The following is a 57671-nucleotide window of genomic DNA, read 5'->3' as shown; positions in this document are numbered from 1 at the left end:
ACGGGTTCCCGCAGCCGGGCGCACCGGCCCAGCCGGGCAGCCCCGCGCCGCACACGCCCAACGCCCCCGGCCCGCAGCCCGGTTACGGCTTCCCTCAGCCCGGGGTCCCCGACTCGCCTGCCCAGCAGGGGGGTTACGGGTTCCCGCAGGCGCAGGCTCCGCAAGCCCCGCAGGCGCCGGCTCCTCAACAGCCCGCCCCGCAGCCGTTCCCCCAGCAGGGTCAGCCCTACCAGCCGCCGCAGGCTCAGGCACCGGCACAGGCCCAACCGCAACCTCAACCGCAGCCGCCCCATGCGCAGGGCCCGAGCCAGGGCCAGCCGGAACAGCAGCCCCCCGTCGATCCCCGTACCGGTACCGCCTGGCCGCAGCCCGTGCAGCACGATCAGCGGCAGCGGACCAACCCGGGGGCGCCGCTCGGTTACACGGCGGCCGTGGAGCTGTCGTCCGACCGGCTGCTCAACAACAAGAAGCAGAAGGCGAAGAGCGGGCGGCCCGCCGCCGGGTCCTCCCGGTTCAAGCTCGGCGGCAAGAAGGAGGAGGCCGAGCGGCAGCGCAAGCTCGACCTGATCCGTACTCCGGTGCTCTCGTGCTACCGCATCGCCGTCATCAGCCTCAAGGGCGGCGTGGGCAAGACGACCACGACCACCGCGCTCGGTGCCACGCTCGCCACCGAGCGGCAGGACAAGATCCTCGCCATCGACGCCAACCCGGACGCCGGTACGCTCGGCCGCCGTGTGCGCCGCGAGACCGGGGCCACCATCCGCGACCTCGTACAGGCGATCCCCTACCTCAACTCGTACATGGACATCAGGCGATTCACCTCGCAGGCCCCGTCGGGTCTTGAGATCATCGCCAACGACGTCGACCCGGCCGTGTCGACCACGTTCAACGACGAGGACTACCGGCGCGCGATCGACGTGCTCGGCAGGCAGTACCCGATCATCCTCACGGACTCCGGTACGGGCCTGCTGTACAGCGCCATGCGCGGTGTACTCGACCTCGCCGACCAGCTCATCATCATCTCGACGCCGTCCGTGGACGGTGCCAGCAGCGCCAGTACGACGCTGGACTGGCTGTCGGCGCACGGGTACGCGGATCTGGTGTCGCGGTCCCTCACCGTCATCTCCGGGGTGCGCGAGACCGGCAAGATGATCAAGGTGGACGACATCGTCAGCCACTTCGAGACGCGCTGCCGGGGTGTGGTCGTCGTCCCGTTCGACGAGCACCTGGCGGCGGGTGCCGAGGTCAACCTCGACATGATGCGGCCGAAGGTGCGCGAGGCGTACTTCAACCTGTCGGCGCTGGTCGCGGAGGACATCGCGCGGCACCAGCAGTCGCAGGGGCTGTGGACGTCGGACGGCAACCCGCCGCCGGTCGCCGCCCCGCCGATGCCTGGTCAGCCGATGCCCGGCCCGGGCCAGCCCATGCCTGGGCAGCCCCTCCACGGGCAGCACGTGCCTGGGCAACCCGTACCCGGACAGCAGTACCCGGGCCAGCCGGGGCAGCCGGTGCCGGGCCAGCCATTGCCAGGCCAGCAGTATCCCGGCCCCTTCCCCCAGCAGGCCCAGCCCGCACAGCAGGCCCAGCCGTACCAGCCCCCACAGGCCCAGCCCCAGGCCCACCCCCAACCCCAGTCGCCGCCGCAACAGCCGCACCCCGGCCAGCAGCCCTACCCGCCGCAAGGAGCCCAGCCCGCGCAGCAGGTCCCGCCGCAGCAGCCGGGGCAGATGGGCTATCCCGCTCCGCAGAGCTGGCAGCAGCCCCAGCCCGGGCAGCCGACGGGACAGCCGGGTGCACCCTTCCAGCCGGGGGCGCCGCCCCACCAGCCGCCTGCCCAGCCCCCGCAGGCGGAGCAGGGCGGTCAGGAATCCCAGGGGCAGAGCCCGCAGGAGCAGAACTCGCAGGGGCAGAACCCCCAGGCCCCTCCGCCCCCGCCGCCCCACCAGTAACCGCCCGCACAGCCGACGCGCGCAGTTCACGCGCACAGTTCACCCGTACGGTCCAGTTCCTGGCCGTCGATCCAGCCTCAGGGCCCGCCCCGTGCTTCCACGGCGCGGGCCCTCGGCGCACCCGGGACGCTTCTCGCGTGGCCGGTGCCAACACACCGCCGTACCAGCCCCGTTCCGTACCGCCAGCCTCCTACCAGGCACCCTTCACCGGTCTGGACCAATGACCGTGAATTCCGGGTCAACTCGTTATTTCCGCAGGCCACACGGGGTTCACGGGCCGTTGACGCATGCCGACCAGCGCTGATAGACACTCACATCGACCCGGCCGCGGTCACCGGATCGGCAGGGCAACAGCCCATCTCCGTGCGAGTGATGACGTGAGGTCAGCGAGCCATGGACACACACGACCAGTTCGGCCTGAGGGGCACCGTCCTGCGGATCTTCGCGGTCGCCGGTGCCGCCGCCCTCACCCTCACCGTCGGTCAGCTGACCCCGCTCGGCCCCTCTCCCCAGCGGGCCGAGGCGAAGGACGACAAACAGGTCCTCACGGTCGCGGTGTCGCAGAGCGTCGACTCGCTGAGCCCGTTCCTCGCGTCGCGGCTGGTCAGTACGAGCATCCACCGGCTCATGTACGAGTACCTGACCAACTACGACCCGAAGGACAACCACGCGATCCCGGGTCTCGCCACCAAGTGGGAGCCCTCGGCCGACAAGCTCACCTGGACCTACACGATCCGCGACAACTCGAAGTGGTCGGACGGGAAGCAGGCCACCGCCGAGGACGCGGCGTGGACGTTCAACACGATGATGACCGACGAGGGCGCGGCCACCGCGAACGGCAGTTTCGTCGCGAACTTCAAGAAGGTCACCGCCCCCAGCCCCACGAAGCTGGTCATCGAGCTGAAGAAGCCGCAGGCCACGATGGCCGCACTGGACGTGCCGATCGTCCCGAAGCACGTCTGGGAGAAGGTCGACGACTTCTCCAAGTTCAACAACGACAAGAAGTTCCCGATCGTCGGCAACGGCCCGTTCGTCCTGACGGCCTACAAGGCCGACAGCTACGTACGGCTGAAGCCCAACAAGTCGTTCTGGCGCGGGGCTCCGAAGTTCGACGAGCTGGTCTTCAAGTACTACAAGGACGGGGACGCGGCGGTCGCGGCGCTGCAGAAGGGCGAGGTGTCGTTCGTCTCGGGGCTGACGCCCGCGCAGGCCGCGGCGCTGAAGAGCCAGCAGGACGTCACGGTCAACGACGCGCCGGGCCGCCGTTTCTACGCGCTCGCCACCAACCCGGGAGCCCAGGCGAAGAACGGCAAGAAGTTCGGCGACGGGCATGAATCGCTGAAGAACCCGAAGGTCCGGCGGGCGCTGTTCGCGGCCGTGGACCGCGGGACCGTCATCGACAAGGTGTTCCAGGGCCACGCGGTGGAGGGCGAGGGCTACATCCCGCCGCGCTTCTCCCCGTACTTCTGGAAGCCGGCGGAGAGCCGGCGGATCTCGTACGACCCCGCCGAGGCCGCCCGGCTTCTCGACGAGGCGGGCTACAAGAAGAACGGTGACGGCAAACGGGTCGGCAAGAACGGCAAGCCGATCACCTACCGCATCCTCTGCCATGCCACGGATCCGCCGGACAAGGCGGTCGGGAAGTATCTGCAGGAGTGGTGGGGCAAGCTCGGCATCGGTGTCTCGCTCGACTGCCGGGACAACGTGAGCGACCCTTGGCTGGCGGGCGAGTACGACCTCGCCTTCGACGGCTGGTCCGTCAACCCCGACCCCGACTTCGTCCTGTCCATCCACACCTGTGCTGCGCTCCCGGCGACGCCCAAGGACATCGGCGCGACCGACAACTTCATCTGCGACAAGAAGTACGACGAGCTGTACGACCAGCAGCTCGCCGAGTACGACGCCACCAAGAGGGCGGAAATCGTCAAGCGGATGGAGTCGCGGCTGTACGACACCGGGTACATGAACGTCATGGCGTACCCGAACGCGGTCGAGGCCTATCGCTCGGACCAGATCGCGTCGATCACGAAGATGCCCGAGGCCGCGGGCAACATCTACGGACAGGACGGCTACTGGAGCTGGTGGTCGGCGACGCCGGCCGCCGACGGCGAATCCTCCGGCGGGTCGAACCAGACAGGCGTCATCATCGGCATCGTCGCGGGCGTGGTGATCCTCGCGGGTCTCGGGGCGTTCTTCGCGATGCGCCGCCGCGCGACCGCCGAGGACCGCGAATAGTCCCCCGGCCCGCCGGGACGACCGGAACCGGCCGACCCGGGAGCATCGGGATTGACTGACCGGGACGATCGGGAGTGGCCCAACAGTGAAGGCCGTTCATGACCGCTGAAGCGACACCCTCGCCGGTCGGGAAGCCCGTGGGCGGGCGGACCGGGAGTCCGGCCCCGGCCGGCCCGTCGGCGGCCCGCGGACCACGGGTACGCGGCACCGCGTACCCCCGGTACGTGGCCGGCAAGCTGGGCGGCGCGGCCGTCTCCCTGCTCGCCGTCCTCGTCACCAGCTTCTTCCTCTTCCGGCTGATCCCCGGCGACCCGGTGAAGTTCATGACGGGCGGACGCCAGGTGTCGGCCCAGCAACTGGCCGCGTACAGGCGGGAGTTCGGGCTCGATCTGCCGCTGTGGCAGCAGTTCACGGACTACTGCGGCAAGGCGCTCACCGGTGACCTCGGCACCTCGTACCAGTTCCGCGCGCCGGTCATGGACAAGATCAGCGAGGCCCTGCCGAACACGCTGCTGCTCACGGGCACGGCCTTCGTCCTGTACACGGCGATCGGCGTCGTCCTCGGCACCCGGGCCGCGTGGCGCCACGGCGGGCTCGGCGACCGCCTCAACACCGGACTCGCGCTGACCCTCTACTCGATCCCGTCGTTCTGGCTGGGCCTGCTCCTGATCATCGTCTTCTCGGTCGGGGTCGGGCCGGTCCCGGGCCTCTTCCCGACGGGCGGCATGGAATCCGGCGGCGAGGAAGGCTTCGCGTACGTCCTCGACGTCGCCCACCATCTGGTCCTTCCCGTGGTGACGCTGGTGGCGGTCGAGTACGGGCAGACGCTGCTGGTCACGCGCTCGGCACTGCTCGACGAGATGGGCGGCGACTATCTGACGACCGCGCGGGCCAAGGGCCTGCGGGACGATCTCGTCCGCCGCCGGCACGCCGTGCCGAACGCGCTGCTGCCGACGATGACGCTGGTCTTCATCAACCTCGGCCGGACCGTCGCGGGTGTGATCCTCGTCGAGACGGTCTTCTCCTGGCCCGGCCTCGGCGGGCTCTTCTACCAGGCGCTGAGCGTGCCCGACCTGCCGCTGGTGCAGGGGCTGTTCTTCGTCTTCGCCGCCGCGGTGATCGTGATGAACACACTCGCCGACCTGATCTATCCGCTGCTCGACCCCAGGGTGGGCCGATGACGACGACCGACCCGCACGAGCCGGTGCCGACGCCGACACCGACGCCGACGCCGACGCCGGACGATCCCGTGGTGGCCTCGCCCGTGCCCGCGAAGGGCGGGCCCCGCGCCCTCGCCCGGCAGCGACGGCGCGCCTCCGCCGTCCGCTTCTGGCAGCGGTACCGCACGCACCGCTCCGGTCTCCTCGGGCTCGCCGCGCTCACGCTCTTCGCCCTGGTCGCGCTGACCGCGCCGCTGACCGTCGGATCCGACGTGCAGAGCGTGACGGGCGCGCCGGGACGGCCCATGGAGAGTCCGAGCCTCGAATTCCCGCTCGGCACGGACCAGTTCGGGCGCAGTCTGCTCGGTCTGGTGGTGTGGGGTTCGCGGGTGTCGCTGCTCGTGGGCCTGCTCGCGGCCGTCCTCTCGGTCGCGATCGGCGCGCTCATCGGCATCACCGCGGGTCACTTCCGGGGCTGGTTCGCGACGGTGATGATGCGGATCACGGACTGGTTCCTGGTCATGCCGACGCTGGTGCTGGCGATCGCGCTGGCGACCGTGATGTCCCGCTCGCTCGGCACGATCATCCTGGCGATCGGCGTCACGACCTGGCCGACGACGGCCCGGCTGGTACGGGCGCAGACCCTGGCCGTGGAGTCCCGGCCGTACATCGAGCGGGCGAAGGCGCTCGGTGGCGGGCACTGGCACGTCATGTCCCGGCATGTGCTGCCCAATGTCATGCCGCTGGTGCTCGCGCAGACGACCCTGATCATCTCCTCCGCGATCCTCGCCGAGGCGACGCTGGCCTTCCTCGGGCTCGGCGACCCGACGGTGGTCTCCTGGGGCGGTCTGCTGCAGGACGCGCGGGAGGCGGGTGCGGTGAGCGCCGGGAAGTGGTGGTACCTCGTGCCGCCCGGCATCGCGATCGCCGTCGTCGCCCTCGCCTTCACGCTGTGCGGGCGTGCCGTCGAGTCCGTCCTCAACCCGAAGCTGGGGGTGGCCCGTTGAGCACACCGACCGCGCCGACCGCACCGCCCTTGCTGGACGTACGGAACCTGGAGGTGACGTACGGCGGCGGGGTGGCCGCCGTGCGCGGTGTGGACCTCACCGTCGAGGCCGGGCAGAAGGTCGGCATCGCGGGTGAGTCCGGCTGCGGCAAGTCCACTCTGGCGCTCGCGCTGCTGCGCCTGCTGCCTGCCGGGGCCCGGGTGAGCGGGGAGATCCTCCTCGACGGCGAGGACGTACTGACCATGAAGTGGGGGCGGGTACGGGCGGTCCGCTGGGCCGGTGCCTCCATCGTCTTCCAGGGCGCCATGCACTCCCTCAACGCCGTGCACCGCGTCGGGGACCAGATCGCCGAGCCGATCCTGCTGCACCGCAAGGCCACCGCGGCGGGGGCGCGGCGGCGGACCGGCGAGCTCCTGGAGCAGGTGGGGCTGCCGGCGGGACGGGCGTCCGCGTATCCGCACGAGCTGTCCGGCGGGCAGCGGCAGCGCGTGATGATCGCGATGGCGCTGGCCTGCGATCCACGGCTGGTCGTCGCCGACGAGCCGACCACCGCGCTCGACGTGATGATCCAGGCGCAGATCCTGCGGCTGATCCAGCAGCTCGTCTCCGAGCAGGAGCTGGGCCTTGTCATGATCAGCCATGACCTGGCGGTCCTGTCGGACACCTGCGACCGGCTCGCGGTGATGTACGCGGGCCGGGTGGTGGAGGAGGGGCCCGCCCGCCAGGTGTACGAGGACGCCCGGCATCCCTACGGGCAGGCGCTGTCGGCGGCCTTTCCGCGGATCGGGGACGCCGGTTCGCGGTTCGCGCCGCGCGGGCTGCCCGGGGACCCACCGGATCCGGCCGCGCTGCCGTCCGGCTGCGCGTTCCACCCCCGGTGCGCGGCGGCGCTGGACTCCTGCACCACGGAGGACCAGCTCCTGCGCCCGGCCGCCCCGGACCGCTGGGCGGCATGCGTGCACGTGAACACGCGCAGTGCTGCGGGGGCCGCGGGTTCCGCGGGCGCCGCGGATGCCGTAAAGCCCTCCGGGGCAGTGGGGGCGGGTGTGGTGGAAGACGTGAGGAGTACCCCATGACGGCTACGCCCCAGGCGGTCCCCGAGACGCCCCCGGCTTCCTCCGCACCGCTCCTGAGCGCCGAGGGTCTGCGGGTCAGTTTTCCCGCGCGGCGGGGTGACACCGCGCGGGCCCGTGCCGTCGACGGGGTGGATCTCGACATCCGGCCGGGTGAGATCGTCGCGCTGGTCGGCGAGTCGGGCTGCGGCAAGACGACCCTGGCCCGCTCGCTCCTCGGGCTGGTCCGGCCGACGGCGGGCCGGGTCACCTTCGCGGGCCGGCCGCTCGACTACTCCTCGCGGGCCCTCAAGTCGTACCGCAAGCGTGTCCAGCTGGTCCTCCAGGACCCGAGCGGCTCGCTCAACCCCCGGCACACGGTGTACGACGCGGTGGCGGAGGGGCTGCGCATCCACGCGTACGCGGGCGACGAACGGGAGGCGGTTCGGGCGGCCCTCGCGCGGGCCGGACTCCGGCCGCCCGAGCGGTTCTTCCTGCGCTACCCGCACGAGCTCTCCGGCGGCCAGCGCCAGCGTGTCGTCATCGCGGGCGCGCTCGTCCTGGAACCCGAACTCATCGTCGCCGACGAGCCGGTGGCCTCCCTGGACGCATCGGTACGCGGTGAGATCCTGGCCCTGCTGCTGCGACTGCGCGCCGAACTCGGCCTGTCCGCCCTGGTGGTGACCCACGACCTCGGACTCGCGTGGAACATCGCGGACCGGGTCGCGGTGATGTACCTGGGCCGGATCATCGAGACGGGGGCGGTGGAGGACGTCCTGAGGGCGCCTCAGCACCCTTACACACAAGCCCTGTTGTCCGTCCTGCCCGAGGCCCCCGGCGCTCCGGTCGTGCTGACCGGCGAGCCCCCGGACCCGTCCCGCATCCCCTCGGGCTGCCGTTTCCACGCCCGCTGCCAGATCCTGGCGAACGGCGAGGCCGAGCGGGCGGGGGTGGCGGACGCGTGCCGCGAGGAAGACCTACCGCTGCTCAACGGAGGCGGCACTTCCCAGGTGGCCTGCCACTGGGCCGCGTCCCGTTAGAGCCCGACCACCACCCACCGTTCAGGACGCGTCGTACGCCTCGATGAGTTCCCGGGACCGCTTCACGTCGTCCGAGATCGCTTCCAGCAAGCCCTCGATGGAGTCGAACTTCGCCATCCCCCGCACGAAGGCCAGGAAGTCGACGGCGACGTGCAGACCGTACAGATCGAGCCCGACGCGGTCGATGGCGTACGCCTCGACCGTCCGCTCGGTCCCGTCGAACTGCGGATTCGTCCCGACGGAGATCGCCGCCGGCATGGCCTCGCCCTGCGCGTGCAGCCATCCCGCGTACACCCCGTCGGCGGGGATCGCGGTGTGCGGGAGCGTCTCCACGTTGGCGGTGGGGAAGCCCAGTTCACGGCCGCGCTGGGCGCCGCGGACGACGATGCCCTCGACGCGGTGCGGACGGCCCAGGATCTCGCGGGCCCCCTCGACGTCGCCCTCGGCGACCAGCCGCCGGGTGAGCGTCGAGGAGAACGGCTCGCCGCCCCCCGCCTCCCCGGTCACGTACAGATCCACCACCTCGACCTCGAAGTCGTACGTCTTGCCCTGCTCGGCGAGGAACGCGACATCACCGGCGGCCTTGTGGCCGAAGCGGAAGTTGGGGCCCTCGACGACGGCCTTCGCGTGCAGCTTGTCGACGAGGACCTTCACCACGAACTCGGCGGGCGACAGCTTCGAGAACTCGGTCGTGAAGGGCAGGATGAGCAGCGCGTCCACACCCAGCCCGGCCATCAGCTCGGCGCGGCGGTGGTGCGGCGCGAGCAGGGGCGGGTGGCTGCCGGGACGCACGACCTCGCTCGGGTGCGGGTCGAACGTGACGACGACCGACGGAACGCCCAGTTCACGCGCCCGTTCGACGGCATGGCTGATGATCAACTGGTGTCCGCGGTGGACTCCGTCGTACGAGCCGATGGTGACGATGCTGCGCCCCCAGTCCTGGGGGATGTCCTCCAAGCCACGCCAGCGCTGCACTGTGACCGCTCCTCGTCGAACCTGTGTCCGTGTCTGCCTCATACGCAGCTCTAAGGGTGCCATGCCGCGTCCTGTGGGCCCGCATCGGCATGGGCGCTGTGACCGGTGGCACGTGTCGGCGGCGGTGGCGGGGAGGCCGGCGGGGGTCACACCGGCACCCGTACCCCCGCGAGGTGCTCGATCGTGCGGCCCGTGCTCGGTCCGACCACGGTGGACCACTCCTCGGGTGCGGCGGCCAGCCAGCGGGTCACAAACACGGCGAAGCCCGGGGTCCCGCGGCTGAGATCGACGAGGGCGCGGTCGAAGCGGGTGGCACCGTCCGGGGTGCGTACGAGCAGGGTGCCCACCGTGTGGACGAGGGCGCGGGTGTGCTCCTCGTCGCCGTGGACCGCTCCCTGCGCCGCGGCCCGTACCAGCGCGTCCAGCACCACGGGGTCGTCCTCGCGCGTCAGCAGGAGGTCCAGGAACGCGCGCCGCAGCGGACGGGACACGGGTGTGCCGCGCGCCGCGAACACCTGGGCGAGCGCGGCCCGCAGCGCGGGCCCGCCCCCGTCGAGCAGGCCGGTGACGAGGGGGTACAGCACCGCGCCGGCGTCGGGGCCCTGCTCCAGTCGCCGGTCGACGTGTGCCGCCACCTGCGCGGCCGTCTCCGGACGCCGTTCCACTACCTCGCGTACGAGGGCGGCGACGCGGCGGGCCAGCGCCGGTGTGGTGACCTCGGCGAGCGTACGCAGAGCCGTGCCGTCGTCCGGTTCGCGCAGGCGGTCGTGGAACGCGGCGAGCACCGGGCCGGGATGGGTGGCCAGCGCGGTGGCCAGCGCGCTCGCGGGCAGCCGCGGGTCGCGGGCCCGGAAGCGGGCCAGGGCCTGCGGCAGATGGCGGGCCCTGGTGTGCGGATCGCGGACCAGCAGGGACAGGGCGTCGCCGTGCAGCGTGCAGTCGCCGGGGCGGGCGAGGAGGGCGCGCGCGGACCGGCGCAGCAGTTCCCGGTCGGCCTCGGTGCGTACGTGCGCGGCGGTGCGCAGCGCGTAGGCCGCCGCCGCGGCCCGCCAGGCGGGGCGCACGTCGTGCACCCAGCGGTCGACCGCGCGGCAGAGCGCGGACGGCTCCTCCTCGGCGAGCACGTCCAGCAGTTCGTCCGCGCGCGCGTGCCCGCTGTCGACCAGTGCCTCGGTCAGGTCGTCCGGGGCGCGGTGCCGGTGGGTGTGCAGCAGGACCTGCGCGGCGGTCGCGACGGTGGCGTCGGGGGTGGCGGGAAGCGGGCGGTCGTCGTCGAACCAGTGGGTGAGGTGCGGCTGCACACCGGCCGGGTCGGCGACGAGGAGTGCGGACACGGCGTCCAGGTAGCGTGGTTCGGTGGCGGGCGGCGCTCCGTCCGCCACGACGAGCCGCCTCAGCAGGTCGAAGCGATGCGCCGGCGGCAGGGGCAGCCGGCGCCAGAAGCCAGGGCCGAACTCCTCCGGCACGGTCCGCCTTCCGGCCCGCCACCGGACCACATGCTCGGCGAGGTGCCGCAGCACTCCGAGATACGGGGTCGCGTCGGGCACCCGGAGCAGTACGCCACGGAGCAGCCGGGTGGCCCACCAGGCAGCGACGTCCGCGTCGGCGTCCGTGTTCGCGTCCGTGTCGGCACGCGTATCGCCCTGCGTGTCGACATGCGCGTCGATGGCGGCGTCGGCGAGCGCCTCGTCGAGTACGTGGAGCAGTTCGCGCAGGCGGAGGGTGAGGTGGTCGTGTCCCTGTTGACGCGGCACGAGCAGGAGGGCCTGGAGCACGGGTGCGAGGCGGTGGCGGGGGAGGTCGAAGGCCTCGGGCCCGCCCGGGCCATGCTGGAGTCCACTCGGCCCGTCCCCGGAGCCGCGGCGGGCCGTCAGGGCGCCGAACACCGCGTCCAGGTCGAGGTGCATGCCCTGGATCCAGTCGGCGAACTCCTCGTGCGCGAAGCGGTAGCCGTCCCCGGCCGGCACGAGCAGGCCCTCGGTCAGGACGGCGGAGGCCCACCCGGTGCAGCCGCCGAGCCGCCGGTCGGGCACGGGACCCCACGGGAACAGGGTCTCGAAGGATGCCCGGTCCAGCTCCCCCTCCCCCGGCCCCAGGCAACGCCGCGCCGCCACGTGCACCTGCCCGGCGACCCGGGCCGCGAGGCGCCGCACCGCCGTCCCGCGCAGCCCGTTGGCCGCCGCGAGCCGCACGGCCACCCGCAGACACATCAGATCGAGGTACGCGGCGAAGACCTCGTCCCGCTTCGCCTTCCCGGGCGGGGTGCCGGACAGCGCGGCCCGCACCTCCGACAGCAGCCGCAGGGTCAGCGGATGCCGGGCGTCCGCCCCGGCCAGGGCCCCCTCGGGGATCCCGTACCGTGCCCGCGCGTCGCGTGCCTCGCCCTCCTCCAGGTCCCCCAGGCGTACGCAGGCGGGCAGTTCCGTACCCGCCTCCCCGCCGCTCCACCGGGCCCCGTACGCCGGCGCGAGCGGGAACCGGGTCGCCGCCCACTCCCAGTACTCGTCCCGGCAGGCCATCACGAGACGCACTCCGTGTTCCCGCAGCCAGCCCGCGGTACCGGCGGCCCACTCCGGCAGCCGGTGGGCGAGGCCGGGCGGCATCTCCTCGGGGCTGTCGAGCAGGAGCAGCAGGGGCCGTCCGGCGTCCCCGGCGAGGCGGGCCAGGCGCTCGGGCCGGATGTCTCCGAGCCCGCCCCGGCCGCCACCGGGCGCCTCTCCCTCCCACTCCCCGTCGGCCGGCTCCGGCCGGGAGCCGAGGGGCGAGGTCACGATCCGCCCCGCCCGCTCCAGCGTCCGCCGGGCCGCGTCGGCCACCGACCCGTCGCTGTCGCGCAGATCGGCTCCGCGCAGCCACAGGGTCGGAGCCGGTTCCGCGCCCTGGTTGCGCCGGGCGGCCAGGCCCGCCAGCTCCGTCGTACGACCGGTTCCCGGAGCACCGACCAGCGCGAGAATTCCGTACGAGCCGTACGAGCCGTACGAGTCAAACGAGCCGGACGTGTCGGTGAACGCGGTCAACTCCCTTACCACCGACGCCCGTTCGACAGCACCGTCCCCGTCGGAGCCCGCCGGGGACTCGACGGTGGCCGTCAGTTCCAGGACGCCCGCCAGATTGAGGTCGTCCCCGTAGGCGGGCACCGTCGCGGCGTTACGGGCCAGCAGTTCGGCGAGCGGGCCGAAGGCAGGCGTGCCGTCCGTGGACAGCGGTACGGCGAGGCCGCCGACCCGATGGTCGCAGTGGAGCGCCGTGCCCAGGACGGCGACGACCGCACCGGTGGCCGCGTCGACCACCGGTCCGCCGGCCGCCCCGCCGCCGGGCCGCAGCGCGTCGCTGCCGGCCGTACCGATCGCCAGCTCCAGCGCGTGGTCGAGCAGATGGACACGGTCGGCCGCCGTGTACGTCACGGCGGAGGAGCCCAGTACCCGGGCCTCACGCCAGCCGCCCGCGGCGATCCGGACGTACGTGCCGGTCTCCACGCGGTTCCGCACGGTGACCGGGAGCGGGGTGAGGCCGCCCAGTTCTTCGCAGTGGACGAGGGCGATACCGAGGTCCGGGAGAGCGGTGACCGCCTCGACCGGGACCAGGCAGGTACGGTCTCCGGCGGGCGCGTGCAGGACGAGGCGGGAGAGGCCGTCCACCGCCTCGTGGCTGGTGACGACCGTGCCGTGGAGGTCCGCGACGAAGCCGGTACCGCGCGGCCGTCCGGCCAGGTCGCGGATCCGCACCAGGGACCGGGCGGGCGTTGTACGGGCGACGCCCCGGTGGATTCCGCCATCCGCCTCAGCCGTCACCGAGGTCTCCCGGGTCATGCTCGAACCTCCCCGCCGCGCGCGCCGTCCGTGCTTTCGACGCTTCGATTTCCGACGGTAGGCGCGCGATGATCGGCCGCGACAGATCCCGAGCCGAACAAGCCCCCTTCCGCTCCCCCGGTTCACTCCGAGCGCCTGGCCGGACGGGTGAATGAAAGGGGGCGGATGGATACACCCTTGGGTGGGGGAACCGAGGGGGACAGTGGAGCGGCGCTTACAGACAACCCCGTGAACGCCGCTCCACGACGAAGAGGAAAAGAAGAACGGAGAAGAACGAAGAAGAGCGGCGCGGAAGGGCGGAGATCGACGGGGATTCGGACAACGCGAAGAGCGGAACGGTCAGACGAAGACCGCGAGGCTCTTGGCCTTGCCCTTCTGCTCCTCCACCAGCGCCAGGAACCGTCCCTCGGGATCGAACACCCCGACGGCCCCGGCCCCGGTGTACACCTCGGGCATCTCCAGCCGCACGCCGTTCGTCAGCAGCTGCGCGCGCTTGGTGTCCACGTCCCAGCGGGGGAACGCGGTCGCGGCGGCCTCCGCCACCGGCATCACGGTCAGCTCCTCCTGGAGCTGGTCGAGCGTCCGCGCGGTGTCGAGCTTGTACGGGCCCACGCGCGTGCGCCGCAACGCCGTCAGATGACCGCCGACACCGAGGTCCGCGCCCAGGTCACGGGCGAGCGCACGGATGTACGTACCGGACGAGCACACCACCGAGACGATCAGGTCCAGGACGGGCGTACCGTCCTCGGCCACGGCGCCCCGGACGTCGTACACGGCGAAGGACGAGATCCGCACCGGGCGGGCCGGGATCTCGAAGTCCTCGCCCTCACGCGCCCGCTTGTACGAGCGCACGCCGTTGATCTTGATGGCGCTGACCTTGGACGGCACCTGCATGATGTCGCCGCTGAGCTTGGCGATCCCCGCGTCGATGGCGTCCCGGGTCACCCGGGAGGCGTCGGCCGACGAGGTGAGGTCGCCCTCGGCGTCGTCGGTCAGGGTGTTCTGCCCCAGCCGGATGGTGCCGAGGTACTCCTTCTCCGTCAGCGCGAGGTGCCCGAGGAGCTTGGTCGCCTTCTCGACGCCGAGGACGAGCACGCCCGTCGCCATGGGGTCGAGGGTGCCCGCGTGTCCGACGCGCCGGGTCTTGGCGATGCCGCGCATCTTGGCGACCACGTCGTGCGAAGTGAAGCCCGACGGCTTGTCGACGATGACAAGGCCGTCGGGCGTCTGCTGCTTCTGCGTCATTTGGCGGCGTCGCCGTCTTTCTCGTCGTCGGCCGACTCGTCGTCGTCCTCGTCGCCGGGCTCGTCGTCCTCTTCCGGCTTCTTGTACGGGTCGGCGTCACCGGCGAAGGTGGCGCCGGCCGAGACCTCGCGCACCTGGGCGTCCTTGGCCCGCGCCTTGTCGAGGAGGTCCTCGATGGTCTTGGCGGTGTCCGGCAGGGCGTCCGCGACGAAGGTGAGCGACGGGGTGAACTTCACGCCCGCCGCCGCGCCGACCGCCGAACGGAGTACGCCCTTGGCGCTCTCCAGGCCCGCGGCGGCTTCCGCGCGCTGCTCGTCGTCCCCGTACACCGTGTAGAAGACGGTCGCCTCACGGAGGTCCCCGGTGACCCGGGTGTCCGTGATGGTCACATGCGAACCGAGCCGCGGGTCCTTGATCCCACGCTGCAGCTTCTTGGCAACCACCTCTCGGATGAGGTCCGCCAGCCTCTTCGCCCGCGCGTTGTCGGCCACTGGTCCGTCTCCCTCTTATCTGCTGATCCTTGTACGGGCGATCCTTGTCGCCGCACGCTCATTCGTCGTCTTCCCCGTGCAGCCGCCGTCGCACCGACAGCAACTCCACCTCGGGGCGCCCGGCGACCAGGCGCTCACACCGGTCGAGTACGTCGGTCAGGTGACCGGTGTCCCCGGAGACCACCGCGAGTCCGATGACGGCCCTGCGGTGGAGGTCCATGTGCTCCACCTCCGCCGCGCTCACCGCGAACTTGCGTTGGAGTTCGGCCACGATCGGGCGGACGACGGAGCGTTTCTCCTTCAGCGACCGTATGTCGCCGAGGAGGAGGTCGAAGGACAGAGTCCCCACGTACATGTGTGTTCCGGATGTCCCGCCGGGTCGGGGTAGGTGGCCCGGCCATACTCCTGCCGGGGCACTTGAACGGTACCCCGAACCTCCGGTACCGCTCGACGGAGTTTCCGCCCCCGCCGCCCCTTCCCGTACCCGACCACGCATGGGGGCTGCGCCCCCTCGCCCCCCTTGTCCTCAAACGCCGGACGGGCTAGGAGATAGCCCCTCCGGCGTTTGAGGAGCGGGGGTTCGGGGGCCGGCCCCCGAGTACGTGACGGGTACGGGTAGGGGCGGCGGGGGCGGAAAACCCCGTGGGGGTTGGCCCGCAGGAACTAGTTCCCGTGAGCCAACCCCACACGGTCGAGCTGAGCCGCAGGCGTTACGCGCGCGGCTTCTCGCGCATCTCGTACGTCGCGATGACGTCGTCGATCTTGATGTCGTTGAAGTTGCCGAGGTTGATACCGCCCTCGAACCCTTCGCGGATCTCGGTGACATCGTCCTTGAAGCGACGCAGACCGGAGATGTTGAGGCTCTCCGCGATGACCTTGCCATCGCGCAGCAACCGCGCCTTGGTGTTGCGCTTGACCTCGCCGGAGCGGACCAGCACACCGGCGATGTTGCCCAGCTTGGACGAGCGGAAGACCTCGCGGATCTCCGCCGTACCGAGCTCGACCTCTTCGTACTCCGGCTTGAGCATGCCCTTGAGGGCCGCTTCGATCTCCTCGATGGCCTGGTAGATCACCGAGTAGTAGCGGACGTCGACGCCCTCGCGCTCCGCCATCTGCGCCGCGCGGCCCGCGGCGCGGACGTTGAAGCCGATGACGATGGCGTCGGATCCGGTCGCCAGGTCGATGTCCGACTCGGTGACCGCACCCACACCGCGGTGCAGGACACGGATGTCGACCTCTTCACCGACGTCGAGCTGGAGCAGCGAGGACTCGAGAGCCTCCACCGAACCGGACGCGTCGCCCTTGATGATGAGGTTGAGTTCCTGCACCAGACCGGCCTTGAGGGCCTCGTCCAGGTTCTCCAGGGAGAACCTGACTCCACGCCGGGCGAAGTTGGCGTTGCGCTCGCGCGCCGCGCGCTTCTCGGCGATCTGGCGGGCCGTGCGGTCCTCGTCGACGACGAGGAAGTTGTCGCCGGCGCCCGGGACGTTGGTGAGACCGAGCACGAGGACGGGGGTCGAGGGACCCGCTTCCTCGACGTTGTTGCCGTTGTCGTCGAGCATCGCCCGGACACGGCCGTACGCGTCGCCGACCACCATCGTGTCGCCGATGCGCAGCGTTCCGCGCTGGACCAGGACGGTCGAGACGGCACCACGGCCACGGTCGAGGTGGGACTCGATCGCGATGCCCTGCGCGTCCTGCTCGGGGTTGGCCCGCAGGTCGAGCGAGGCGTCCGCGGTGAGGACCACGGCCTCCAGCAGGCTCTCGATGTTGAGGCCCTGCTTGGCGGAGATGTCGACGAACATCGTGTCGCCGCCGTACTCCTCGGCCACCAGACCGAACTCGGTGAGCTGACCGCGCACCTTGGTCGGGTCGGCACCCTCGACGTCGATCTTGTTGACCGCGACCACGATCGGCACCTCGGCCGCCTTGGCGTGGTTCAGCGCCTCGATCGTCTGGGGCATCACACCGTCGTTGGCCGCCACCACGAGGATCGCGATGTCGGTCGACTTGGCACCACGGGCACGCATGGCGGTGAACGCCTCGTGACCCGGGGTGTCGATGAAGGTGATCCTGCGCTCTTCGCCGTTGACCTCGGTCGCGACCTGGTAGGCACCGATGTGCTGGGTGATGCCACCGGCCTCGCCCGCGACGACGTTCGTCTTGCGGATGGTGTCGAGCAGGCGGGTCTTACCGTGGTCGACGTGACCCATGACGGTCACGACCGGCGGACGGACCACGAGGTCTTCCTCGTCGCCCTCGTCCTCGCCGAACTCGATGTCGAAGGACTCGAGAAGCTCGCGGTCCTCCTCCTCGGGGCTGACGATCTCCAGGACGAAGTTCATCTCGTCCGCGAGGAGCTTCAGCGTCTCGTCGGAGACGGACTGCGTGGCAGTGACCATCTCGCCGAGGTTCATCATCACGCCGACGAGCGACGCCGGGTTGGCGCCGATCTTCTCGGCGAAGTCGGTGAGCGAGGCACCGCGCGACAGGCGGACGGACTGTCCGTTGCCGCGAGGCAGCATGACGCCGCCGACCGACGGGGCCTGCATGGCCTCGTACTCCTGGCGCCTCTGCCGCTTCGACTTGCGACCGCGACGCGCGGGACCACCGGGACGGCCGAAGGCGCCCTGTGTTCCTCCACGGCCACCCGGACCACCGGGACGACCGCCGAAGCCGGGACGGCCACCGCCGCCACCGGGACCACCGGGACGACCGGCGAAACCGCCGCCACCGCCACCGGGACGACCGGCGAAACCGCCACCGCCGCCACCGGGACCGGCCGGACGGCCGGCGAAGCCGCCGCCACCGGGACGACCGCCGCCGGCACCGCCGGGACGGCCTCCGCCACCGCCGGGACCGCGGCCACCGGGGCCACCGCCGCCGGGACGCGGGCCGGCAGCCGGACGCTGCGGCATCATGCCGGGGTTGGGACGGTTGCCACCGGGACCGCCACCGGGACGCGGAGCGCCACCGGGACCACCCTGCGGACGAGGCATGCCGCCCGGGCTCGGACGGTTGCCACCGGGACCGCCACCGGGACGCGGGGCGCCGCCGGGGCCGCCCTGCGGACGGGGACCACGGTCCTGGCCCGCGCCCTGGGGACGCGGAGCGCCGCCCGGAGCACCGGAGCCACCGGGTCCGCCGGGGCCGGGACGTGCGCCGCCCGGACGGGGCGACTGGGGACGCGCCATGCCGGTGGAGCCACCGGACGTGAACGGGTTGTTGCCGGGACGCGGACCCGCGGGACGACCGCCGGGACGCGTGCTCTGGCCGCCGGGACGCGGGGCGCCCTGACGGTCGCCGCGGTTGTCGGTGCGCTCGCCACGGCCCTGACCGGGACCACCCTGGCCGCCCTGTGCGGGGCCTGCCGGACGGACACCGGGCTTCGGGGCGCCGGGACGGGCACCGCTCGGACGCGGGTTCGCGGCCGGGGCGGGGGTCACCGGAGCCGCGGGCGGCGCGGTGAACTCGGGGGCAGCCGGAGCCGGGGACGCCGGGGCGGGCTTCGGCGCGGGCCTGGGGCCCGGCGTCGGACGCGTACCGGAGGCCGGTGCGGCGGAAGCCGCCGGGGCCGTGGTGTCCGCGGGCTTCTCCGCGGCGGCCGGCTTCGGGGCCGGCGGGCGCGGGGCGGCCGGACCCGGACGGGCGGCCTGCGCCGGTGAGGGCGCGCCGGGCCTGGCGGGCGAGGCCTTGCGCGGGGCGGGCTTGCCGCCGCCGTTGCCCTGCTGGAGGGCGTCTGTCAGTTTGCGTACTACGGGCGCCTCGATCGTCGAGGACGCCGAACGGACGAATTCACCGAGTTCTTGGAGCTTGGCCATGACGACCTTGCTCTCCACCCCGAACTCCTTGGCGAGTTCGTATACCCGGACCTTAGCCACTTCGCTCCTTTTAGGTCCGGGTTGCGTCCGGACCGTCGCTACTTCATGGGCGTACTCATCGCGTGCTCATCGAGTGCTCATCGCAATCTCGACCTACTTCCAACTCGCGGGGTACCAGGGCCGCACGGGGATCCGTGCGACACGTCTTACGGTGTTGCCTGCTCGGCAACTGTCTGCCGCTCGACGTACAGGCGCAACGCCTTTGTGTCGAGCTGACCCGGGGCACGCAGCGCCCGCGGGAAGGCCCGGCGGCGGACCGCCAGGTCGAGACAGACCAGGGCGGGGTGTACATACGCACCCCGGCCGGGCAGCGTACCGCGAGGATCGGGGACACATTCGCCCCCGGCCGCCACAGCACGCAGCAGTTCGGTCCTGGCCGTTCGCTCCCGGCACCCCACACAGGTGCGTTCAGGGCATGCTCGGGCGTGCGTCCGGCCAGACACCGTTAAGTCTACCTCCCTGCACCGACCTCACCCCTTTGGGGCAAGTATCGAACAGTTGCCGCGCATAAAACTTGTCGTGAAACCGTCGTGATCCAAACCACTCGCGGCTGGGATCTATTCCCGGGTCACTCCCCGGTCCGGCCATCACGCCGGTCGTCGCGCCGGTCGTCACGCCGGTCGTCACGGCGGTACTCGCGCCGCTCGTCGGGCCGGTCACCGCCCTCTTCACCGGTCTGCTCGGTGTCCGGGCGGATGTCGATGCGCCAGCCGGTCAGGCGGGCGGCGAGGCGGGCGTTCTGGCCCTCCTTGCCGATCGCCAGCGACAGCTGGTAGTCGGGCACGGTCACCCGCGCGGACCGGGCGGCGAGGTCGACGACCTCGACCTTGGAGACCCGGGCCGGGGAGAGCGCGTTGCCCACCATGTCCGCGGGGTCGTCCGACCAGTCGACGATGTCGATCTTCTCGCCGTTCAGCTCGGCCATCACGTTGCGCACCCGGCCGCCCATGGGGCCGATGCAGGCGCCCTTGGCGTTCAGCCCCGACCGGGTGGACCGGACGGCGATCTTCGTGCGGTGGCCGGCCTCGCGGGCGATGGCGGCGATCTCGACGGACCCGTCGGCGATCTCCGGCACCTCGAGGGCGAAGAGCTTCTTGACCAGGTTCGGGTGCGTGCGGGAAAGCGTCACGGACGGGCCGCGGACACCCTTCGCCACCCGTACGACGTACGACCGCAGCCGCATGCCGTGCTGGTACGTCTCACCGGGGACCTGTTCCTGCACCGGCAGGATGGCCTCCAGCTTGCCGATGTCGACGAGCACGTTCTTCGGGTCGCGGCCCTGCTGGACGACACCGGTGACGATGTCGCCCTCGCGGCCCGCGTACTCGCCGAGCGTCGCGTCGTCCTCGGCGTCCCGCAGGCGCTGCAGGATGACCTGCTTGGCCGTGGTGGCGGCGATCCGGCCGAAGTCCGACGGGGTGTCGTCGAACTCGCGTGCCTCCTGCCCCTCCTCCAGGTCGGCGGGGTCCTCCTTCGCCCACACGGTCACATGGCCGGTCTCCCGGTCGAGCTTCACGCGCGCGTGACGGCGGCTTCCCTCGGTGCGGTGGTAGGCGATGAGGAGGGCCGACTCGATCGCTTCGACCAGCAGGTCGAAGGAGATCTCCTTCTCCCGCACCAGGCCCCGCAGGGCACTCATGTCGATGTCCACGGCTACGCCTCCTCCTCTTCCTTCATGTCCTTCTCGTCCTTCTTGTCCTTGCGGTTGAACTCGACCTGGACGCGCGCCTTGGCGATGTCCTCGAAGGCGAGCCGCCTGGCGGTGGGCTTGCGCCCCTTCACGCCGGGCACCTCCACGTCCACGCCCTCCTCGTCGACCGTGACGATCCGGGCGACCAGCTCGTCGCCGTCGCCCACCTGGAACCTCACGAGCCGCCCGGTGGCGCGTACGTAGTGACGGTGTTCCCTCAGCTCGCGCTCGGCGCCGGGGGTTCCCACCTCGAGGGTGTACTCGCCCTGGCCCATGGCGTCGGTCTCGTCGAGCTTCGCCGAGAGCGCGCGGCTCACATCGGCGATCGCGTCGAGGTCGGCTCCTTCGTCGGAGTCGACGACGACACGCAGCACACGCTTGCGGCCCACCGAGTCCACTTCGATCTCTTCGAGGTCGAGTCCCTGGGAGCTGACGAGCGGTTCCAGGAGCTCTCGCAGCCTCTCGCTCTGGGTGGTGCTCATCCGGGTGACTCCTCGGCCGCGTGTGCTGTTGTGGGTAGGTCGCGTGTCAGGTCAAAGGGTATCCGGTCCCAAGGGGTGTTGCCGTCCACCGCGTTCCGCCCGGCGACGGGCGGCGCCGCTGGTGGGCCCGGGAGCGGTACGCGGGTACCGTGATCAAGGGTCTGCCGCCCATTCCGTTCGTACGAGCCCTGACGAGGACGTCTGCCGTGCCGTTCACACTGCCGTCGCGCACCCCCTCGGGACCGCGCCGAAGGAGCCTGCTCGCCGGGGCCGCCGGAGCCGCCGCGGGTTCCGCGCTGCTCGTCGGCTGCTCCGGCTCCGACTCCGACTCCGGGACCAGCAGCGGGAGCGCGTCCGCCGCGGCGCGGGCACGCGCGCGTGCGGCCCGCGACAGCGAACAGCTCGCGCAGCGGTACGAGGCCGTGCTCGCCGCGCATCCCGCGCTGAGCACCCGGCTGGAGCCGCTGCTCGCGGAAGTCGTACGGCACGCCGGGGCGTTCGGGGGCGCCAAGGGGGCGGATGCCTCCAAGGGCGCCTCCGCGAGCGCTTCCGGGGACGCCTCCCCCTCACCCTCTCGCTCCTCCCCCGCCGCGTCGGCCTCTCCCGAGGTGCCGGCCACGGAGAAGGCAGCCCGCAGTGAACTCGCCGCGGCCGAGCGCGCGTTGGCGGACCGGCGGATGAAGGCACTGGCGGACGTACCCGGAGAGCTGGCCCGGCTGCTCGCCTCGGTGGCGGCGGCCGGCGCGGCGCACGCGTTCCTGCTGACGGAGGACAAGAAGTGAGCGGTACGGGCAGGACCGGGGCGACCGGAGCACGGGCGAGGGCAGCCGCGAAGAAGTCGGCGGAGCTGACGGCCGCGCAGGCCGCGCTCGCCGCCGAGCATGCCGCCGTGTACGGCTACGGGGTCGTGGGCGCCCGCATCAGCGAGGCACGGCGGACCGAGGCGCGGGCCGCCTACGACGCGCACCGCGCCCGCCGGGACGAGCTGGCCCGCGCGGTGCGCGACCTGGGCGGCAAGCCCGGACCGGCGGCGGCGGCCTACGCGCTGCCCTTCTCGGTCCCGGACGCGGAGTCGGCCCTGCGGCTCGCCGCCGAGCTGGAGGACCGGGTGGCCGGGGTCTACTCCGACCTCGTGCGGGCCGCCGGGGGCGACCGGCGGCAGGCCGCGGCGCAGGCCCTGCGGGACGCGGCGGTGCGGGCGGTGCGCTGGCGCGGCGAGAGCGTAGCCTTCCCTGGTCTCGCCGAGCGATCGGCCACCGCCACCACGTCGGCGCCACCGGCCTCGTAACGCCCACAGAGGCGCGTGCGGAGGCGCGGACGGAGACGCGTGCAGAAGGCGCGTACAGGCGGTCCGTACACGGAAGGGAACTACTCGCGCATGGCTTTCGAACCGCCGGGGCGTCTGGTCAAGGCGCTCGGCGAGGCGGCACCGGGTGGTGACGACTGGCTGGCGAGGCTGCCCGAGGCGGCCGAGCGGGAGGTCGCGCTACGCGGGTCGACCGTGGAGCGTGTGCAGGTTCCCGGCGGGCGCGGCAGCCTGGTGATCCTGGTGCGGCTGCCGGACGGCACCCCCGCCGTGCTGAAGCTGGCGCCGCCCCGGGCCCGCCCGGAGAGCGAGCGCGCCGCGCTGGCGCACTGGGACGGCCGGGGCGCGGTACGCCTCCTGGAGCCGGGCGGCACCGAGGGCGTACTGCTCCTGGAGCGGCTGCATCCCGATGTGTCGGTGCGGTCGCTGCCGGAGGCCAGGTCGATGCTGGAGGCGGCCGGTACGCTGCGCCGGCTGTGGGTCGAGCCGCCCGCGGACCATGTCTTCGAGACGGTGGCGGAGCGGACGGGACGGCAGGCCGGGGCGATGCGGGCGGGCGCCGACGCGGAGGCGGCGGTGCTGGTCGACGCGGCCCTCGCGACGCGGGAGGAACTGCTGGTGTCGCCGCCGCAGACACGTCTGCTGCACGGCACCTTCCGCCAGAGCAAGGTGCTGGCCGGCGAACGCAGTCCCTGGCTGGCCGTCGGCCCCGACCCGGTGGTCGGCGAGTGCGCCTTCGACCTGGCCCGGCTGGTCCGTGACCGGGTCGAGGACCTGATCGCATCGCCGTCCGGCGGCTCGACCGCCCGCAGGCGGATCAAGCGGCTCGCGGAGTCCCTGGACCTGGACCAGGAACGGCTGCGCGGGTGGACCCTGTTCCGGGCCGTGGAGTCGGGCGTACGGGCGCGGCGGGTGGGCCGGCCGCGGGATGCCGAGCTGCTGCTGGAGTTCGCAACCTGGCTGTGAGGCCCCGGGGCCGCCCCTTCGGGGACGGCCCCCGCCCTGCGGGCTACTTCGCGGTGAGGCGGGCGATCGCCTCGTCCACGGTCAGCTCCTCGCGCTCACCGGTACGGCGGTCCTTCAGCTCCAGGACGCCGTCGGCCGAACGCCGGCCGGCCACCAGGATCTTCGGTACGCCGATGAGTTCGGCGTCGGTGAACTTCACACCGGGCGAGACGCCCGCGCGGTCGTCCACGAGCACCCGTACGCCCGCCGCGCCCAGCTTCTCGGAGACGTCGAGCGCCAGCTCGGTCTGCAGGGCCTTGCCCGCCGCGACGACATGGACGTCGGCCGGGGCGATCTCGGCGGGCCAGACCAGGCCCTGCTCGTCGGCGTGCTGCTCGGCGAGCGCCGCCACCGCACGCGAGACACCGATGCCGTACGAGCCCATCGTGACGCGGACCGGCTTGCCCTGCTTGCCGAGCACGTCGAGCTGGAGGGCGTCGGCGTACTTGCGGCCGAGCTGGAAGATGTGGCCGATCTCGATGGCGCGGTCCAGCTTCAGGCCCGTGCCGCAGACGGGGCAGGGGTCGCCCTCGCGCACGACGACCACGTCCACGTACTCGTCGACCTCGAAGTCACGGCCCGCGACGACGTTCTTCGCGTGCACGCCGTCCTGGTTGGCGCCGGTGATCCAGGCGGTGCCGTGGGCGACGCGCGGGTCGGCGACGTAGCGGACCTTCTCCAGTCCCTGCGGGCCGACGTAGCCGCGTACGAGGTCGTCGCGGCCCGTGAAGTCCTCGGCCGTGACCAGTTCGACGGGGGCGGGGGCGAAGTGCGCCTCCACCTTGTCCAGGTCGACCTCGCGGTCACCGGGCACGCCGACGGCCACGATCTCGCCGGCCACCTTGACCAGCAGGTTCTTCAGGGTGGCGGAGGCGGGGACCTCCAGGTACGCGGCGAGCGTCTCGATGGTCGGGGTCTCGGGGGTGGGGATCTCCTCCAGGGCGGGGACCCCGGCCGCGTCGACCGGCTTCAGCGCGTAGGTGACGGCCTCGGTGTTGGCGGCGTAGTCGCAGTTCGGACAGTCGGCGAAGGTGTCCTCGCCGGCCGCGGCCGGGGCGAGGAACTCCTCGGACCTGGAACCGCCCATGGCGCCCGCCATGGCGGCGCAGATGCGGTAGTCGAGACCCAGACGCGCGAAGATCTTCTGGTACGCCGCGCGGTGCAGGGCGTACGACTCGGCGAGACCCTCGTCCTCCGTGTCGAAGGAGTACGAGTCCTTCATCAGGAACTCGCGGCCACGCAGGATGCCGGCGCGGGGGCGGGCCTCGTCGCGGTACTTGTTCTGGATCTGGTAGAGGATCACGGGCAGGTCCTTGTAGGACGTGCACTGGTCCTTGACCAGGAGGGTGAAGATCTCCTCGTGGGTCGGGCCGAGGAGGTAGTCGCCGCCCTTGCGGTCGTTGAGGCGGAACAGCTCGGGCCCGTACTCCTCCCAGCGGCCGGTCGCCTCGTAGGGCTCCTTCGGCAGCAGGGCGGGCAGGGTGACCTCCTGGGCGCCGATGGCGTCCATCTCCTCGCGGACGACCCGCTCGACGTTGGCCAGCACCTTCTTGCCGAGCGGCAGCCAGGACCACAGGCCGGCTGCGGTCCGGCGGACGTAGCCGGCGCGCACCAGCAGCTTGTGGCTGAGCACCTCGGCGTCCGCCGGGTCGTCACGCAGTGTCTTGACCATCAAACGGGACATGCGCTGGACCTGGGCCATGGTTCTCGACTCCTGCTGCGGCGTAAGGGTGGTGCTTGGAGGTTAGCCGGGGGGCCGCCGTCGCCGGAAATCCGTTTTCGGCGACGGATCCGTCAGCGGCGTCCGAGCGGCAGGGGGGCGCCCATCACGACGTACGGCTTCGGTGCGCTGGGGAACAGGACCCGGACGACCAGGTCCTCGTAGCCGAGTGAGCGGTACAGGCCGCGGGCCGGGCTCTCCTTGTCGATCGCGGAGAGGATCGAGCGCGGTTCGGCGGCGCTGTCCGTGATCGTGGTGATCAGGGCGCGGCCGACCCCGCGGTTCTGGAAGTCGGGGTGGACGTGCAGTTCGGTGATGACGAAGGAGTCGTCCAGCCAGCCGTCGTGTCCCCGGCCGCGCAGATAGGGCTCGACGACGGTGGACCACCAGTGCGCGCGGTCGTTGGGCATGCCGTAGACGAAGCCGGCGAGCCGTCCGTCGGCGGTGGTCGCGCCGAGCGCACGGGCGCCGGGGAAGGTGAGGTGGCGGAGCACGATCTGGCGCCGTACGGCGATCTCGTCCGCGCCGAGCCCGAAGGCCACGGCCTGGACGTTCAGCGCCTCGTCGATGCGGGTGGCCAGGTCCAGGGGGCCGATGACGATGTCGTCCGGCGTGAGGGGGCCCTGACCGGGCTGACCGGGGAAGCGCAGCATGACCCGGAGACTACCTGGGGTGTCTGCACCGCGTGGGCCGGGCGGGGGTGGCTTGCCGGGTGCGGGCCGGAAGTGGCTGTTCGCGCCCGCGCGGCGGAGCCGCATGATGTCAGCGCCCCGACCCCTGACGGCGCGCCCCGGCGGCGCTGCGCCGCTCAGAACAGGACGCTCATGAACGCGCCTATCTCCTGGAAGCCGGTTCTGCGGTACGTGGCTCGGGCCGCCGTGTTGTAGTCGTTGACGTAGAGGCTGACCAGGGGGGCCACGTCCGCGAGGGCGTAGCGCAGGACCGCCGCCATGCCGGGGGCCGCGTAGCCCTGGCCGCGGTACTCGGGGGCGACCCAGACGCCCTGGATCTGGCAGGCCTGGGTGGTCGCGGCGCCGATCTCCGCCTTGAAGACGACCCGGCCGTCGCGGTCGACGCGGGCGAACGAGCGCCCGGAGCCGACGAGTTCGGCGACCCGCGCCTGGTAGAGCAGGCCTCCGTCGCCCGCGAGCGGGGAGACGCCGACCTCCTCCGTGAACATCGCCACGCAGGCCGGCATGATCGTTTCCATCTCGTCCTTGCGGATGCGACGGACGTACGGGTCCGGGGCGATGGCGGCGGGGAGGCGGTCGGCGACCATCAGGGGCTGGTGCGGCCTGACCTCACGGGCGGGGCCCCAGTTCGGTTCGAGGAGGCGCCAGAGCCGGGCGGTGGCCTCTGAGGGGCCGACGATGGAGGAGCAGCGGCGGCCGGCTCTGCGGGCGCGGTCCGCGAAGGCGCGTACGGCGCGGGGGGTGGCGCAGATCGGGACGAGGTTGGCGCCTGCGTAGCAGAGGGAGGTCAGCATGCCGTCCTCGTACCAGCCCCACATCTCGCCGCCGAGGCGCCAGGGGTCGAGGCCGGCGACCTGGACGCGGGAGGTCACGAAGGCGTTCGCCACCGGCTCGCGGTCTAGGACGGCGAGCGCGGCGTCCAGGTCGCTCGGTTCGAGGACCCTGGTGGTCGTCTGCGTCAACACGTGCGGGGCCTTCGTCATCAGGGCTGCTGATCTCCGCACTGTACCTGGCGAATATGTGGCGTGCCGACCGGTGGGGTAAGTGGGGTTCTCCTCGCCCCCGCCGCCCCTACCCTTCCCTTCACTGCATGGGGGCTGCGCCCCCTCGCCCCCCGTATCGCGCTGCGCGCTCGTCCTCAAACGCCGGACGGGCTGGAGGTTCGCGGACCGGCCGCGAATCTTTCAGCCCGTCCGGCGTTTGAGGACAAAGGGGGTTCGGGGGCAGCGCACCCGAGGCAGTGGGCTCAGCCCGCGACTGCTACCGAGGGCTCCCCGGAGGGGACTCCGTCCGCTTCCATCTGTTCGGCGATCTTCATCGCCTCTTCGATCAGCGTCTCGACGATCTTCGACTCCGGGACCGTCTTGATGACCTCGCCCTTGACGAAGATCTGGCCCTTGCCGTTGCCGGAGGCGACGCCGAGGTCGGCCTCGCGGGCCTCGCCGGGTCCGTTCACGACGCAGCCCATGACGGCGACACGGAGCGGGACCTCCATGCCGTCCAGGCCGGCCGTGACCTCCTCGGCGAGCTTGTAGACGTCGACCTGGGCGCGTCCGCAGGACGGGCAGGAGACGATCTCCAGGCGGCGCTGCTTGAGGTTCAGCGACTCCAGGATCTGCATCCCGACCTTGATCTCCTCGACCGGCGGGGCGGAGAGGGAGACCCGGATGGTGTCGCCGATGCCCTCGCTGAGCAGCGCTCCGAAGGCGACCGCCGACTTGATCGTGCCCTGGAAGGCGGGGCCCGCCTCGGTCACACCGAGGTGGAGGGGGTAGTCGCAGGCGGCGGCGAGCTGGCGGTAGGCGTTGACCATGACGACCGGGTCGTTGTGCTTGACCGAGATCTTGATGTCACGGAAGTCGTGCTCCTCGAAGAGCGACGCCTCCCAGAGCGCGGACTCGACGAGGGCCTCGGGCGTCGCCTTGCCGTACTTCTGGAGCAGGCGCTTGTCGAGGGAGCCGGCGTTGACGCCGATGCGGATCGGGGTGCCGTGGTCCTTCGCGGCCCGCGCGATCTCCTTGACCTGGTCGTCGAACTGCTTGATGTTGCCGGGGTTCACGCGCACCGCGGCGCAGCCGGCGTCGATCGCCGCGAACACGTACTTCGGCTGGAAGTGGATGTCGGCGATGACCGGGATCTGCGACTTTTTGGCGATGGTGGCGAGCGCGTCGGCGTCGTCCTGTGTGGGGCACGCCACCCGCACGATCTGGCAGCCGGACGCGGTCAGCTCGGCGATCTGCTGAAGCGTGGCGCCGATGTCCGACGTACGCGTGGTCGTCATCGACTGGACCGAGACGGGTGCGTCTCCACCCACCGCCACGGTCCCGACCTGGATCTTCCGGCTCTTGCGGCGCTCGGCGAGCCTGGTCGGAACGTCCGGCATGCCGAGTGAAATCGCGGTCATCTGCTGTGCAACCCCAAGGTAAGGATTCGGTCGGTCCCGAAAGCTGACGGGCTCCAGTCATCGAGATTACGGCACCCTCGAAGCCGGAAGCACATTCCCCGAACAGGACCACCCGATGGAGGACGGCCGGACACACACCGTGTCCGGCCGCCGCAAACTCCGTGTGGCTACGAGATTCTGACCGGATTGACCACGTCCGCGATCAGCACCAGGATCGTGAAGCAGATGAAGATTCCGGCCACCACGTACGCGACGGGCATCAGCTTCGCCACGTCGAAGGGGCCGGGGTCCGGGCGGCGCAGCACCTTCGCGGCGTTGCGCCGCAGCGACTCCCACAGGGCGCCCGCGATGTGCCCGCCGTCGAGCGGCAGCAGCGGGAGCATGTTGAACAGGAACAGGGAGAGGTTGAAGCCCGCGACGAGGAACAGCATCATCGCGATCTGGTTCTCCGGCGGGATGTCCAGGGTGAAGACCTCGCCGCCGACGCGCGCCGCGCCGACCACGCCCATCGGGGAGTCGGGCTCGCGCGGGCCGTCGCCGAAGGCCGCGTCCCACAGGGCGGGCACCTTGGACGGCAGGTTGAGCAGCGACTCGACGCCGTTCTGCATCATGTCGCCCATGCGGTCCACGGACTGTCCGAAGGACTGCTGGACGATGCCGGAGGCGGGCGTGAAGCCGAGGAAGCCCGCGTACACGTACTTGCCCTCGACGTAGCCGCCCTGGCCGTCGGTCTTGCTGACCTGGTTGCGGATGAGGTGGGCGGTGAGGTCGAGCTGCTTGCCGTCGCGCTCGACGGTCAGGGTGACGTCCTTGCCGGGGTTGGCGCGGATGTCGGACTGGAGGGCGGACCAGTCGGTGACCTTCTCGCCGTTGAACGCGAGGATCTTGTCGCCGCCCTTGAGCCCGGCGGCCTTGGCGGGCGCGGCCGTGTCGCTCTTCTGGCACTCGGAGCGGGACTCGCTCTGCTCGATGACGCAGTCGGAGACCTTGCCGACCGTGGTGGTCTGGGTCTGGACGCCGAAGGTCATCATCACGCCGAGGAAGATCGCGACGGCGAGGATCAGGTTCATGAAGGGTCCGGCGAACATCACGATCACGCGCTTCCACGGCTTGCGCGTGTAGAAGAGCCGGTTCTCGTCACCCGGCTGCAGTTCCTCGAAGGACTGTGCCCTGGCGTCCTCGATCATGCCGCGCCACGGGGAGGTCGAGCGGGCCTCGATACGGCCGTCGGGGCCGGGCGGGAACATCCCGATCATGCGGATGTAGCCGCCGAGCGGGATCGCCTTGACCCCGTACTCGGTGTCGCCCTTCTTGCGCGAGAAGATCGTCGGGCCGAAGCCGACCATGTACTGCGGCACGCGGATGCCGAAGAGCTTGGCCGTGGAGAGATGCCCCAGCTCGTGCCAGGCGATCGAGAAGAGCAGGCCGACCGCGAAGACGACTATGCCGAGGATCATCATCAGGGTCGTCATGCACGAGCCTCCGCCGTGGTCTTGGTCGTCGTCCGAGCCGCTGTCTTCGCTGTCAGTTCACGGGCCCGGGCGCGGGCCCAGGTCTCCGCTTCGAGGACGTCCGCCACGGTGAGCGGGGTTCCCGTACGGGGGGTGCCGTGCTCGGCGACGACCTCCGTGACGGTCTCCATGATCCCGTTGAACGGCAGTGTGCCGTTCAGGAACGCGTCCACGCATTCTTCGTTGGCCGCATTGAACACCGCGGGAGCCGTGCCCGCGAGCTCCCCGACGTGCCGGGCGAGCCCCACCGACGGAAACGCGTCGTTGTCGAGAGGGAAGAACTCCCAGCTCGACGCCTTCGACCAGTCGAAGGCGGGCGCCGCGTCGGGGACGCGCTGCGGCCAGCCCAGTCCGATGGCGATCGGCCCTCCCATGTCGGGGGGCGTCGCCTGGGCCATCGTCGAACCGTCCGTGAACTCCACCATCGAGTGGACATACGACTGCGGGTGCACGACCACCTCAATGCGATCGAAGGGAATGTCGTAGAGGAGGTGTGCCTCGATGACTTCGAGGCCCTTGTTGACGAGGGTCGCGGAGTTGACGGTGATGACCGGGCCCATGGCCCAGGTGGGGTGCGCGAGGGCGTCCTCGGGGGCGACATCGGCCAGCTCGGCCTTCGTACGTCCTCTGAAGGGGCCGCCGGAGGCGGTGACGACGAGCTTGCGTACGTCGGCCCTGGTGCCCGAGGCGAGCGCCTGGAAGAGGGCCGCGTGCTCGGAGTCGACGGGGATGATCTGGCCCGGCGCGGCCAGCGCCTTCACCAGGGGGCCGCCGACGATGAGCGACTCCTTGTTGGCGAGCGCGAGGGTGCGGCCCGCCTCCAGGGCGGCGAGGGTGGGGGCGAGGCCGATCGAGCCGGTGATGCCGTTCAGGACGGTGTGTGCCGGGGAGGCGGCGAGCTGTGTGGCCGCGTCCGCTCCGGCGAGCAGCTCGGGAAGGGGCTCCCCGGGCCCGTACCGTGCGGAAAGGGCCTCGCGCAGGGCCGGTACGGCGTCCTCACGGGCCACGGCGACGGCCTCGACGCGGAGCCGGTGCGCCTGCTCCGCCAGCAGCTCCACCCGCCCGCCTGCCGCGGAGAGCCCGGTCACCCGGAACCGGTCGGGGTTGCGGAGCACGAGGTCGATGGCCTGGGTGCCGATCGACCCGGTGGAGCCGAGGATCACGACGTCCCGGCTCCCGTCCACGGGATCGAAGACGAGATGCGGATCGGCGAGGGGGGTTGGACTGTCGCTCATCCCCCCATTGTTGCCGCAACGCCGCAGGGACGGGGACAGCGGAGCCCTGTTAGGGGCGCGGGCGCCTTTTCGGGGGCGCGGGGAACCGCGCGGTCCGCCCTCTCCGGACCCGCGTCCACATCCGCATTCGGGCCCGCGCCCGTCCGCACGGCTCCGTGCCCCTACCTCTTGCGCTTCCTGCGGCTGCGTCCCCTGCCCGCCCGCGGCGAACGGGGTTTCACGCCGGCCGCCTTCTCCGCCGGGGGCACCGGCACGGCGTCGGTGGGCTCGAAGTCGCCCTCGACGACCCCCTCCGCCGTGTCCAGCGTGGGCGCGCTGAAGTGCAGGCCGTCGGTACGCCGCCCGGCCTCCAGGTCCTCCTGGCCGGCGGACCGGCCGGCCGCGTCCAGGTTGAAGACGTATCCGACGGACTCCTCCTTGATGGCGTCGTTCATCGCGACGAACATGTCGTAGCCCTCGCGCTCGTACTCGACGATCGGCTCCCGGCCGAGGGTCCACCGCAGTCCGATGCCGTCCCGCAGGTAGTCCATCTCGTACAGGTGCTCGCGCCATTTGCGGTCCAGGACCGACAGCACCACGAGGCGTTCCAGGTCGCGCAGGGCGTCCGCGCCCAGTTCGGTCTCGCGCTCCGCGTAGCGGGCGTGGATGTCCTCGATGACGGCGTCGGCGATCGAGTCCGCGGTGAGCTCGGAGCGGTCGCCCGCGGCCTCCTCCAGGTCGTCGACGGTGAACCCGACCGGATACAGCTGCTCGAAGGCGACCCAGAGCCGGTCCAGGTCCCACTCCTCGGAGAAGCCGTCGGCGGTCTCCACGGCCACGTAGGCGCGGATGGTGTCGTCCATGAAGTGGAGGATCTGTTCCCGCAGGTCCTCCCCGGCCAGCACCCGGCGGCGTTCCGCGTAGATGAGGGTGCGCTGGCGGTTGAGCACCTCGTCGAACTTGAGCACGTCCTTGCGGGACTCGAAGTGCTGCTGCTCCAGCTGCGACTGTGCGGAGGCGATCGCGCGCGTGACCATCTTGTTCTCGATGGGGACGTCGTCGGGGACGTTCGCCATGGACATCACGCGTTCCACGACCTGGGCGCGGAACAGCCGCATCAGGTCGTCCTCCAGGGACAGGTAGAAGCGGGAGGCGCCGGGGTCGCCCTGGCGGCCGGAGCGTCCGCGCAGCTGGTTGTCGATGCGGCGCGACTCGTGGCGCTCGGTGCCCAGCACGTAGAGCCCGCCGAGGTCCTTCACCTCGTCGTGCTCGGCGGCGACCGACTCCTTGACGCGCTCCAGGGTCCGGCGGTGTTCGTCCCGGTACTCGTCCGGGCTCCCCTCGGCGTCCAGGCCCCGCCGGTCCAGCTCGGCGAGCGCCATGGCCTCCGGGTTGCCGCCGAGCATGATGTCGGTGCCGCGGCCCGCCATGTTGGTGGCCACGGTGACCGCGCCCCGGCGGCCGGCCTGGGCCACGATCTGTGCCTCGCGCTGGTGGTTCTTCGCGTTCAGCACCTCGTGCCGTATGCCGCGTTTCTTCAGCCGGGCGGCGAGGATCTCGGACTTCTCGACGGAGGTGGTGCCGACGAGGACCGGCTGGCCCCTGTCGTGCCTGGCGGCGATGTCGTCGAGGATCGCGGTGTACTTGGCGTCGACGGTCCGGTAGATCTGGTCGGGGTCGTCGGCGCGGGCCATCGGCCGGTTGGTGGGGATCGGCACCACGTGGAGTTTGTAGATCTGGTGGAACTCGGCGGCCTCGGTCATGGCGGTGCCGGTCATTCCGCCGAGTTTTCCGTAGAGCCGGAAGAAGTTCTGCAGGGTGATCGTGGCGAGGGTCTGGTTCTCGTCCTTGACCGTCACCGCCTCTTTCGCCTCGATGGCCTGGTGCAGGCCCTCGTTGTAACGGCGTCCGGCGAGAATGCGGCCGGTGTGCTCGTCGACGATGAGGACCTCGCCGTTCACGACGACGTAGTCCTTGTCGCGCTTGAAGTGTTCCTTGGCCTTGAGCGCGTTGTTCAGATGGCCGATGAGGGACGTGTGGTCGGACTCGTAGAGGCTGTCGATGCCGAGCTGGTCCTGGAGGAATTCCACTCCGCGGTCGAGGATCGCCACGGTGCGTTTCTTCGGGTCGTACTCGTAGTCGTGCGTGGCGCGCAGCCCGGCGAGGCGGTCCTTGTCGGCCGGAGTGGTGAAGTTCTCGTCCTGTACGGCGACTCCGCGCATCCGGGTGACCATCCCGGCGAACGCCTCGTACCAGTGCGTGGGCTGGTCGGCCGGGCCGGAGATGATCAGCGGGGTCCTGGCCTCGTCGATGAGGATCGAGTCGGCCTCGTCGACGATGGCGAAGTGGTGGCCGCGCTGGACGAGTTCGTCCTTCGACCAGGCCATGTTGTCGCGCAGGTAGTCGAAGCCGAACTCGGTGTTGGTGCCGTAGGTGATGTCGCAGGCGTACTGCTCGCGCCGCTCGGCCGGGGTCGACTGGGTCTTGATGACGCCGACGGTCAGCCCGAGGAAGCGGTAGGCGCGGCCCATCCAGTCGGCGTCGCGCTGGGCGAGGTAGTCGTTGACGGTGACGAGGTGGACTCCCTTGCCGGTCAGGGCGTTCAGATAGACGGGCAGGGTGGCGACCAAGGTCTTGCCCTCGCCGGTCTGCATCTCGGCGATGTTGCCGAGGTGCAGGGCCGCGCCGCCCATGAGCTGTACGTCGAAGTGGCGCATCCCCAGCGTGCGGCGGGCAGCCTCGCGCATGGTGGCGAAGGCCTCCGGCAGGAGGTCGTCGAGGCTTTCGCCGGCCTCGTACCGTTCCTTGAACTCGGGGGTGAGTGCCTGGAGCTCCTCGTCGGTGAGTTGCTCGAAGTCGCTTTCCAGGGAGCTCACCTGGTCGGCGATGCGTTGGAGCCTGCGGAGGATTCTGCCCTCGCCGGCGCGCATTATTCTGCCGGTGATGTTGTCGAGACCTGATACCGGCACTGGGACGACCCCCTGAGACGGAATTCACTGATTCGGATCTGCCGGCTCCTCCTCCACGGGCCCCGTACCCCTGGAAGGGCGCATGAAGTGCCCCCGCCCGCCAGTCCTGTCATTGTTGACGCACGGCTTTCGTGCGGCAAGCAGCAGAATGACGGCGGGGGCAGCAGTGAATTCCTGGGAAAAGGTCAGCGGATGGGGCGGTGGACGTTCTCCCTTTCGGATGTTCCGGGTGTCGCGTCGGCGATCCAGGGGCCGTCGCCGGACAGGTCGACGATTCCGTTCTCCAGCCAGGTGTAGGCGCCGCCGAGGACGCCCTCGACGACCTTGCGGTCGACGTCGTCGGTGTTGGACCACAGGCGGCCGAAGAGTTCTTCCACGCGTAGGCGGGACTGACAGCAGAAGGCGTCCGCGAGCTGGTACGCCTCGCGGCCGTGGGCCTCCGTGGTGCGCAGGAGTTCGGCGCGGACGCAGACGGCGCTCATCGCGAACAGTTCGGCGCCGATGTCGACGATCCGGCCGAGGAAGCCCTGCTTGGTCTCCATCCGGCCCTGCCAGCGGGACATGGCGTAGAAGGTGGAGCGGGCGAGCTTGCGGGCCGAGCGTTCCACGTACCGCAGATGGCCGGAGAGGTCGACGTGTCCGGCCGGGTGGAAGTCCTTGTACGCGCGCGGGAGTTGTCCAGGGCCCGCGACCAGCTTCGGGAACCACTTGGCGTAGAAGACCCCGGCGTTCGCGCCCGCCTTCGCCTTGTCGGTCAGGGACTTGTCGGGGTCGATGAGGTCACCGGCAACGGAGAGATGGGCGTCGACGGCCTCGCGGGCGATCAGGAGGTGCATGATCTCCGTCGAGCCCTCAAAGATGCGGTTGATGCGCAGATCGCGCAGTATCTGTTCGGCGGGTACGGCCCGTTCGCCGCGGGCGGCGAGCGAGTCGGCGGTCTCGAAGCCGCGACCGCCGCGGATCTGGACCAGCTCGTCGGCCATCAGCCAGGCCATCTCGGAGCCGAACAGCTTGGCGAGCGCGGCCTCGATGCGGATGTCGTTGCGGTCCTCGTCGGCCATCTGGGACGACAGGTCGAGGACGGCCTCCAGGGCGAACGTGGTCGCCGCGATGAAGGAGATCTTCGCGCCCACGGCCTCGTGGTGGGCCACCGGCTTGCCCCACTGCTCCCGCACGGCCGACCACTCGCGGGCGATCTTCAGACACCACTTGCCGGCGCCCACGCACATCGCGGGCAGCGAGAGGCGTCCGGTGTTGAGGGTGGTCAGGGCGATCTTGAGCCCGGCCCCCTCCGCCCCGATGCGGTTCGCGGCGGGCACCCGGACCCGGTGGAAGCGGGTGACGCCGTTCTCCAGGCCGCGCAGCCCCATGAACGCGTTGCGGTTCTCGACGGTGACGCCCTCCGAGGCCGCCTCCACGACGAAGGCGGTGATGCCGCCCTTGTGCCCCTCGGACTTCGGCACGCGCGCCATCACGACGAGCAGATCGGCGACCACGCCGTTGGTCGTCCAGAGCTTCACCCCGTCGAGGACGTAGTTGTCCCCCTCCGGTACCGCACTGGTGGCGAGCCGCGCCGGGTCGGACCCCACGTCCGGCTCGGTGAGCAGGAAGGCGGAGATGTCGGTACGGGCGAGGCGCGGCAGGAAGGTGTCCTTCTGCTCCTGCGTGCCGAAGAGCTTCAGCGGCTGCGGTACGCCGATCGACTGATGCGCGGAGAACAGGGCGCCGAGCGCCGGGTTGGCCGAACCGATCAGGGCCAGCGCCTTGTTGTAGTAGACCTGCGTGAGACCGAGGCCGCCGTACTTCGTGTCGATCTTCATCCCGAGGGCGCCGAGCTCCTTGAGCCCGTTGATCACCTCGTCGGGGATGCGGGCCTCCCGCTCGATGAGCGCGGAGTCGACCTTGGTCTCGCAGAAGTCGTGCAGCTTGGCGAGGAACTGCTCACCGCGCCGGGCGTCCTCGTCCGGGGGCATCGGGTGGGGGTGGATCAGGTCGAGCCGGAAGCGGCCGAGGAACAGCTCCTTGGCGAAGCTGGGTTTGCGCCAGTCCTGCTCCCGCGCGGCCTCGGCGACCTGGCGGGCCTCCCGTTCGGAGACAGCGGGCTGATGGGGTGTTGCGGACAAGAGGCTCACCTCGCCGCGAATAGGGATCTTGGTCCGGTACGTTACTCACCGGTGCTACTCGCTCGTATGTACCCGATAACGCCCCGGTCCACCAGCCCTCGCGCAGCAACGGGGACGCGGGGCAGGCCCGCAGGGCCGCCCCGAAAGGGGCGCGGGGAACTGCGCGCTCACCCCCGACCGACCCGCACCCGCCGAACACCCCCGCCCTCACTCCGGTGAGCACCCCGGCCGACCGACGGAGTCGAAGCGCTTCGACAACCTATGGACACCCACCGGCCACCAAGCTACTGTCAAACCACCGTCAGTGACCCCGTCAGCACCACGCTTTAGTCGAAGCGCTTCACACAGAACCTGGAGACCCGGATGGTCACCCTCGCCGAGGTCGCCCAGCACGCCGGAGTCTCGGCGAGCACGGTGAGCTACGTCCTCAGCGGCAAGCGGTCCATCTCCGCGGGCACCCGGCAGCGGGTCGAGGAGAGCATCCAGGTGCTCGGCTACCACCCCAACGCGGGAGCCCGGGCGCTGGCAAGCAACCGGTCCAACATCATCGCGCTGATGATCCCGCTCCGCACGGACATGTACGTACCCGTGATGATGGAGATCGCCATCGCGGTGACGACCGCGGCGCGCTCGCACGGGTACGACGTGCTGCTGCTCACCGGCGAGGAGGGCCCCGACGCCGTACGCAGGATCACCGGGAGCGGGCTCGCCGACGCGATGATCCTGATGGACGTCGAGCTGGACGACGAGCGGCTGCCGCTGCTGCGCGGCACCGAGCAGCCGTCCGTCCTCATCGGGCTGCCCGCCGACACCAGCGGTCTGACCTGCGTGGACCTCGACTTCGGCGCGACGGGAGCACTGTGCGCCGAACATCTCGCGATGCTCGGCCACCGTGACATCGCTGTCATCGGCGAGGCGCCCGCGGTCTACGAACGGCACACGGGGTTCGCCGAGCGCACGCTCGACGGGCTCAGGTCCCGCTCCCGCGAGCTGGGCCTGCGGGTGCTGCACCGCCCGTGCGAGGGCGGCTTCGACGCGATGTCCCTGACCCTGGCCCGGGTCTTCGACGAACGCCCCGGCACCACGGGCTTCGTCGTGCAGAACGAGTCCGCGGTCGAGCCGCTGCTCGCGCTGCTGCGCCGGCAGGGCCGGGCCGTGCCCGAGGACGTCTCGGTGGTCGCGATCTGCCCGGACCAGGTCGCCGTCCAGGCCTCGGTGCGGCTGACCTCGGTCGCCATCCCCGCCCAGGAGATGGGCCGTAACGCGGTGGAGCAGCTGATCGCCAAGCTGGCGGGGCACGGCGCGCACGACGTCGTGCTCATCGCGCCCGAGCTGACGGTCCGGGCGAGCACGGGCCCGGCCCCGTCCGCTCCCTGACCGGCCTCCCACCGCCCGCCACAGGAGCACCCCGCATGAATCAGCACGGGTCCGCGAGTCTCGCCCAGTCCTCGCCCACCATCGGCACGTTCCGTGAACGCGGTGGCGCGCTGGAGTGGAGCGGCCGGCAGGAGACCGTACGCGTCGAGCCGTGGGGCCCGGACGCCGTACGGGTGCGGGCCAGGCTGGGCGGTCCCGTCCTGGAGGGCCTGCCCGCCGCCGTGCTCGACGAGCCGCCCGCCAGCGGGGCGACCGTCGAGATCGAGGACGGCCGGGGCCTGCTGACCGTCGGTGCGCTGACGGTCGAGGTGGACGCCGAGGGACTGATCCGTTTCGTCCGGACCGGGGACGGCGCCGAACTCCTCACCGAGGAGCGCGCCCACTTCTGGTGGCCGGGGCCGCGTCTCTACACCCCCGTGGGCAACGGTCACCACCGCCTGGAGCAGCGCTTCGCCGCGTACGAGGGCGAGAAGCTGTACGGGCTCGGGCAGCACCAGCACGGGCTGCTCGACCAGAAGGGTGCCGTCCTCGACCTGGTCCAGCGCAACGCCGAGGTGACCATCCCGGTCCTCACCTCCAGCCGCGGCTACACCCTGCTGTGGAACAGCCCGGCGATCGGCCGGGTCGAGCTGGCGCACAACGGCACGCGGTGGGTGGCGGACTCGGCCCGGCAGATCGACTACTGGATCACGGCGGGCGATCCGGCCGACGCGCAGCGCCGCTACAGCGCGGTGACCGGCCGTACGCCGATGCTGCCCGACTGGGCGGCGGGCTTCTGGCAGTGCAAGCTGCGCTACCGCACCCAGGACGAACTCCTGGGCGTGGCACGGGAGTACAAGCGCCGGGGCCTGCCCATCGACGTCATCGTCTGCGACTTCTTCCACTGGACGCACCTGGGCGACTGGAAGTTCGACCCGGCGGAGTGGCCCGACCCGGCGGGTATGCGGCGGGAGCTGGCGGAACTGGGCATCAGGCTCGTCGTGTCCGTCTGGCCGTCCGTCTCCCCGCTCTCCGAGAACCATCAACTGATGGAGCAGCACGGCTGGTTCGTCGGCCGAACTGGTCTACCGGGCCTGCGACTTCGGCTCAGGCGCCCCGGGCACCCGTTCCGGTGCCTCTTCCGGCACCCGCTCGGTCACGGTCGAGGTGTCGGGGGAGGGAACCCTCGAACTGGCCCTGGACGACGGCGAGATGATCGCCCACCTGGACATCGCCCCGACGGCGGGCCCGTACGCCTACGCCTCCGTCACCACCCCGTTCGACGCCTCCGGAGTGCACGACCTGCGCATCGAGCTGCGCGGCCCGCTGCGGCTCGCACACGTCGGCTTCGCCGGGCCCCTTCCCCCGGGTCGATGACGCGGACCCGGGGGGGCGGGATCGCCCCTCACGAAGCCGGCTCACTCTCAGAGAGCGAGCCCCGTGAGGACCATGACGCGCTCGTACGTGTAGTCGTCCATGGCGAACCGCACGCCTTCGCGTCCGACTCCGGACTCCTTGACCCCGCCGTACGGCATCTGGTCGGCGCGGTAGGAGGGAACGTCGCCGATCACCACACCGCCCACCTCAAGCGCCCGGTGGGCCCGGAAGGCGGCCTGCAGGTCGTGGGTGAACACCCCTGCCTGGAGCCCGTACTTGGACGCGTTGACGGCGGCGAAGGCGGCGGCCTCACCGTCCACCTTCTGCACGGTGAGGACGGGCCCGAAGACCTCCTCGCAGGAGATCGTCACATCGGCCGGTACGCCCGCCAGTACGGTCGGCGCGTACGAGGCACCGTCACGCTTGCCGCCCGTGAGCAGTTCGGCCCCGGCCGCGACGGCCTCGTCGACCCACGACTCGACACGCTTCGCGGCGTCCTCGCTGACCAGCGGACCGACGTCGGTCGCGTCGTCGGACGGGTCGCCGGTCACCTGGGCCTGGACCGCCGCGACGATCCGGGGCAGCAGCCGGTCGTACACCGACGCGTCCGCGATCACTCGCTGCACGGAAATGCAGGACTGGCCGCCCTGGTAGTTGCTGAAGGTCGCGATGCGGGTGGCGGCCCGGTCGAGGTCCTCGTCGCTCGCCCAGTCGGCGAGCACGACGGCCGCGCCGTTGCCGCCGAGCTCCAGAGTGAGGTGCTTGCGCGGTACGGAGTCCATGATCGCGTAGCCGACCTTGTCGGACCCCGTGAACGAGATGACGGGCAGCCGCTCGTCCTGCACCAGCGCGGGCATCTTGTCGTTGGCCACCGGCAGCACCGACCAGGAGCCGGCCGGCAGGTCCGTCTCGGCCAGCAGCTCGCCGATGACCAGGCCGCTGAGCGGGGTCGCGGGGGCGGGCTTCAGGATGATGGGCGTGCCCGCCGCGATGGCCGGGGCGATCTTGTGGGCGCACAGGTTGAGCGGGAAGTTGAAGGGGGCGATGCCGAGCACGACGCCCTTCGGGAAGCGCCGGGTGAGGGCGAGCCGGCCCTGGCCCCCCGCGTCGGTGTCCAGCCGCTGGGCCTCGCCGCCGTTGAACCGGCGGGCCTCCTCGGCGGCGAAGCGGAACACGGACACGGCCCGGCCGACCTCGCCGCGGGCCCACTTGAGCGGCTTGCCGTTCTCGGCGGAGATGAGCCGGGCGATCTCCTCGGTCCGCTCCACGAGCCGCTTGCTCACATGGTCGAGGGCGGCGGCCCGTACGTGGGCGGGGGTGGCGGCGAACTCGTCGCGCACGGCGTGGGCGGCGGCGACGGCCTCCTCGACCTGCGCGTCACTGGGCACAGCGACCCTGCCGACGAGGCGCCCGTCCCAGGGCGAGGTGACATCGAAGGTGCCCTCACCGGTGGCCTGGCGCCCGGCAAGCCAGAAGGCGTGGGTGGAAGTCATGAGGTCCCGGCCCTTCCATAAGTAGGTCAACAGCTGGACGCTCCCACGGTAGGCCCGCCACCCCCGGGCCCCACTTGTCCAGGGAGGAGCACTACTCCCCCAACATGGCTCCACTTCGTAAGACACCGCTCAGGGGCCACTCACCTAGGGGCGCGGCGAACGGCGCAATCTTTTGTCCTTTGGGGCGCGCGGAACGGCGCAATCTTTTTGGGGCGCGGGGAACGGCGCAGTCCTTTAGGGGCGGGGGGAACGGCGCAATCTTTTGTCCGTTGGGGCGCGGGGAACGGCGCAAAACCCCAGCCCTCACTCACCCGCACCCGTCAAAGAGCACAACAGGAACCGCCTACTCCCCCGCGGACGCAGCCCCAGCCGCAGACGGAGTCGCAGACGCAGACGCAGTGGCAGTGGCAGTCGCCTTCAACGCCAGCCACAACTCCATCCGCACATCCGGATCATCGAGAGACCGCCCAAGGATCTCCTCGACCCTCCGCATTCGGTACCGCAACGTATGCCGATGCACCCCCAGATCCGCCGCCGCCGCATCCCACTGCCCGTGCCGCGACAACCACGCCCGCAGCGAGGCGACCAGATCCCCCCGCCCGGTCGCGTCGTGCTCGTGCAACGCCCGCAGCAGCCCGTCCGCGAACGCCCGCACCGCGTCGTCGGCCAGCAACGGCACCACGGACCCCGTGGCCACGTCCTCGTGCTCGACCAGCACCCGCCCCCGTCGGCGGGCGACGGACAGCGCCTGCTCGGCCTGCTTGTAGGCGGCCCCGGCGGCGACAGGGCCGGCGGGCGCGGACACGCCCACGACCAGCTCGTCCTCGTCGGTCCCCTGCTCGGAACCGCTCCGCGCGATACCGACGGTGTGCGCGTACCGCGTGCAGGCGGTGACCACCGCACCGCCGTCCGCCGCGAGCACCACGAGCCGCCGTTCCCCGTCGGGCACGACCAGCACGGCCTCACCGGACCGGGCCGCCGCGGCCTCCGCCACCTCGACGAACCCGCCCACGAGATCGCCGCCGGCCTCGGCGAGCACGGCCGAGGCCGCCTCGACACCGGCCGCGTCGGCCTCGTCGTCGGCACCGCCCCTGGCCCGCGCGCGCCCGGCGGACGCGGACGCAGCCTCGGCGAGCATCATCCGGTAGGGCGCGTCGAGCAGCCCGCCGTACAGGTCCCCGGCGACCCCGCGGGCATGATCGGACTGCCCGGCGAGCAGCATGCGCAGCACGGCGGCGCCGATCCGCTGCTCGGCGGCGTACAGCGAACGGGACCGTTCCGTGACGAGGGTCAGCAGGGCGATCGCGGAGTGCACGGCGTACCGCTCGGCCGTGCCCAGCGCGGACGCGGTCCCGACGGCGAGCGCGCCACGGGCGCGGCGGCCGGTTCCCAGCGAGTGCAGCTCGATCCGGTCCTCGCCGTCCGTACCGTCAGCGCCCTCCGCGCCGTCGGCGGGCTCTCCGCCGACGACGGAGCTGGCCGGCGCGGGCCGGTCGCGCAGCCGCTCCACGTCCTCGGTGATCCGGGCGGCCCGACGGCCCGCCCACTCCGGGGCGGTGGCGACGACGGCGCCCGAGGCGTCGTACAGCGCGGCCCAGCCGTCGACCTGCGAGGCGAGCGCGGACAGCAGCCCTTCGGGTCCGTCGCTCAGGGCCTGTCTGGTCAGTTCGCGCTGGGCGGCGAAGCCGGCGGTCACCGCCCGGTACTGATCGGCGGCGATGGCCGCGGAGACGGCCTTGCTGATGGCGAGGAAGGGGGTGCGCCGGGGGACCTCGAGCAGAGGCAGGCCCTCTTCCGTCGCCGCGCCGACGAGGGCGTCGGGGATCTCCTGGTAGTGCACGCCGACGGCGAAGCCGAGCCCGGCCACCCCGGCCCCGACCAGCCGCTTCACGTACCGGCGCATGGCGTCGGCGTCCTCGGCGTCCAGCTTGAGCGCCGTGATGAGGAGGAGCTCCCCGCCCTCCATGTAGGGCACGGGGTCGGCGAGCTCGCTGGCGTGCACCCAGCGCACGGGGGTGTCCAGCCGTTCCCTGCCCGCGCGCACGGTGAGCTTGAGCGCCGAGTGATGGACGAGCGAGGCGAGCGTGGGTGGCATGGGGCCTTCAGGTCTTCGGGTCTTGAGGTATTCGGGTCTTCGGGTGTTGAGGTATTGGGGTCTTCGGGTCTTCGCAGGTTCTTGGACGTCGCGGACGAGGTGGTGAGGCGGAGGTGATCTTTTGGCCGCCGTGTATGAACGGCCTATACCGATTCTGCCTCACCGTACGGTCGACCCGTGACCATATGTCCAGACGTCCTGCCGGACGCGCCCACGCACACCCCTCAGGAACCCCGCAGCCCCCTCACCTACCGCCGCTCAGGCTCCCGGGTTCCGCAGATCCACCAGGAGCGGGGGCGCGTGCTCCCCGCGCACGCTGGTGAGGGAGAGCACCGCGTGCCCCGGCGGCACCGCGTGCGCCAGTTCGGACGCCGACCACCGTTCCCGTTCGACCTGGCGCACGGTCACGGCCCGGGCGGTGGGCGCGTTGCCGGTGATCACCCGGCGCAGCATGTGGACGGCCTTCCCGGCCGGTGTCTCCGCGATGATCTGCCGGTCGGTGACGTCCCGTGCCTCGATCCACTCCTTGCCCCAGACCTCGGCGAAGTCCTGCCCGTCCCACGGGGTGAGCCCGGACAGCGCCACCCGGCACCCGATCGCGCCGAGGAGCGGCGAGCGCAGTGGGCGGGGCGCGTCGTCGAGGGTGCGCAGGGTCATCACGACGCCGGCGTTGGCGGACCGCAGCCGCTGGAGCCCCCGTACGGCCTCGGGGGTGACGACACCGGTGGCGTCGTCGAGGACGAGGCAGGCGAACAGGGACCGGTCCTCGCGGACCGCGACGCTGGCCGCGAACTGGGCGAGCACGAGCCGCGACAGGATCCGTGAGGCGTCCGCGTGCCCGCGCTGGGGCAGGTCGATCCGTACCCGTACGGGGTGGTCCAGTGCGCGCAGCGAGAAGGGCCGGGTCTGTCCGGAGGTGTCGAAGAAGCCGGCGAAGGCGGGCCGGTCGAGGAGCGCCACCCGGTCCGCGAGCACGCCGCCCAGGTCGCCGGGCTGCCCCAACTGCCTTTCCCGTGCGTCGAGTTCCCGGAGGAGGGACTCCTGGCCGCCGTCGGTGAGCGCCTTGCGGAGCGCTCCGAGGGGGCCGGGCGCGCCGTCGAGGAGCTGCCGCAGTTCGGGTACGGAGGGGAAGCGTCCGTGGACGGCCCGGTACGGCCCGAGCAGTTGGGCGAGCACGGTGGTGGACCGCCGGCTGTCCCCGCTGGGGTGCGGATCGGCGAGATCACCGACTAGCGCCTCGGCGAGCACGGCCGCGGCCTCGTCCGGGTCGGTGGTGCCGCCGTACAGATCGAGGTCGTACACGGATTCGGTGTTGCCCACCCGCACCACGACGTCGTACGCGTCCACCGGGCCGAGACCCGCTCCCGCGGCCCCGACGACGACCACGGCGGCCCGGCCGGCGAGCGCGTGCAGGCACAGCGACTCGACGAGCGGCCAGACGACACCGCTGGTCTTGCCGGATCCGGCGGGCCCGACGGCGAGCAGCGAGGTCCCCAGCAGCTCGGGGCCGAGCGCGAGGCCGGTGCCGCGGTAGGCGTACGGGTTGCGCGGATCGTCGGCGGTCGTGCCGAGGCGCACCTGGCCCGTGACGAGGTCGTGCCGCGCGAGCCGGCCCGGCAGGTCCCGATCCCCGGAGGGGTGCGGACAGGCGGCGGCGCCCTCCCTCAGCACGGCGCCGGTGAAGGTGGCGAGGCTGTGCCGCCCGCTGCGCACGCCCTGCCAGGCGCGGGTGATCCGGGCGTGATCGACATCGCGCATCAGCCCGGCCCGAGCGTCGGCCCCGAGCCGGTCGGCGGCGTCGGGGGCACCGGCGGCGCGCAGGACGTTCCACTGGGCGGGGTCTTCTTCGGGGGCGGGTGTGGTCGGACCCGCCGGGGGTGACACGACTCGGCGCAGTACAGGAACGATGTACCGGCGCCACACCTCGGACCAACGGCCGAGGCGCCCGGCTCCCATCATGATCCCGAAAGCGACCAGTCCGTAGTAGATCCTCGAAGCGATATCGCCCATCACGGCGTCGTCATGGTTCTCGGGAACCTTCCACTCCTGCGGAGTGAGGACGTAATAGGGCCACAACCAGTACCCGCCGAGGTAACGGTTGGAGATAAGTGACCAGAGGAGCCAGCCCAGCAAGAAGGCGATGAATGCCCCGCTCAGCAGCTGCCGTGCCGGAGTCTCCTCCGGCTCCACCTCCGGCCGCGGCCGATGCCCGAACCGCCACACGCCCGGGGCCGCCTCGGGCCGGGGCGTCCGCAGCCAGGTGAGGAAGGCGGACCCGTCCGGCCGCGGCGGCCCGCCGGGTGCCTGCGTGGGCCGCGGCGGCACCCGGGGCGGCCCGGCCGGCCGCGGCACACGATCGGCGTGCGTGCCCCGTGCGTCGTGCGTGCCGTCGCTGTCCATCGCCTCTGCCACCCCTGACCAGCCGCTCCGTACGTGGTTGCGAGTCAATCTAACGCCCTCGCAAGGGGAGTTCACCGCTTACCCGGCCGGGTGTGCGACGAGACGCACCCCGCCCCCTTGGAGGTTCCCCGGCCGCGCCCTGTCCAACACGGACAAGCGGCTCCTCCGACACCGCCCGGATGGAGCATGCCCACGCCTCGCACCCGGCCCTAGCCTGCAGGGAAGGAAACCCGTCAGCCCGTCGCACGACCCCAGGGAGCCCCTCATGAGCGCAGTTCCGCAGGAGCGCCGCATCGTCACCGCCATTCCCGGCCCGAAGTCACAGGAACTGCAGGCCCGCCGCACCGCCGCGGTCGCTGCCGGTGTGGGGTCCGTGCTGCCCGTCTTCACCGCGCGCGCCGGTGGCGGCATCCTTGAGGACGTCGACGGCAACCGGCTCATCGACTTCGGTTCCGGTATCGCCGTGACCTCCGTCGGCGCCTCCGCCGAGGCCGTCGTACGCCGGGCCGCCGCCCAGCTCCAGGACTTCACCCACACCTGTTTCATGGTCACGCCGTACGAGGGTTACGTGGCCGTCGCCGAGGCGCTCGCCGAGCTGACCCCCGGGGACCACGCCAAGAAGAGCGCCCTGTTCAACAGCGGCGCCGAGGCCGTCGAGAACGCCGTGAAGATCGCCCGTGCCTACACCAAGCGGCAGGCGGTCGTCGTCTTCGACCACGGCTACCACGGGCGCACCAACCTCACGATGGCGCTGACCGCGAAGAACATGCCGTACAAGCACGGCTTCGGGCCGTTCGCACCCGAGGTCTACCGCGTCCCGGTGGCGTACGGCTACCGCTGGCCGACCGGTCCGGAGAACGCGGGCGCCGAGGCCGCCGCACAGGCCATCGACGAGATCACCAAGCAGGTCGGCCCGGACAACGTCGCCGCGATCATCATCGAGCCGGTGCTCGGCGAGGGCGGTTTCATCGAGCCCGCCAAGGGCTTCCTGCCGGCGCTCAGCGAGTTCGCGACCGCCAACGGCATCGTCTTCGTCGCCGACGAGATCCAGTCCGGGTTCTGCCGTACCGGCCAGTGGTTCGCGTGCGAGGACGAGGGCATCGTCCCGGACCTGATCACCACCGCCAAGGGCATCGCGGGCGGTCTGCCGCTGGCCGCAGTGACGGGCCGCGCCGAGATCATGGACGCCGCGCACGCGGGCGGTCTGGGCGGCACCTACGGCGGCAACCCGGTGGCCTGCGCCGGCGCGCTCGGCTCGATCGAGACGATGAGGGAACTGGACCTCAACGCGAGGGCGAAGAACATCGAGGCCGTCATGAAGGCCCGGCTGGGCGCGATGGCCGAGAAGTTCGACATCATCGGCGACGTCCGCGGGCGGGGCGCGATGATCGCGATCGAGCTGGTCAAGGACCGTACGACGAAGGAGCCGAACGCGGAGGCGACCGCCGCGCTCGCCAAGGCCTGCCACCAGGAGGGCCTGCTGGTCCTGACCTGTGGCACCTACGGGAACGTGCTGCGCTTCCTGCCCCCACTGGTCATCGGCGAGGATCTGCTGACCGAGGGGCTGGACATCATCGAGCAGGCCCTTGCCCGCATCTGATCGAGCAGGCTCTTGCCCGCATCTGAGCGCAGCCTCTCTCATCGGCCCACGGTCCGGGCCGTCCGTCGTGGCACAGGAGCGGAGCGTGTGAAGAAGGTGTGCGAGGTGCATGGCGGGAACGGAATCCGTCTGTCGGACGCCCTCGCGCTGTCGTAGGTTCTAGGCAGATGAGAGATGCACCCCGCCCACAGGGGACTGTGGGCGGTATCAGGACGGGGCCTCCCCAGCTTCGCCCTGGTCGTGCCTTCGCGCACACAACCGGAGCCTTGTGCTCCGGGTCTCCTCACCGATCGGACGGTCGCTCGCCCCAAACCCCCCGGGGCGCGCGACAACCCGATCAGAACCACCGAAGGGCTTGCACCTACCCCCCCTGGTGCAAGCCTTTCGGCGCGTCCGGGCCCCGACCGCCCACGCGGTTCCCCGCGCCCCTGACAGGGCCCGACCGGATGCTGCTGGCACGCTGTACCGCATGATCAGCGTTTCCGACAGCGGCAGCACCGACGAAGCCCCCGGCCGAGAGACGCCACCCCCGGATCCCACCCACTCCCCCACCCCTCCCTTGTCTCCCTCCTCCTCCCCCCTCTTCCTCCTCTCCCTTTTCGGTCTTCTCACCCTGGCAGGTCTGCGTCGACGGCCCGGTGCGCCGCGCCGACGAGCGGCTCGCGCGGACGGTCGAGGGAAGCCGCCTGCCGACGGGTGCCGCCGAGTTCCTCGCGGATCTCGGCAACGTCGCGGTCGCCGTCCCGGTGCTGGCCGCGGTCGCCGCGTACGTCGCGTGGCGGGCGCGGCGCGCGGCTCTCCCCCACTGGTGGCTGCCCCCGCTCGCGGCCCTGCTCACCATGGCCGCCGTGCCGCTCCTGGTCGTCCCGCTGAAGGAGGCCGTCGGCCGCACCGGCCCGCCCGGTATGGCGGGCGACGGCTACTACCCCTCGGGCCACACCGCCACGGCCGCCGTAGCGTACGGAGCCGCCGTCCTCCTCCTGCTGCCCTGGCTCCGCAACCGCTACCTGCGCCGCGAACTCACCATCGCCTGCCTGGTCCTGGTGGCAGCCGTGAGCCTCGGCCTGATCCGCCGCGGCTACCACTGGCCGCTGGACGTGGCGGGCAGCTGGTGTCTGAGCGCCCTGCTGCTGCTGGGACTCGCGCGGTTCCTGACCAGCAGCAGCAACGCCGCTCAGCCGAAGTAACCGTCGAAGTTCTTCGAGAACTCCCAGCCGGCGAAGCGGTCCCAGTTGATCGACCAGGTCATCAGGCCGCGCAGGGACGGCCAGGTGCCGTGCGGGGTGTATGAGCCGCAGTTCGTCTTCTTCGTCAGGCAGTCCAGGGACTTGTTCACCTCGCTCGGCGGTACGTGGCCGTTGCCCGCGTTCACCGAGGCCGGCATGCCGATGGCCACCTGGTCCGGGCGCAGCGGCGGGAAGACGTTGGCCGCGTCGCCCGCCACGGGGAAGCCCGTGAGGAGCATGTCGGTCATGGCGATGTGGAAGTCGGCTCCGCCCATGGAGTGGTACTGGTTGTCGAGGCCCATGACCGGGCCCGAGTTGTAGTCCTGGACGTGCAGGAGCGACAGGTCGTCGCGCAGGGCGTGGATGACCGGGAGGTACGCGCCGGCGCGCGGGTCCTGGCCGCCCCACTTGCCCGTCCCGTAGTACTGGTAGCCGAGTTGGACGAAGAACGTCTCCGGGGCCATCGTCAGGACGAAGTCGTCGCCGTACTTCGCCTTGAGGGTCTTGAGCGCCGAGACGAGGTTCACGATCACCGGGGTCTTCGGGTTCTTGAAGTCGGTGTCGTCGGCGTTCAGGGAGAGGGAGTGGCCTTCGAAGTCGATGTCCAGGCCGTCGAGCCCGTACGTGTCGATGATCTTCGAGACCGAGGTGACGAACGTGTCGCGGGCCGCCGCGGTCGTCAGCTGCACCTGGCCGTTCTGGCCGCCGATCGAGATGAGGACCTTCTTGCCGGCCGCCTGCTTCGCCTTGATCGCCGCCTTGAACTCGGCGTCGGACTCGACTCCGGGGCACTCGGCCGCCGGGCAGCGGTCGAAGCGGATGTCGCCCGAGGTCACGGAGGTCGGTTCGCCGAAGGCCAGATCGATGACGTCCCAGCTGTCCGGGACGTCGGCCATCCTCGTGTAGCCGGAGCCGTTGGCGAAGCTCGCGTGGAGGTAGCCGACCAGCGCGTGGGCGGGGAGGTCCGCCGGGTCGCCGCCGCCCGGCCCCGCGGCGGTGGTCGCCGTGACGGCCGGGGACTTCGCGGACTCCCCGGCCGCGTTCACGGCGGTGACCTGGAAGGAGTACGCCGTCGAGGGGGCGAGGCCGGTGACGGTGGCCGACGTGCCGGTCGCCGTCCGGTCCTTCGTTCCGTTGCGGTAGACCGCGTAGCCCGTCGCGCCCGGCACCGCCGGCCAGGACAGGCCGACGCCGGTGGACGTGACCGTGCCGACCGTGGGGGCGGCGGGTGCGGCCGGGGGCTGCACGGCGTCGCCGCCGGGGCCGACCAGGGAGATGTCGTCGGTGTGGTAGGCGCCGGTGCCGTACCAGCCGTGGGTGTAGATCGTGACGCTGGTGGTGGAGGGGCCGGTCCGGAAGGTGGTGGCGAGCCGCTGCCAGTCCGGTGCCGACTGGGTCCAGGCGGAGACGTCGGTGGTGCCGGTGCCGCTCGCGCCGAGGTAGACGTAGGAGCCGCGGACGTGCCCGGCGAGGGTGTACTGGGAGTCGGGCCTGACCGTCACGGTCTGCGCGCACCGTGCGTTGTCGCTGCCGGCCGGGGTCGCCCGCAGCGCGGAGGCCCCGCTGTGGACGGGCGAGCCGACGACGGAGCCCGCCGTGCAGGACCAGCCGTCCAGGCCGGTCTCGAACCCTCCGTTGCGGGCCAGGTCCGCGTCGGCCGCACGGGCGGCCGACGACAGTGCGGTCATCCCGGGCACGGCCAGGACGGTGGCCGCGCAGACGGCGAGGACGGATCTGTGAGCGGGTCTGCGGAGGGGTCTGGCGCGATCCACGGGTGCCTCCTGGCGTGGGGGAGAGGGAGGGAGGGAGCGCGCCCAACTTGGTCCAGACCAATTCTGTTGTCAAGACCTCCGGCAGCCGTCCGTCGCCGCGGTCACCCCGCGTCGAACCCGTCGCGGCCACCGGATCCTCCGCGGTCCCCGGTCGCCAGTCCCGCCGCCGCCTCGTGCATGGCCAGTTCCAGCAGCGCCGGGTCGGTGAGCGTGCCGGAGCCGTCCGGGGGGATCAGCCAGCGGACCCCGCCGGTCGAGCGCCCGGGATACGGGACGACGATCCACGTACCGCGCCCCGCCGTGCGCACCCCCGTGCCCAGCCAGCGCGCGGCCGTACCCGGCGGGACGAAGAAGCCCATGCGCGCGTCGCCGAAGTCGACGAGCACCGGACCTGGCTGGTCGAGCACGCGGGACAGCACGTCGAGCGTCGGATAGCCGAGCTGTCCCGGCAGGATGAGCACGTCCCAGACCCTGCCCGCCGGCAGCAGCGCGACCCCCGTCGGGTTGCGCTCCCACTCCCAGCGGCAGACGTCGGGATCCGGTGCCACGGATGCCAGCCACTCGACCGCCGTCCTGTGCCCTGTCATGGCGGAACCTTCCTCTCGCGTGTCGACGCCGGTCGCGTCACAGGAGAGAGAGGGAGGTCCGGGCCGTGCATTACGCGGCTTTCGGCAACAAATTGCCGGCGAGCCGCCACTGCCCTCAGCTGTCGAAGCCGAGGCCCACCCGGTCCATGGTCCGCAGCCACAGATTGCGCCGGCCGCCGTGCGCGTCCGCCCGGGCGAGGGACCACTTGGTGAGCGCGATGCCCGTCCACGCGAACGGCTCCGGCGGGAACGGCAGCGGTTTCCTGCGGACCATCTCCAGCGCCGTACGCTCCGTGCGCTCCCCCGCCAGCAGGTCGAGCATCACGTCCGCGCCGAACCGGGTCGCGCCGACACCGAGGCCCGTGTAGCCGGCCGCGTAGGCGACCCGGCCCCCGTGCGCGGTGCCGAAGAAGGCCGAGAAGCGGGAGCACGTGTCGATCGCGCCGCCCCAGGCGTGGGTGAAGCGGACGCCCTCCAGCTGCGGGAAGCAGGTGAAGAAGTGCCCGGCGAGCTTCGCGTACGTGTCCGGCCGGTCGTCGTACTCGGCGCGCACCCGGCCGCCGTACGGGTACACCGCGTCGTAGCCGCCCCACAGGATCCGGTTGTCGGCGGACAGCCGGAAGTAGTGGAACTGGTTCGCCGAGTCCCCGAGCCCCTGCCGGTTCTTCCAGCCGATCGAGTCGAGCTGCCCGGCGGTCAGCGGCTCGGTCATCAGCGCGTAGTCGTAGACCGGCACGGTGTACGGGCGCACGCGCTTGACCAGGTTCGGGAAGATGTTCGTACCGAGGGCGACCCGGCGGGCGCGCACGCTCCCGTACGGCGTGCGTACGGCCATGCCCGCGCCGTACGCCTTCAGGGTGAGCGCGGGCGTGTTCTCGTACACGCGCACCCCGAGGCCGACACAGGCGCGTTTGAGGCCCCAGGCGAGTCTGGCGGGGTGCAGCATGGCGACGCCCCGGCGGTCGTACAGGCCGCCGAGGAAGGTGGGCGAGTCCACCTGCTCCCGTACGGCATCGGTGTCCAGGTACTCGACGCCGTCGGCGAGGCCCCGCTCCTTCAGCTCCTCGTGCCAGTCGCGCAGTTCGGCCGCCTGGTACGGCGCGGTCGCCACGTCGATCTCGCCGGTGCGCTCGAAGTCGCAGTCGAGGGAGTAGCGGGCGACGGTCGCCTCGATGCCGTCGAGGTTGCGGGCGCCCAGCTCTTCCAGCTTGTGGATCTCGTCGGGCCAGCGGGTCAGGCCGTTGGCCAGGCCGTGGGTGAGGGAGGCGGCGCAGAATCCGCCGTTGCGGCCCGAGGCGGCCCAGCCCACCTCGCGGCCCTCCAGCAGGACCACCTCGCGCGCGGGATCGCGCTCCTTGGCGAGGAGCGCGGTCCACAGTCCGCTGTAGCCACCGCCGACGACGAGCAGGTCACAGGTCTCGGCGGCGGTGAGCGCGGGCTCGGGGCGGGGCTTGGCGGGGTCGTCCAGCCAGTACGAGAGCGGCTGGGCGTCGGCCAGCGACGTCGCCCAATTCTTTTCGGCCCGGCCGTCGGTCCGGCCGTCGGTCCGGCCGTCGGTCCGGCCGTCGGTCCGGCCGTCGGTCCGGCCGTCGGTCCGGCCGTCGTTTCGGTTTCGGTCTCGGCTGCGGTCTCGGCTCATGACGCCTTTTGCCGGTTGCGGCGGTTGCTGATGACCATTCCGGCCAGCACGAACAGTACGGCGATGAGGAACATGGCCGTACCGATGACATTGATCTGAACGGGTGTTCCGCGCTGTGCGGAACCCCAGACGAACATCGGGAACGTGACGGTCGAACCGGCGTTGAAATTGGTGATGATGAAATCGTCGAAGGAGAGCGCGAAGGCGAGCAGCGCTCCCGCGGCGATACCGGGCGCGGCGATGGGCAGCGTGACGCGCAGGAAGGTCTGCAGGGGACCCGCGTACAGGTCCTGCGCGGCCTGTTCCAGGCGCGGGTCCATGGACATCACGCGTGCCTTGACGGCGGTGACCACGAAGCTCAGACAGAACATGATGTGGGCGATGAGGATCGTCCAGAAGCCCAGCTGGGCGCCCAGGTTGAGGAAGAGCGTGAGCAGCGAGGCGGCCATGACGACCTCGGGCATCGCCATCGGGAGGAAGATCAGCGAGTTCACGGCGCCGCGTGCGCGGAAGCGGTAGCGGACCAGCGCGAAGGCGATCATCGTGCCGAGGACGGTGGCGCCCGCCGTCGCCCAGGCGGCGATCTGCAGGCTCAGCGAGAGCGAGCCGCAGAGGTCGGCGACCCCGCAGGGATCGGTCCAGGCGTCCGTGGAGAACTGCTGCCATTCGTAGTTGAAGCGCCCCTTCGGATTGTTGAAGGAGAAGACGGTGACGACGATGTTGGGCAGCAGCAGATATCCGAGGGCCAGCAGACCCGCGATGACGACGAGACGGCTTCTGAACCAGCGCAAGAGGCCCATCTAGACCAGATCCTCCGTCCCGGACTTGCGGATGTAGAGCGTGACGATCGCCAGAATTCCCGCCATGAGGAGGAAGGAGAGAGCGGCGGCCGTCGGATAGTCGAGAATGCGCAGGAACTGCGTCTGGATGACGTTTCCGACCATGCGGGTGTCGGTGGAGCCGAGCAGATCGGCGTTCACGTAGTCGCCGCTCGCCGGGATGAACGTGAGCAGTGTCCCGGAGACGACGCCGGGCATCGACAGCGGGAACGTCACCTTGCGGAAGGTCGTGAAGGGCCGCGCGTACAGATCACCGGCCGCCTCGTGCAGCCGCCCGTCGATGCGTTCGAGGGAGGTGTAGAGCGGCAGGATCATGAACGGCAGGAAGTTGTACGTGAGGCCGCAGATCACCGCGAGCGGGGTGGCCAGGACGCGGTCGCCCGCGGTGATGCCGAGCCAGCTGGTGACGTCCAGGACGTGGAGCGTGTTGAGGGCACCGACGACCGGGCCGCTGTCCGCGAGGATCGTCTTCCAGGCGAGCGTGCGGATCAGGAAGCTGGTGAAGAAGGGCGCGATGACCAGGATCAGGATCAGGTTGCGCCAGCGGCCCGCGCGGAACGCGATGAGATACGCGAGCGGGTAACCGAGCAGCAGACACAGCATCGTGGCGGTGCCGGCGTAGGCGATGGAGCGCAGGAACTGCGGCCAGTAGTCGGCCACCGCGTCCCAGTACGTCGCGAAGTGCCAGGTGACCTGGTAGCCGTCCTCCAGGGAGCCCGTCTGCACGGACGTGGACGCCTGGTAGACCATCGGCAGCGCGAAGAAGACGACCAGCCAGAGGATGCCGGGGAGCAGCAGCCAGTACGGGGTGAGGCGGCCTCTCTTCCGAGGAGGGCGCTCCTTCGGGGCGGGCGCGGGCGCCAGGGGTGGCGCTTCGGTAACCGTCGCCATCAGGCCGCCACCCCCTCGTCCGGCCCGACGGTCTCGATGCCCGCGTCGATGTCCTGGCCGGCGTCGAGGCCGAAGGTGTGCGCCGGGTTCCAGTGCAGGACGACCTCCGCGCCGGGTACGAGCCGGGGGTCGCGGTCGATGTTCTGGGCGTAGACCTCGAACTCCGGGCAGACCGGGCTGTCGATGACGTACTGCGTGGAGACGCCGATGAAACTGGAGTCGGCGATCGTGCCGGTGATGCGGTTGCGGCCCGCCGGGATCTCGCCGGCCTCGTCGGCGTGCGTGAGGCTGATCTTCTCGGGGCGGACCCCGACCAGGACCTTTCCACCGGTCGTGGTGGACGCCGAACATCGCGCTCCGGGCAGGACGAGCTTGCAGTCACCCGCCCTGAGGACGATCTCGTCGCCGCTCCTGGCGTCGACCTCGGCCTCGATGAGGTTGGAGGTGCCGAGGAAGTTGGCGACGAAGGTGGTCTGCGGGTTCTCGTAGAGGTCGGCGGGCGAGCCGAGCTGCTCGACCCGGCCCGCGTTCATCACGGCGACCGAGTCCGCCATCGTCATGGCCTCCTCCTGGTCGTGCGTGACATGGATGAAGGTGATGCCGACCTCGGTCTGGATGCGCTTGAGCTCCAGCTGCATCTGGCGGCGCAGCTTGAGGTCGAGGGCGCCGAGGGGCTCGTCGAGGAGGAGCACCTTGGGGGTGTTGATCAGCGCGCGGGCGACGGCGACGCGCTGCTGCTGGCCGCCGGAGAGCTGGTGCGGCTTCTTGCGGGCCTGCTCGCCGAGCTGGACCAGGTCGAGCATCTCGCCGACCTGCTTCTTCACCGACTTGATGCCGCGCCGGCGCAGCCCGAAGGCGACGTTCTCGAAGATGTCGAGGTGCGGGAAGAGGGCGTACGACTGGAAGACGGTGTTCACGGGCCGCTTGTAGGGGGGCAGGTTCGTCACGTCCTGCGTGCCGAGGAAGACCGTTCCGGAGGAAGGTTCCTCCAGGCCGGCGATCATGCGCAGGGTGGTGGTCTTGCCGCAGCCCGACGCGCCCAGGAGGGCGAAGAACGACCCCTGGGGCACGGTCAGATCGAGCGGCCGGACGGCGGTGAAGGAGCCGTAGGTCTTGCTGATGCCGGAGAGGCGCACATCGCCGCCGCCCTCCGCGTCGCTGCCCGCGGCCGTCTTCGCCTCGCCCTTCGCGCCGCTTTTCGCGTCGCCCTTGGCGCCGCTCTTGGCACTGTTGTTGGTGGTCACGGTGATCACGCCCCCGTCAGCTTCGCGAACTTCTCTTCGTACGCCGTCTCTTCCTTCGCGCTCAGCGAGCGGAAGGCGTGGGACGCGCCCGCCATGGCGGCGTCGGGAATGATCAGCGGGTTGTCGGCCGCCGACTTGTCGATCTTCGCCAGTTCGGCCTTCACACCGTCGACGGGACAGACGTAGTTGATGTACGCGGCCAGCTGCGCGGCGGGGCGGGGCTCGTAGTAGTAGTCGATGAGCCGCTCGGCGTTGGCCTTGTGCCGCGCCTTGTTGGGGACCAGCAGGTTGTCCGAGGAGATCATGTAGCCGCTGTCCGGGATGACGAAGTCGATGTCCGGGCTGTCCGCCTTGAGCTGGACGACGTCACCGGCCCAGGCGACACAGGCCGCGAGGTCGCCCTTGGTGAGGTCGGACGTGTAGTCGTTGCCGGTGAAGCGGCGGATCTGGCCCTTGTCGACGGCCTTCTGCAGCCGGGCGATCGCCGCGTCGAAGTCGTCGTCGGTGAACTTCGCCGGGTCCTTGCCGAGATCGAGCAGCGTCATCCCGATGCTGTCGCGCATCTCGGAGAGGAAGGCGATGCGCCCCTTGAGCTTGGGGTTGTCGAGCATGTCGGAGAGGGACGTGACCTCCACACCGTCCAGCGCCTTCTTGTTGTAGGCGATGACGGTGGGGATACCGGTCCAGGGATACGAGTAGGCGCGTCCCGGGTCCCAGTCGGGGGTGCGGAACTGCTGGGAGAGGTTGGCGTAGGCGTGCGGCAGGTTGGACGCGTCCAGTTTCTGCACCCAGCCGAACCGGATCAGCCGGGCGGCCAGCCAGTCGGTGACGCAGATGAGGTCGCGCCCGGTGTCCTGGCCCGCCGCGAGCTGCGGCTTGAGCTTGCCGAAGAACTCGACGTTGTCGTTGATGTCCTCGGTGTACTTGACCTTGATGCCGGTGCGTTCGGCGAACGTGTCGAGCGTCGGGTGCCGCTTCTCGCTGTCGTCGACGTCCATGTACTCGGTCCAGTTGGAGAAGTTGATCCGCTTCTCCTTCGCCGAGTGGTCCTCGGACGAGACGCCCGCGGTGTTCTTCGCGGCCGGGATCCCGCAGGCGCTCAGGGTCCCGAGTCCGCCGAGGGCGAGTGCGCCGCCCGTCGAGGCGCGCAGCAGCGAACGGCGGCTGAGGGAGGCCCTGCCGTTGCGCAGGCCGCGCCGCACGGCGGCCAGTCGGGCCGGGGACAGTTGGTCGGGCTCGTACTGCTCCATGCTCGTGGTGCCCTTTCGGGAGGTTTCGGCCCGGTCCGGGCCGATGGCGACTAACGGTCCCCGAAGATCGTGCGGTGCCAGTCCTTCCTGGCCACCGCGGTGTTGTCGAACATGACGTGCTTGATCTGTGTGTACTCCTCGAACGAGTACGAGGACATGTCCTTGCCGAAGCCGGACGCCTTGTACCCGCCGTGGGGCATCTCGCTGATGATCGGGATGTGGTCGTTGACCCAGACACAGCCCGCCCTGATCTCGCGCGTGGCCCGGTTCGCCCGGTACACGTCACGGCTCCAGGCGGAGGCCGCGAGACCGTACGGGGTGTCGTTGGCGAGGCGGATGCCTTCGTCGTCGCTGTCGAAGGGGACGACCACCAGGACCGGGCCGAAGATCTCGGACTGCACGATCTCGCTGTCCTGCGCGGCGTCGGCGATCAGGGTCGGCCGGTAGTACGCGCCGTGCTCAAGGCCCTTCGGGATCTCGCCGCCGGTGACCACGCGCGCGTAGGAGCGCGCCCGGTCGACGAACCCGGCGACCCGGTCGCGCTGGGCGACGGAGATCAGCGGCCCGAGGTCGGTGTCCGGGGCGAACGGGTCGCCGAGCCGGACGCTCTCCATCAGCTCCGCGGTCCTGGAGACGAACTCTTCGTAGAGGGGCCTCTGCACGTACGCGCGCGTGGCGGCCGTGCAGTCCTGGCCCGTGTTGATGAGCGCGCCCGCGACCGCGCCGTGCACGGCGGCCTCCAGGTCGGCGTCGTCGAAGACCACGAAGGGGGCCTTGCCGCCGAGTTCCAGGTGGAGGCGCTTGACGGTGGCGGTGGCGATCTCCGCGACGCGCCTGCCGACGGCGGTGGACCCGGTGAAGGAGGTCATGACGACGTCCGGGTGCCCGACCAGGTGCTCACCGGCGTCCCTGCCCGCCCCCGTGACGATGTTGACGACCCCGTCCGGGATGCCGGCCGCGGTCGCCGCCTCGGCGAACAGGAGGGAGGTGAAGGGGGTCAGCTCGGCGGGCTTGAGGACGATCGTGTTGCCGGCGGCGATCGCCGGGAGGACCTTCCAGGCGGCCATCTGGAGGGGATAGTTCCAGGGGGCGATGGAGCCGACGACCCCGATCGGCTCCCTCCGTACGTACGAGGTGTGGTCGCCGGAGTACTCACCGGCGGACTGCCCCTGAAGTTGCCGTGCCGCGCCCGCGAAGAAGGCGGTGTTGTCGATCGTGCCCGGGACGTCGAAGTCCCTGCTGAGCTTGATCGGCTTGCCGCACTGCAGGGACTCCGCCTGTGCGAACTCCTCGGCGCGCTCGGCGAGCACGGCGGCGAAGCGGTGCAGGGCGTCGGAGCGCTCGCCCGGGGTGGCGCCGGACCAGCCGGGGAACGCCTCCCGCGCGGCCTCGACCGCCGCGTCCACGTCCGCCGGGCCGGCCAGCTCGTACGTGTGGAGGTCGTCGCCGGTAGCGGGGTCGACGACGGTGTGGCCGCGGCCTGACGTGCCGTTGGCCGGCCGGCCCGCGATGTACTGGGCGCCGTCCGCGAAGCGGTCCCGCGCTCGGAAGCGATGGCCCGGACTGTGCATGTCGCTCTCCTCCGCCGCACTCCCCCGACCCGAGGGGGTCGGCGTAGCTCCAGCTCGATTTGAGTGCCGATCCTGACAGAGCGATGGGGCTCCAACAAGTGATTCCGTTGTTGCCATTTGGTTACGCGACGGAATCTGTCGACCAGGTGTCGAGTCGCTGAGGAAAAGGCGGGACGGATTGTCAGTGGTGCGTGCCAGACTCGCGTGCATGGGGGAGATCCAAGCGGGGATCACGTCCCGGGAGGCGCTGGTCAGCGCGGTCCGGGCCGGGGCGAAGGTCAAGTACCTGTACTTCTGGGGGCACCGGCCGCGGGCCGACGGGCGGATCGGGTCGAGCTGTCTGAGCCAGTGGTGGCCGTCGCCGTTCACGG

The 57671-nt window shown here is 71.2% G+C and carries 42 protein-coding genes and 1 pseudogene (2 of these 43 only partly in view); 15 read left to right on the top strand and 28 right to left on the bottom strand.

The annotated features are described in order from the left end of the window. From K3769_RS29440 to K3769_RS29415, 6 genes are all read left to right on the top strand, one after another. Positions 1-1949: the final stretch of an SCO5717 family growth-regulating ATPase gene (locus K3769_RS29440; RefSeq protein ID WP_267029284.1), read on the top strand. It extends 2083 nt beyond the left edge of the window; 1949 of the gene's 4032 nt are visible here — the last part of the coding sequence; its start codon lies off the left edge, out of view; the stop codon is at positions 1947-1949. A gap of 393 nt (positions 1950-2342) precedes the next feature. After that, the gene (locus K3769_RS29435; protein WP_267029283.1) at positions 2343-4184 is read left to right on the top strand and encodes an ABC transporter substrate-binding protein; all 1842 of its coding nucleotides are present in this window, start codon (positions 2343-2345) and stop codon (positions 4182-4184) included. Positions 4185-4282: 98 nt separating this feature from the next. After that, the gene (locus tag K3769_RS29430) at positions 4283-5365 is read left to right on the top strand and encodes an ABC transporter permease (RefSeq protein WP_267029282.1); all 1083 of its coding nucleotides are present in this window, start codon (positions 4283-4285) and stop codon (positions 5363-5365) included. Further along, positions 5362-6351, top strand: coding sequence for an ABC transporter permease (locus K3769_RS29425; protein ID WP_267029281.1), 990 nt, complete (start codon positions 5362-5364; stop codon positions 6349-6351). Before K3769_RS29430 ends, K3769_RS29425 begins: the two co-directional genes overlap by 4 nt. Further along, on the top strand, positions 6348-7427 hold the full coding sequence (locus tag K3769_RS29420; protein ID WP_267029280.1) for an ABC transporter ATP-binding protein: 1080 nt from the start codon (positions 6348-6350) through the stop codon (positions 7425-7427). The genes K3769_RS29425 and K3769_RS29420 overlap by 4 nt, the downstream gene beginning before the upstream one ends. Then, a complete protein-coding gene (locus tag K3769_RS29415; RefSeq protein ID WP_267029279.1) occupies positions 7424-8443 on the top strand; it encodes an oligopeptide/dipeptide ABC transporter ATP-binding protein in 1020 nt (339 codons plus the stop codon). The genes K3769_RS29420 and K3769_RS29415 overlap by 4 nt, the downstream gene beginning before the upstream one ends. 21 nt (positions 8444-8464) lie before the next feature. Here K3769_RS29415 and K3769_RS29410 read toward each other — a convergent pair whose 3' ends face one another. The 9 genes from K3769_RS29410 to rimP form a co-directional block, all read right to left on the bottom strand. Then, positions 8465-9418: a bifunctional riboflavin kinase/FAD synthetase gene (locus tag K3769_RS29410; protein WP_267029278.1), complete on the bottom strand. Its 954-nt coding sequence runs from the start codon at positions 9416-9418 to the stop codon at positions 8465-8467. Positions 9419-9564: 146 nt separating this feature from the next. Then, positions 9565-13227, bottom strand: a complete 3663-nt coding sequence (locus K3769_RS29405; protein ID WP_267029277.1) for a trypsin-like peptidase domain-containing protein — start codon at positions 13225-13227, stop codon at positions 9565-9567. A 339-nt stretch (positions 13228-13566) separates the two neighbouring features. Continuing rightward, positions 13567-14472, bottom strand: a complete 906-nt coding sequence (gene truB / locus K3769_RS29400) for a tRNA pseudouridine(55) synthase TruB (RefSeq protein WP_267029276.1) — start codon at positions 14470-14472, stop codon at positions 13567-13569. Beyond that, positions 14469-14963, bottom strand: coding sequence for a 30S ribosome-binding factor RbfA (rbfA, locus tag K3769_RS29395; RefSeq protein WP_267029275.1), 495 nt, complete (start codon positions 14961-14963; stop codon positions 14469-14471). Before rbfA ends, truB begins: the two co-directional genes overlap by 4 nt. A gap of 58 nt (positions 14964-15021) precedes the next feature. Beyond that, positions 15022-15318 (bottom strand): DUF503 domain-containing protein, encoded by a 297-nt coding sequence (locus tag K3769_RS29390; RefSeq protein WP_267029274.1) that lies wholly within the window; start codon positions 15316-15318, stop codon positions 15022-15024. A 355-nt stretch (positions 15319-15673) separates the two neighbouring features. After that, entirely contained in the window at positions 15674-18844 is a 3171-nt protein-coding gene (infB, locus tag K3769_RS29385; protein ID WP_267029273.1) for a translation initiation factor IF-2, read from the bottom strand. A 146-nt stretch (positions 18845-18990) separates the two neighbouring features. Beyond that, positions 18991-19287, bottom strand: a complete 297-nt coding sequence (locus K3769_RS29380) for a YlxR family protein (RefSeq protein WP_267029272.1) — start codon at positions 19285-19287, stop codon at positions 18991-18993. A gap of 125 nt (positions 19288-19412) precedes the next feature. Next, on the bottom strand, positions 19413-20495 hold the full coding sequence (gene nusA, locus K3769_RS29375) for a transcription termination factor NusA (protein ID WP_267029271.1): 1083 nt from the start codon (positions 20493-20495) through the stop codon (positions 19413-19415). A 2-nt stretch (positions 20496-20497) separates the two neighbouring features. Then, positions 20498-21016 (bottom strand): ribosome maturation factor RimP, encoded by a 519-nt coding sequence (rimP, locus tag K3769_RS29370; protein ID WP_267029270.1) that lies wholly within the window; start codon positions 21014-21016, stop codon positions 20498-20500. A gap of 206 nt (positions 21017-21222) precedes the next feature. Here rimP and K3769_RS29365 point away from each other — a divergent pair, with 206 nt between their 5' ends. The 3 genes from K3769_RS29365 to K3769_RS29355 all read left to right on the top strand — a co-directional run bounded on the left by K3769_RS29365 (position 21223) and on the right by K3769_RS29355 (position 23288). Further along, positions 21223-21798 (top strand): hypothetical protein, encoded by a 576-nt coding sequence (locus tag K3769_RS29365; protein ID WP_267029269.1) that lies wholly within the window; start codon positions 21223-21225, stop codon positions 21796-21798. After that, positions 21795-22304, top strand: a complete 510-nt coding sequence (locus K3769_RS29360) for a ferritin-like domain-containing protein (RefSeq protein WP_372515063.1) — start codon at positions 21795-21797, stop codon at positions 22302-22304. The genes K3769_RS29365 and K3769_RS29360 overlap by 4 nt, the downstream gene beginning before the upstream one ends. 90 nt (positions 22305-22394) lie before the next feature. Next, positions 22395-23288, top strand: coding sequence for an aminoglycoside phosphotransferase family protein (locus K3769_RS29355; protein WP_267029268.1), 894 nt, complete (start codon positions 22395-22397; stop codon positions 23286-23288). Positions 23289-23331: 43 nt separating this feature from the next. Here K3769_RS29355 and K3769_RS29350 read toward each other — a convergent pair whose 3' ends face one another. The 8 genes from K3769_RS29350 to K3769_RS29315 all read right to left on the bottom strand — a co-directional run bounded on the left by K3769_RS29350 (position 23332) and on the right by K3769_RS29315 (position 35969). Next, complete coding sequence (locus K3769_RS29350) at positions 23332-25029, bottom strand: proline--tRNA ligase (protein WP_267029267.1); 1698 nt, start codon at positions 25027-25029, stop codon at positions 23332-23334. 92 nt (positions 25030-25121) lie between these two features. Beyond that, on the bottom strand, positions 25122-25700 hold the full coding sequence (locus tag K3769_RS29345; RefSeq protein ID WP_267029266.1) for a GNAT family N-acetyltransferase: 579 nt from the start codon (positions 25698-25700) through the stop codon (positions 25122-25124). A 155-nt stretch (positions 25701-25855) separates the two neighbouring features. Continuing rightward, positions 25856-26704 carry a GNAT family N-acetyltransferase gene (locus tag K3769_RS29340; RefSeq protein WP_267031599.1) on the bottom strand — a complete coding sequence of 283 codons (849 nt, stop codon included), beginning with the start codon at positions 26702-26704 and terminating at the stop codon, positions 25856-25858. 281 nt (positions 26705-26985) lie between these two features. Further along, positions 26986-28143 carry a flavodoxin-dependent (E)-4-hydroxy-3-methylbut-2-enyl-diphosphate synthase gene (gene ispG, locus K3769_RS29335; RefSeq protein WP_267029265.1) on the bottom strand — a complete coding sequence of 386 codons (1158 nt, stop codon included), beginning with the start codon at positions 28141-28143 and terminating at the stop codon, positions 26986-26988. 167 nt (positions 28144-28310) lie between these two features. Then, positions 28311-29615, bottom strand: coding sequence for a M50 family metallopeptidase (locus K3769_RS29330; protein ID WP_267029264.1), 1305 nt, complete (start codon positions 29613-29615; stop codon positions 28311-28313). Beyond that, a complete protein-coding gene (gene dxr, locus K3769_RS29325) occupies positions 29612-30889 on the bottom strand; it encodes a 1-deoxy-D-xylulose-5-phosphate reductoisomerase (protein WP_267029263.1) in 1278 nt (425 codons plus the stop codon). The genes K3769_RS29330 and dxr overlap by 4 nt, the downstream gene beginning before the upstream one ends. A 161-nt stretch (positions 30890-31050) precedes the next feature. Continuing rightward, positions 31051-33798, bottom strand: a complete 2748-nt coding sequence (secA, locus tag K3769_RS29320; protein ID WP_267031598.1) for a preprotein translocase subunit SecA — start codon at positions 33796-33798, stop codon at positions 31051-31053. A gap of 224 nt (positions 33799-34022) precedes the next feature. After that, entirely contained in the window at positions 34023-35969 is a 1947-nt protein-coding gene (locus K3769_RS29315) for an acyl-CoA dehydrogenase family protein (protein ID WP_372515062.1), read from the bottom strand. Between the two features lie 354 nt (positions 35970-36323). On the opposite strand from K3769_RS29315, the gene K3769_RS29310 reads away from it, so the two are divergent. The 3 genes and pseudogenes from K3769_RS29310 (at position 36324) to K3769_RS29300 (ending at position 38693) form a co-directional block, all read left to right on the top strand. Beyond that, positions 36324-37337: a LacI family DNA-binding transcriptional regulator gene (locus K3769_RS29310; protein WP_267029261.1), complete on the top strand. Its 1014-nt coding sequence runs from the start codon at positions 36324-36326 to the stop codon at positions 37335-37337. 35 nt (positions 37338-37372) lie between these two features. Next, positions 37373-38392 (top strand): annotated as a pseudogene (locus tag K3769_RS29305) (TIM-barrel domain-containing protein); the annotation flags it as partial. Between the two features lie 4 nt (positions 38393-38396). Continuing rightward, entirely contained in the window at positions 38397-38693 is a 297-nt protein-coding gene (locus K3769_RS29300; protein WP_267031597.1) for a carbohydrate-binding protein, read from the top strand. Positions 38694-38740: 47 nt separating this feature from the next. On the opposite strand, the gene K3769_RS29295 is transcribed toward K3769_RS29300, so the two are convergent. From K3769_RS29295 to K3769_RS29285, 3 genes are all read right to left on the bottom strand, one after another. Continuing rightward, complete coding sequence (locus tag K3769_RS29295; RefSeq protein ID WP_267029260.1) at positions 38741-40186, bottom strand: aldehyde dehydrogenase family protein; 1446 nt, start codon at positions 40184-40186, stop codon at positions 38741-38743. A 343-nt stretch (positions 40187-40529) separates the two neighbouring features. Continuing rightward, positions 40530-42281 carry a PucR family transcriptional regulator gene (locus K3769_RS29290; RefSeq protein WP_267029259.1) on the bottom strand — a complete coding sequence of 584 codons (1752 nt, stop codon included), beginning with the start codon at positions 42279-42281 and terminating at the stop codon, positions 40530-40532. Positions 42282-42539: 258 nt separating this feature from the next. Then, positions 42540-44681 (bottom strand): ATP-binding protein, encoded by a 2142-nt coding sequence (locus tag K3769_RS29285; RefSeq protein ID WP_267031596.1) that lies wholly within the window; start codon positions 44679-44681, stop codon positions 42540-42542. Between the two features lie 265 nt (positions 44682-44946). Between K3769_RS29285 and gabT the strand changes: the two genes are divergently transcribed. Next, entirely contained in the window at positions 44947-46281 is a 1335-nt protein-coding gene (gene gabT / locus K3769_RS29280; protein ID WP_267029258.1) for a 4-aminobutyrate--2-oxoglutarate transaminase, read from the top strand. A 638-nt stretch (positions 46282-46919) separates the two neighbouring features. Then, entirely contained in the window at positions 46920-47468 is a 549-nt protein-coding gene (locus tag K3769_RS29270) for a phosphatase PAP2 family protein (RefSeq protein ID WP_267029257.1), read from the top strand. On the opposite strand, the gene K3769_RS29265 is transcribed toward K3769_RS29270, so the two are convergent. From K3769_RS29265 to K3769_RS29230, 8 genes are all read right to left on the bottom strand, one after another. After that, positions 47456-49279, bottom strand: coding sequence for a chitinase (locus K3769_RS29265; RefSeq protein ID WP_267029256.1), 1824 nt, complete (start codon positions 49277-49279; stop codon positions 47456-47458). The genes K3769_RS29270 and K3769_RS29265 overlap by 13 nt on opposite strands. Positions 49280-49380: 101 nt before the next feature. Beyond that, positions 49381-49866: a hypothetical protein gene (locus K3769_RS29260; RefSeq protein WP_267029255.1), complete on the bottom strand. Its 486-nt coding sequence runs from the start codon at positions 49864-49866 to the stop codon at positions 49381-49383. Positions 49867-49981: 115 nt separating this feature from the next. Next, the gene (locus tag K3769_RS29255; protein ID WP_267029254.1) at positions 49982-51505 is read right to left on the bottom strand and encodes an NAD(P)/FAD-dependent oxidoreductase; all 1524 of its coding nucleotides are present in this window, start codon (positions 51503-51505) and stop codon (positions 49982-49984) included. Beyond that, positions 51502-52305 carry an ABC transporter permease gene (locus K3769_RS29250; protein ID WP_267029253.1) on the bottom strand — a complete coding sequence of 268 codons (804 nt, stop codon included), beginning with the start codon at positions 52303-52305 and terminating at the stop codon, positions 51502-51504. The genes K3769_RS29255 and K3769_RS29250 overlap by 4 nt, the downstream gene beginning before the upstream one ends. Beyond that, positions 52306-53235 carry an ABC transporter permease gene (locus K3769_RS29245; RefSeq protein ID WP_267029252.1) on the bottom strand — a complete coding sequence of 310 codons (930 nt, stop codon included), beginning with the start codon at positions 53233-53235 and terminating at the stop codon, positions 52306-52308. Next, the gene (locus tag K3769_RS29240; protein WP_267031595.1) at positions 53235-54371 is read right to left on the bottom strand and encodes an ABC transporter ATP-binding protein; all 1137 of its coding nucleotides are present in this window, start codon (positions 54369-54371) and stop codon (positions 53235-53237) included. The genes K3769_RS29245 and K3769_RS29240 overlap by 1 nt, the downstream gene beginning before the upstream one ends. Before the next feature lie 113 nt (positions 54372-54484). Then, the gene (locus K3769_RS29235) at positions 54485-55729 is read right to left on the bottom strand and encodes a polyamine ABC transporter substrate-binding protein (protein ID WP_267029251.1); all 1245 of its coding nucleotides are present in this window, start codon (positions 55727-55729) and stop codon (positions 54485-54487) included. Between the two features lie 50 nt (positions 55730-55779). After that, entirely contained in the window at positions 55780-57300 is a 1521-nt protein-coding gene (locus K3769_RS29230; protein ID WP_267029250.1) for a gamma-aminobutyraldehyde dehydrogenase, read from the bottom strand. A gap of 208 nt (positions 57301-57508) precedes the next feature. On the opposite strand from K3769_RS29230, the gene ybiA reads away from it, so the two are divergent. After that, positions 57509-57671, top strand: the beginning of a protein-coding gene (gene ybiA, locus K3769_RS29225) for a riboflavin biosynthesis intermediates N-glycosidase (protein ID WP_267029249.1). 446 nt of this gene lie beyond the right edge of the window; the window shows 163 of its 609 coding nt (coding positions 1-163); it begins with the start codon at positions 57509-57511; its stop codon lies beyond the right edge, outside the window.

Source organism: Streptomyces ortus, from assembly GCF_026341275.1.
GTDB classification, from domain to species: domain Bacteria; phylum Actinomycetota; class Actinomycetes; order Streptomycetales; family Streptomycetaceae; genus Streptomyces; species Streptomyces ortus.
The sequence above is the reverse complement of the archived record's forward strand: the minus strand, read 5'-3'. Positions and strand labels throughout refer to the sequence as shown.

What these genes read in the sequence shown, in the direction of transcription:
- K3769_RS29435 (WP_267029283.1), top strand. Translation starts at nt 2,343, where the DNA reads ATGGACACACACGACCAGTTCGGCCTGAGGGGCACCGTCCTGCGGATC.
- K3769_RS29430 (WP_267029282.1), top strand. Translation starts at nt 4,283, where the DNA reads ATGACCGCTGAAGCGACACCCTCGCCGGTCGGGAAGCCCGTGGGCGGG.
- K3769_RS29425 (WP_267029281.1), top strand. Translation starts at nt 5,362, where the DNA reads ATGACGACGACCGACCCGCACGAGCCGGTGCCGACGCCGACACCGACG.
- K3769_RS29415 (WP_267029279.1), top strand. Translation starts at nt 7,424, where the DNA reads ATGACGGCTACGCCCCAGGCGGTCCCCGAGACGCCCCCGGCTTCCTCC.
- K3769_RS29405 (WP_267029277.1), bottom strand. Translation starts at nt 13,227, where the DNA reads ATGACCCGGGAGACCTCGGTGACGGCTGAGGCGGATGGCGGAATCCAC.
- truB (WP_267029276.1), bottom strand. Translation starts at nt 14,472, where the DNA reads ATGACGCAGAAGCAGCAGACGCCCGACGGCCTTGTCATCGTCGACAAG.
- K3769_RS29390 (WP_267029274.1), bottom strand. Translation starts at nt 15,318, where the DNA reads ATGTACGTGGGGACTCTGTCCTTCGACCTCCTCCTCGGCGACATACGG.
- rimP (WP_267029270.1), bottom strand. Translation starts at nt 21,016, where the DNA reads ATGAGCACCACCCAGAGCGAGAGGCTGCGAGAGCTCCTGGAACCGCTC.
- K3769_RS29355 (WP_267029268.1), top strand. Translation starts at nt 22,395, where the DNA reads ATGGCTTTCGAACCGCCGGGGCGTCTGGTCAAGGCGCTCGGCGAGGCG.
- K3769_RS29350 (WP_267029267.1), bottom strand. Translation starts at nt 25,029, where the DNA reads ATGGCCCAGGTCCAGCGCATGTCCCGTTTGATGGTCAAGACACTGCGT.
- K3769_RS29345 (WP_267029266.1), bottom strand. Translation starts at nt 25,700, where the DNA reads ATGCTGCGCTTCCCCGGTCAGCCCGGTCAGGGCCCCCTCACGCCGGAC.
- ispG (WP_267029265.1), bottom strand. Translation starts at nt 28,143, where the DNA reads ATGACCGCGATTTCACTCGGCATGCCGGACGTTCCGACCAGGCTCGCC.
- K3769_RS29330 (WP_267029264.1), bottom strand. Translation starts at nt 29,615, where the DNA reads ATGACGACCCTGATGATGATCCTCGGCATAGTCGTCTTCGCGGTCGGC.
- dxr (WP_267029263.1), bottom strand. Translation starts at nt 30,889, where the DNA reads ATGAGCGACAGTCCAACCCCCCTCGCCGATCCGCATCTCGTCTTCGAT.
- secA (WP_267031598.1), bottom strand. Translation starts at nt 33,798, where the DNA reads ATGCGCGCCGGCGAGGGCAGAATCCTCCGCAGGCTCCAACGCATCGCC.
- K3769_RS29310 (WP_267029261.1), top strand. Translation starts at nt 36,324, where the DNA reads ATGGTCACCCTCGCCGAGGTCGCCCAGCACGCCGGAGTCTCGGCGAGC.
- K3769_RS29295 (WP_267029260.1), bottom strand. Translation starts at nt 40,186, where the DNA reads ATGACTTCCACCCACGCCTTCTGGCTTGCCGGGCGCCAGGCCACCGGT.
- K3769_RS29290 (WP_267029259.1), bottom strand. Translation starts at nt 42,281, where the DNA reads ATGCCACCCACGCTCGCCTCGCTCGTCCATCACTCGGCGCTCAAGCTC.
- K3769_RS29285 (WP_267031596.1), bottom strand. Translation starts at nt 44,681, where the DNA reads ATGGACAGCGACGGCACGCACGACGCACGGGGCACGCACGCCGATCGT.
- gabT (WP_267029258.1), top strand. Translation starts at nt 44,947, where the DNA reads ATGAGCGCAGTTCCGCAGGAGCGCCGCATCGTCACCGCCATTCCCGGC.
- K3769_RS29260 (WP_267029255.1), bottom strand. Translation starts at nt 49,866, where the DNA reads ATGACAGGGCACAGGACGGCGGTCGAGTGGCTGGCATCCGTGGCACCG.
- K3769_RS29255 (WP_267029254.1), bottom strand. Translation starts at nt 51,505, where the DNA reads ATGAGCCGAGACCGCAGCCGAGACCGAAACCGAAACGACGGCCGGACC.
- K3769_RS29250 (WP_267029253.1), bottom strand. Translation starts at nt 52,305, where the DNA reads ATGGGCCTCTTGCGCTGGTTCAGAAGCCGTCTCGTCGTCATCGCGGGT.
- K3769_RS29245 (WP_267029252.1), bottom strand. Translation starts at nt 53,235, where the DNA reads ATGGCGACGGTTACCGAAGCGCCACCCCTGGCGCCCGCGCCCGCCCCG.
- K3769_RS29235 (WP_267029251.1), bottom strand. Translation starts at nt 55,729, where the DNA reads ATGGAGCAGTACGAGCCCGACCAACTGTCCCCGGCCCGACTGGCCGCC.
- K3769_RS29230 (WP_267029250.1), bottom strand. Translation starts at nt 57,300, where the DNA reads ATGCACAGTCCGGGCCATCGCTTCCGAGCGCGGGACCGCTTCGCGGAC.